Source organism: Paenibacillus sp. FSL R10-2748, assembly GCF_038005565.1.
GTDB classification, from domain to species: Bacteria; Bacillota; Bacilli; order Paenibacillales; family Paenibacillaceae; genus Paenibacillus; species Paenibacillus polymyxa_B.
The window spans coordinates 1-57,671 of the sequence record NZ_JBBOTK010000014.1 but is presented as its reverse complement, the minus strand read 5'-3'; the positions used below and the strand labels follow the sequence as shown (position 1 = coordinate 57,671).

Genomic DNA, 57,671 nt, shown 5'->3' with positions numbered 1-57,671 from the left:
GTCGGTAACCCGGTGTTCTATGTGGGCCCGCCGACAGGTCGTGATGGGATTCACGGAGCGACATTCGCATCGGTTGAGTTGACAGAAGAATCTGAGGCGAACCGGACTGCGGTTCAAGTAGGCGATCCTTTTATGGAGAAGCTGGTTATGGAATCCTGTCTGGAACTGATCGACAGCGGTATTGTGCTGGGTATTCAGGATATGGGTGCCGCAGGACTTACCTGCTCCAGCGCGGAGATGGCGAGCAAGGCTGGCAACGGCCTGGAGCTGTATCTGGATCAGGTACCGCAGCGTGAAGAGGGTATGACACCTTATGAAATGATGCTGTCCGAATCACAGGAACGGATGCTGTTCGTAGTAGAGCCTAAGGATGAAGCACAGGCACTGGAAATTTTCGAGCGTTGGGGTGTTATTTGTGCCAAGGTCGGTAAAGTGACGGATGACGGTCGTTTGCGTTTGTTCCATCACAATGAAGTGGTCGGAGATATGCCAGTGACGGCGCTGGTTGACGAGTGTCCGATTTATGACAAGCCTTCCGAAGTCCCTGCTTATTATGAGCAAAATGCTGCTATTGACACACTTCGTTACGCTGAAGTGACGGATTTGAACGGTGCGTTGAAAAAGGTGCTGTCTTCACCAAGTGTAGCCAGTAAGAAATGGGTATACGAGCAGTATGACTACATGGTTCGCACGAGTACAGCCGTTCGTCCGGGATCGGATGCAGCTGTAGTGACTGTGCGCGGAACTCGTAAGGGACTCGCCATGACGACAGATTGTAACGGACGTTATGTATACCTTGATCCAGAGGTAGGTGGACGGATTGCAGTCAGCGAAGCAGCGCGTAACATTGTATGCTCCGGCGGCGAGCCGTTGGCGATTACGGATAACCTGAACTTCGGTAACCCTGAAAAGCCGGATATTTTCTGGCAAATGGAAAAAGCCGTGGACGGTATGGCAGAGGCTTGCCGTGTACTGGATACACCTGTTATCGGGGGCAATGTCAGCTTGTACAATGAAAATGCTAAAGGCTCCATCTATCCGACGCCTGTTGTCGGTATGGTAGGTCTGGTACATGATACAGATCACATTACGACACAAGGCTTCAAAGCCGAAGGTGATGTAATTTTCCTAGTGGGGGAAACGAAGGCCGAGCTGGGAGGCAGTGAGTTCCAAGCTGTCGTACACGGTGTATCCGAGGGACGCCCACCTGAGCTGGATTTGAACGTAGAGAAAAAACTGCTGACTGCGGTACTGGGAGCGATTCAGACCGGATTGGTACAATCTGCGCATGATTTGGCAGAGGGCGGATTGGCTGTAGCGCTTGCAGAATCCGGGATTAGCGGCGGATTGGGAGCACAGGTCAACGTAGAAACGAGCTTGCGTCCTGACCATGCGTTGTTTAGCGAAACTCAATCCCGTATTTTGTTATCTGCATCGCCGGATAAAGCGTCTGCTCTGGAAGCACATCTGCGTGGTTTGGAAGTGCCAGTTACCGTATTAGGAAAAGTTGAAGGATCACAATTGACAGTTGAGGTGAACGGACAACCCGCTTTGAACGAGGCAGTCGCCAGTTTGAAGCAAATCTGGGAGGATGTCATTCCATGTCTGATGAAATAACAGCACGGACGTTGTGGACTGGAGATTATTATAATGAAGGCTCTGGTAAAGAGGGGCTGTTTGATAAATTAAAAGAGGAATGCGGCGTGTTTGGAGTATATAGACACTCCGATGCCGCTTCCCTAGCATATTACGGATTGCATGCACTCCAGCATCGCGGGGAGGAAAGTGCGGGCATCTGTGTGAGCAGTGGCGACGAGTTCCATTATCATCGTGGAATGGGGCTTGTAAAAGAAGTATTCAATAAAGATTTGATGGCTTCGCTGACAGGCGATATTGCCATAGGACATGTGCGCTACTCGACAAGTGGAGACAGTAAGCTAACGAATGCACAGCCTTTGGTGTTTAAATATCGTGACGGCGATCTAGCGGTAGCTACGAACGGGAATATCGTGAATGCTTTGCAAATCCGGCATGAGCTGGAGCAGGGCGGGTCTATTTTTCAAACGACCAGCGATACAGAAGTAGTGGCGCATTTGATCGCACGATCTTCCAAGGATTTGGTGGAGGCCGCCAAAGATGCATTGAAGCGTATCGTCGGAGGATTTGCTTTTCTCATTATGACCAATGATAAACTGCTGGTCGCTTCTGATCCCAATGGCTTGCGTCCGTTGACGATGGGCAGATTAGGTGATGCATATTTGTTTGCTTCCGAAACCTGTGCTTTGGAAACGATTGGAGCAGAGCTGTTGCGCGATATCGAGCCGGGTGAACTGTTGGTGTTGGACAAAAATGGTCTGCACGAAGACCGTTACAGTGAAGGCAAGCATCGTAAAGCACTGTGCGCGATGGAATATATTTATTTTGCCCGTCCTGACAGTGATTTGAATGGTTCCAATCTTCATGCTGCACGCAAAAGAATGGGGAGCCAGATGGCGCTGGAAGCTTTTGTCGATGCGGATCTGGTGACAGGAGTGCCGGATTCCAGTATTTCGGCTGCGATTGGTTATGCAGAGCAGACAGGTATTCCTTATGAGCTGGGCATGATTAAAAATAAATACACTGGACGTACCTTCATTCAGCCGAGTCAGGAGCTACGCGAGCAGGGTGTGAAAATGAAGCTGAGCGCTGTACGACGTGTTGTTGAAGGTAAACGAGTCATTATGATCGACGATTCTATCGTACGGGGCACTACATCCCGTCGAATCGTGAATATGCTGCGGGATGCAGGGGCACTGGAGGTACATGTACGTATTACCTCACCGCCTTTCAAAAACCCGTGCTTCTATGGCATCGACACGCCGGATCGCCGGGAACTGATCGCTTCGTCTAAAACCGTCGAGGAAATTCGTGAGGAAATTAACGCCGATTCGCTCTACTTTATGAGCGCTGAGGGTTTGATTGCCGCTGTAGGTGGATATAACGAACAGGATTACAAAGGCGGCTTGTGCCTAGCCTGTTTCGATAATGATTACCCGACTCAGGTAGATTTCAAAGGTGAAGAAAAGTTCGGATGTAGTTGCTGAGAAAAGGGGACAAAAGAAGCACAGTGGTGCATGGCAGGAATGGGGATGTCGGTTTTGAGGGGGCCACTCCGCGTGTGGAAGGTTCTTCCGATCGCTGTTGCCGCTGGATTCCTGGATTGGAATAACCCATTACAGGGTTAGAATCCAGCGGCAAAGGCGAACGCTTTCGCTTCTCCAGAATCCTTCCACCCGCTCCGTTCCTCAGGTGTGCAGCATTTTGCAGCAGTGACTGTACCTCTTCTGTTCCCACGGGGAAGAGGATAGGTAAGGCAGTTAAAAACTCATGGCATAACTATTTCATGCCATGAGTTTTTAACGGAGCGGTGACTCACAAAAAGTCACCCTGCTCTTATAAGGTTGAGCCAGCGAAGCGAAGCTCAACAGCAGGCAAGGCGAAGCTGCCTGCCTCAATGGTCAAATAAGTAAGCCGCCCGTTGGCGCTGCTCACTTATTTGACCGGCACGTCCCCGCCTTTGCGAAGCAAACAGCCCGGGACGTGCCCCGCCGCCACTGCATAGGCGGCCTCGCACTAAAGCGTGTCCTTTGTATTCGCGGGTATAGCCCACGAATACAAAGGACAACACGCGACTCACAGCACGAACCAACCACCAAGCAGCACCCAACCTTACACATCTGACCGACTCTTGAGGGGTCCAGGGGGAGCAGCCCCATGGAATCCTCCCTGCTAGGGAGGACTTAGGAGGGTCAATCATTTGAAGGAGTGTTCATGAATGTCCGAAGCATACAAAAACGCAGGGGTAGATATCGCTGCCGGTAATGAAGCAGTAGAACGGATGAAAAAGCACGTTAAACGTACCTTCCGTCCCGAAGTGCTGACGGACTTGGGCGGATTCGGTGCGTTGTTCGGCCTGAATAAGGATAAGTACGATGAGCCTGTACTCGTTTCCGGTACCGATGGTGTCGGCACGAAGCTGAAGCTTGCTTTCGCAATGGATCGTCATGACACCATTGGTATTGACGCGGTTGCGATGTGTGTAAACGACATTATCGTCGGGGGCGCGGAGCCACTCTTTTTTCTGGATTACCTCGCTTGTGACAAGGTTGTACCCGAGAAAATTGAAGCTATAGTCGCTGGAATCGCAGAGGGTTGCCATCAATCGGGCTGTGCGCTGGTCGGCGGTGAAACCGCAGAAATGCCAGGGATGTACAGCGAGGGTGAATATGATATTGCCGGATTCACGGTAGGCATTGTAGATAAAAGCAAAATCATCAACGGTAGCTCGATTGCTCCCGGAGATACCGTTATTGGACTGGCTTCAAGTGGAGTTCACAGTAACGGCTTCTCACTGGTTCGCAAGCTGTTATTAGAACAGCAGGGCTATGATTTGCATGATGAAATCGAAGGCTTGAACGGCAAACTGGGCGATGTACTGCTGGAGCCGACGAAAATTTACGTGAAATCCGTTTTGGCATTGCTGGACAAGGTAAAAGTAAAAGGCATGGCGCATATCACAGGTGGCGGTTTTATTGAAAATATCCCTAGAGTGTTACCGGATCACGTCAATGTGGATATAGAATACGGCACTTGGCCGATTTTGCCAATCTTCCAGCTCATGCAGGAAAAAGGCGCAATCTCCAACAAAGACATGTTCACAACCTTTAATATGGGAATTGGAATGGTAATCGTTGTAGGCGAAGAGCATGCACAGACTGCACTGGAAGTTCTGAAGGAACAGGGCGAAGCTGCATATGTGATCGGAAAAGTAACGGAAGGCAGTTCTATCGTGACCTTTACGGGAGCCGAGGTGTAATGAACGAGTACCGGATTGCTGTTTTTGCATCAGGCGAGGGGACGAATTTTCAGTCATTGGTGGATGCGGCTGCACGAGAAGAACTGGGCGGCGCCTCGGTAGAATTGCTCATCTGTGACAAGCCTGCGGCTCCTGCCGTAGCTAGAGCACAGAAAGCTGGAATTGCGTGCCATACTTTTCGACCCAAGGAATATCTTTCTCGAGAAGACTATGAGCGTGAACTGGTGACTTTACTGGAGCAGAAATCGATTGATCTCATCGTGTTAGCTGGCTACATGCGTTTGCTATCCAGCGTCATGGTCGATGCCTACGCAGGAAAAATCATTAATATTCATCCGTCACTACTTCCGGCATTTCCAGGGAAAGATGCTGTTGGACAGGCATTGGCCTATGGGGTCAAGGTAAGTGGCGTCACCGTTCATTTTGTGGACGGGGGCATGGATACGGGTGCCATTATTGCCCAGCGTGTCGTGGAAGTTGACGACCATGTTACAGCGGAATCCTTATCCGCAGCCATTCAATCCGTGGAACGTCAGCTATATCCAGAGGTAGTTGGCAAATTGGCCCAAGGCAAAATCCAATTAAATGGTCGCAAAGTGATTTCACTTCTCTAAGAATGATTGTAATTTGTCATATCATTGTCATATCAAGGATGCTGTACAGGCATTTTCCGATATTTCTCGGGAAATAAAATGATAAAAGAGAATTTTGCAAAATTCTGAAAGAGCTAAAGGAGGAGACAGGGTGAGTATTAAAAGAGCGCTCGTCAGCGTATCGGATAAGCGGGGGATCGTGGAATTTTGCCGCGAGTTGTCCAAATTGGGTGTGGAGATCGTTTCGACAGGGGGAACGAGCAGCTTGTTGTCGAAGGAGGGCATTCCCGTCATCGGCATTTCAGAGGTAACGGGTTTTCCTGAAATTATGGATGGACGTGTTAAAACACTCCACCCTGCGGTACACAGCGGCTTGCTGGCTGTTCGGGATAATGAAGAGCATCAGCGTCAGATGAAAGAACTTGGATTGGGTTATATAGATCTGGTCGTTGTGAATCTGTATCCTTTTGCGGAAACGATTGCCAAACCCGGTGTAACTTATGAGGACGCGATTGAAAATATCGACATCGGCGGTCCAACGATGCTGCGTTCTGCGGCAAAAAATCATGCTTTTGTCAGTGTGGTGGTCGATGCTGATGACTATAGCACAGTGCTGGAGGAAATCCGTAAGGATGGCGATACGGAACTGAATACCCGTAAGCGTCTGGCCGCAAAAGTTTTCCGTCATACGGCGTCATACGACGCTTTGATATCCGATTATTTGTCGAATGTGACAGGCGAGCCGTTGCCTGAGCGATACACCGTAACCTATGAAAAAATTCAGGATTTGCGTTATGGCGAAAATCCGCATCAGCAGGCGGCATTTTACCGTGAGCCATTGGCGGCAAAGGGTACACTGACAACAGCGAAACAACTTCACGGCAAAGAGCTGTCTTACAATAACATCAATGATGCTAATGCTGCTTTGCAAATCGTTAAAGAATTCAGCGAACCTACAGTAGTAGCAGTTAAGCATATGAATCCTTGCGGTGTGGGAATCGGCGGCAGTATTTATGAAGCGTACAGCAAGGCGTATGCAGCTGATCCAACCTCGATTTTTGGTGGCATCGTAGCGGCTAACCGGATTATTGATGGTGATACAGCGAATAAGCTGAGTGAGATCTTTTTGGAAATTGTACTGGCACCGGGATTTACGAAAGAAGCATTGGAGATTTTAACGAAAAAGAAAAATATTCGTTTGCTTGATCTGGGTGAGCTTTCCCGGTCTGAACAGGCAGAGAGCCGTTTCGTCGTGACTTCCATTGAAGGCGGCATGGTAGTTCAGCAAAATGACATTCACGCTGTAGACTCGGATGCACTTACAGTTGTAACGGAGCGGGCACCATCCGAGGAAGAACTGAAACAGCTTTTGTTTAGCTGGAAAGTGGTTAAGCATGTGAAATCCAACGCCATCGTACTGGCGGCAGATAATATGACCATTGGCGTAGGCGCAGGACAAATGAACCGTGTCGGTGCGGCCAAGATTGCTATCGAGCAGGCCGGTGACAAAGCAAAAGGTGCCGTACTGGCATCCGATGCATTTTTCCCGATGGGCGATACGTTGGAGCTGGCAGCTAAAGCAGGCATCACAGCAGTTATTCAGCCGGGCGGCTCCATCAAAGACGAAGAGTCCATCAAGGTTGCTAACGAATACGGCATTGCCATGGTCTTTACAGGCGTACGTCATTTCAAGCACTAACTTGTATGAGTTGAGGATGCAGCAGCATTTTCACCTGAACAATCTAATGGGAGCGGGAGGAAACACCTGAATGGATATTTTGGTTATCGGAGGGGGCGGCCGCGAACATGCAATTGTGTGGGCGCTGAAGAAGAGCCCCAAGGCCGGGCAAATCTATTGCGCACCAGGCAATGCTGGTATCGGACAGTTAGCGGAGTGCGTGCCGATTCCGGTGAGTGACTTTGACGCGCTGACAGAGCTGGCGGAATCCAAAAAGGTAGGACTTGTCGTGGTTGGTCCCGATGATCCGCTGGCAGATGGCATTGTGGATGCTTTTGAAGCGAAAGGCATTCCAGTATTCGGACCGCGTAAAAATGCAGCGGAAATTGAAGGCAGCAAAATCTTCATGAAGGATTTGCTCCATAAATATCATATTCCGACAGCAACCTATCGCAAGTTTTATACTTACGAGGAAGCACATGCATACTTGAAGGAGCAACCGATCCCAGTCGTCATCAAGGCAGACGGACTGGCGGCAGGCAAAGGGGTAACGGTCGCGTACTCGATGGAGGAAGCGGAAAAGGCTCTCTCTGACATTATGGTGGCCAAGGTGTTTGGTGAAGCCGGGGCACAAGTCGTGATCGAGGAGTTTCTGGCTGGTCAGGAAATGTCGATTCTCTCCTTTGTCGACGGTGAAACGGTTCGTCCGATGGCTGCGGCGCAAGACCACAAGCCAATTTTTGATGGTGACAAAGGGCCGAATACAGGTGGCATGGGTACGTATTCTCCGTTGCCTCACATAGCCAATTCCATTATTGAGGAAGCTATTGAGACGATTATTAAGCCGACGGCCAAGGCCATGGTTGCTGAAGGGCGTCCGTTCCGAGGTGTATTATTTGCTGGATTGATGATTTCGCCGGACGGCAAGCCAAAGACCATTGAGTTTAATGCACGTTTCGGTGATCCGGAAACTCAAGTGGTTCTGCCTCGTTTAAAATCCGATCTGCTCGATATATTTCTTGCTGCTGTAAATGGCACGCTGGATCAGGTGGAGATTGAGTGGAAGGATGAAGCGGCGGTGTGCGTGGTGCTGGCATCCGGAGGTTATCCTGCAGCTTACGCCAAAGGCGTACCTATCCACGGATTGGAACAGGTAGACGAAGCCATTGTGTTCCATGCTGGAACAGGCATCAACGAACAGGGTGAGTGGGTAACGAACGGCGGACGTGTATTAGGTGTGGTCGGCTTGGGACGTGATATTGCCGGGGCACGGAACAAAGCTTACGAACAGGCGGATCGTATTACCTTTGAAGGTAAACAAAACCGTACGGATATTGCGGCAAAAGCATTGCTGTAGCAGTAATATATAGGATAAAGAGGACCTCTGTGGAGGTTCTCTTTTTTCGTTTGACAAAAGTATACTTATCCTATAGGATTAAAAATACAAAACTGACTGACTGATCAATCGGGAGGAGGAAACCCATGCAGCCACGGAAGGCGAAGCAGTCCGAGACCGTCTCAAATGACCAACCTGCTGAGCACGCGGGAGAAGAAACAGACCGCAGAACACAGCTTCTTCACATTGCATTGAAGCGGTTCGCCGAGCAGGGTTACCATCAAACGAAGATTTCAGATATCGTGGTAGAGGCGGGAGTAGCCCAAGGCACGTTTTATTGGCATTTTAAAAGTAAAGAGGCACTGGCGCTGGAGATTATCGCTACTGGTCGTGAACAACTACTGTCAGCGATCGGACAGGGATATCGCCGTGACGCGGGAACGCTGGCTGATATGGTTAAGGCATCAGAGGCGCTGTTTGTTCGGTTATTTGATTTTGCATTGGAGAACCGCTATCTGATGGGTTTGCTGCTGATCGGCAGCGGTGTCGATGAACCGGTGCGCCAGAGTATCCGAGAGACAAGGGCCGCGATGGAGCTGGCATTCCGGCGCAATATGGAAAGAGCGATCGAGCTGAACATGTTGCCTGCTGAATTGGATGTCGAATTAAGGGCGGCACTACTCATGAGTATGATCGAAGGTGTCATTACACGCTGGCTATTCGGTTCAGAGGGAACACATGACCACATCACGCAGATAACTGCTAAAAGATTGGCAGCAGAGGCGGCTAATTTTGAGTTTTATGGACTATTAGGTCAAAGCTAGATGTGCAACATCGCATGAATGGGGCGTTGGCAACAAATAATATAGCCAAATCACATAGAAGAACTCAATCATTTACATCCAGACAGGAGAGAACGATACATGAAAACACGTAAAAAAGGGTTCTTGGTAACTACACTCATGGCTCTGGCATTGTTCAGCCTTGTGCTGAGCGCTTGCGGTACTAAGCCAGAAGCTTCTAATACTAGTAATGGAGCGGGTAGCAGTAATGTGGCAGCGAGTAACCAGCTCGAAGCAATCAAGAAGGCTGGTGTAATTAAGGTAGGCATGATGGGCACCTATCCGCCGTACAATTTTTTGAACGACAACAAGGAATTGGATGGATTTGATGTGGATATCGCCAAAGAATTGGCGAAGCGGATTGGAGTGAAACCGGAGTTCACGGCACAAGAATTCTCGGGACTGGTTCCAAGTTTGCAAAAGAAAAAATTCGATGCAGTGATTAGCCAGGTGACGATCACAGAGGATCGTAAGAAGGCCATTGACTTCACTGAGCCTTATATCACAAACAATGTAAACATTATCGTAAACAGCAAAACAAATGATATTACCAAGCTGGAGGACTTTAAAGGCAAAACCATTGGTGTCGGCTTGGGAACGAATGATGAATCTTATCTGCGGAATGAAGTACTACCGAAGGTAGGCGATTTTGAGATTAAAACGTATGATGATGTCATTACTTCCTTAAAGGATTTAAACTCTGGCCGTATTGACGCAACCATTAACAATCTGTATGCTCTCAAGCCCATTATTGATAAAAACGGGTTCCAAATTAAAGCCGTAGGCGAGCCGATTAAATCGGACCAAGCGGGTGTAGCTATTAACCAGAAAACTCCTGAGCTCAAAGAAGCCTTGAACAAGGCTTTGAAGGAAATGAAGGAAGACGGCACTTACAAAACAATTTTCAAAAAATGGTTTGGCGAGGAGCCAAAAGAATAACGTAAGCCTGTTAGAGGCGTCTGGCTCCAGTCTTGGCTTTTATGCTGACATGGGGCCACTCGTCTGAAAGAAGGGAATATAACCGATGCTTGAATTAATGTGGGAGAACGTCCCTTTTTTATTAAAGGGTGCTTATTATACGCTTTATATCACGATTGTCTCTATGTTTTTTGGCCTAATCATTGGTTTGGTTGTTGCTGTGGCCCGGTTGAAGGGGAATCGACCCGTTCGATGGCTGGCGCGCATGTATGTATCGATCATTCGGGGGACGCCGGTTTTGGTGCAGATTGCGGTCATTTATTATGGACTGGATGATTATGGCATATCATTCGGATCGCTGACGGCTGCTTGTCTGGCACTCAGTATTAATACAGGGGCGTACTTATCGGAGACGTTCCGTGGAGCTATTTTAGCCGTACCCCAGGGACAGACCGAGGCAGCTTATGCGACGGGAATGTCGCCCGGTCAAACGATGTGGCGCATTATTCTTCCTCAGGCGGTACGCATTGCAATTGCACCGATGGGGAATACATTTGTAGGTATGCTTAAAGAAACGTCGCTGGTGTCGGTTATCGGGGTCAGTGAATTGATGCGACAGGCACAGCTTTTACAGGCACAGTATTTGCTCTACATGCCGTTTCTGCTCGAAATTGGCCTGATGTACTGGATTATGAGCATTGGATTCTCCGCTATACTGGAGCGGGTGGAAAAGCGTCTGGCTCGAGCTTATTAAGGTGGAGATGATAGATGATGATAACAACAAACGGATTAGGTAAACGATTCGGACAGGTAGAGGTTCTGAAAAGCATTGATTTTCAGGTTGCTGCTCGTGAAATCGTCGTATTACTCGGCCCGAGCGGCTCAGGTAAAAGTACCTTGCTGCGCTGCCTGAACGGTCTGGAAGAGCTGTCTTCCGGCAAGTTTGAGGTGAATGGGATTGAGGTAGATGCTACGGCTCCCGTTCGTGTCCGCCAAGCAGCCATTCGTGATATTCGCAAACAGACGGGGATGGTGTTTCAGCAATTCAATCTGTATCCGCACAAAACCGCAATCGGCAATGTCATTGAAGGACTGCTGACAGTAAAAAAAATGCCGCGCGACAAGGCTATGTCCATCGGACAACGGTTGTTGGAGCGGGTGGGGTTATCGGATAAGCAGGATGTACATCCTTCACGTCTGTCCGGTGGACAGCAGCAGCGGGTAGCCATTGCACGTGCGCTGGCGATGGACCCGGCGATTATGCTGTTCGACGAGCCGACATCGGCGCTTGATCCCGAGCTGGTAGGGGAGGTGCTGGGTGTTATGCGAGAGTTGGCTCAAGACGGAATGACGATGGTCGTCGTTACTCATGAGATGAAATTTGCTCGCGAGGTGGCAGACAAGGTTATATTTATGGCAGATGGTATCATTTTGGAGGAGGCAGCGCCACAGGAATTTTTTGACACTCCCCAGCATGAGAGAACACAGAAATTTTTACGCCAAATCAGTGAGTTTTAAAGTAAGATCGAGGATAAATCATAGATTATTAAGATGGAAAGAAGGCCTTTGAACATGAAAGTATCTACAACTTGGCACGGCAAACGCGCGTTTACTTCGGAGGGACCATCCGGTTATTCTGTAGGGATGGATGCTACGGCGGCTTATGGCGGTGATGGTAAAGGGATGACACCCATGGAACTGCTGTTGGCAGGTCTGGCAGGATGTATGGGGATCGATATCACAATGATTTTGGATCGTTTCTTGTCGGACATTACTCGTATTGATATTGACGCAGAAGGTACGCGCAAGGAAGAAATGCCGACAGGCTTTACAGCGATTGATCTGACATTCCATGTAGATGGAGATATTCCAGATTACCGCGTATGGAAAGCGATTCAGATGGGTAAGGAAAAATATTGTGCAGTATCCGACTCCTTAAAAGCGGAAATTCGGATGCACCTCATATTGAATGGAACCGAAGTACCCTATCCAGCATAAGTGTCGAAGGGTAATGAAAGAGAGTCAGCCTGTGTTATGTACAGGAGGCTCTCTTTTTTTATGTTATTTGAAAATATGACACGTAATGAAACTTTTTGTACTGTGTTTTCGTTTAAAATAGAAATTGAAATATAAAAATGGGAAAATAAACCTGTGTATGAAGTGTATACAGGGGGAGGTTATAGTGAAACGAAAGCGCCTTATCATAGTAGCAACTATTTTGGCTACAGTGCTCATCGTTATGGGAGTGGCAACAGGATTACTATCTTTCATGCAGAATCAAGTGGCTAATCCCCCGAATACCGTCCGGCCCACAACTGCGATTGCAGCCGAGGTTGAGGGTGAAACAAAGGAACAGGATGCTGCCACGCGTTTACTTCATTTTGTGGAGGAGAATGCAGAAAAAGTTTCGATTACGATTCTGAGAGATGAAAAAAAGCTGGCAGGCCAAGAGGAAAACCGGATGATGCCTTTGGCGAGCACCGTCAAAACAATCATTGCGATCGAATATGCCAAGCAAGCGGCGGTGGATCAGATCAACCCGGATGACAGAGTGAAGCTGATTTCGCTGGAAAGGTTTTATTTGCCGGGTTTGGATGGTGGTGCTCATACGGCGTGGCTACAGAATATGGAGGCTAAAGGGCGGATACAGAATGAAACTGTATCTGTACGAGACGTCGCCAAGGGGATGATTCAATTTAGTTCCAACGCCAATGCGGAGTATTTAATGGACAAACTGGGGGTGGATGCGATCAATCGGACGAGAGCCAAAATGGGGCTGCAAAATCATGATCCCATTTATCCGTTTGTATCCTCCATTTTGATTCCCTACGAATGGATGAAGGAGAGACAAGGTGAGAATTGGAATAATACAAAGAATAATATTTCTGCCAAAGAAGCCATTCAGGCGATGTCGGACACGGAGTTTCGCCGATATGCCCGCGTGATTCATAACAAGCTGCGCCGTGATGTGAGTGGTTCTTACAAGAAAAACGCAGATATTGAGACCTGGTATGATCAGGATTATGACCGTATTAATACGGATCGTTTTATAGCTTCAACGACAGCCGATTATGCCTCTTTAATGAGTAAGCTGAACCGCCGTCAAGGGTTCACAAAAGCTGAGCAAAAGTTATTGTCCGAGGTCATGGAGGAACCATTTATGGTTCTTCCTGAAAACCAGCAATTCCTGAAACATACTGGGCAAAAAGGAGGCTCCACGGCTTACGTTTTGACACTGGCAATGTATGCGACAGATAAAGAAGGGCATTCGACAGAGCTAGCTGTCTTTTTTAACGATTTGGACCCTAGCACAAATGCCAGCTTTCCTGAAATGATAAATGTTTTTAAAAAGAGGTTACTGCATGATGAATCGTTTAGAGAAGAAGTTAATCGGCGTATCGGTGTACAGGTAGCGCTGCTAAACGCTAGAGTATAGTACTGCGTTTAGCAGCGCTGCGCAACTTCTTATCCTAATCCTATCCGCTGCCTTTTTGTTTGCGTTCCCGCAGCAATAGATACAGAAAATATGGCGCGCCAATGACGGCTGTCACGATGCCAGCGGGAATTTCGAGCGGCGGCCTCAGACCTCGTCCCAGCGCGTCAGCAAGGACGAGAATCAGGGCGCCGATCATCGCCGAGCCGGGCAATAGATAGCGGTGGCGATTGCCAAATAACCGCCGTGCCAGATGCGGTGCCAGCAGTCCGATAAAGCCGATGGAGCCGATGGCAGCAACACAGGAGGCAGCCAAGGCGACTGACACGGCTAGCAGTCCTGTACGCACGCGTTTCACGCTAAGTCCCAGCCCAGCAGAGCTTTCTTCATCTAGGCTCATAATGTCGAGCTTGCGCTGTAGGGTATAGGCGAGAGGCAGCAACACGATTAACCACGGCAGTAGCCCATACACTTCGTCCCAGCCTTTTCCCCACAGACTTCCAGCTAGCCAAGTGAGCGTGTCGCTGGCTTCGAGTGGATACTTGACCAGTATATAATCGGTCGCAGCCTGAAAAATAGCGCCCACCGCCAGTCCGGTCAAGGCTAGCATATTGGGACGCATGCCTCCCTTCATCGAAAGCTGTACGAGCAACAGTGCAGCTAGTCCGGCACCGACAAAGGCCGCTACAGGCAACAGCGCCACTGGGGATGAGGGTAGCAGTACGATGACGAGAACCGCCGCAAAGCCGGCCCCCTTGGATACACCTACCACATCTGGCGAGGCTAGCGGGTTGCGGATCATGCCTTGTAGCAGAACACCGGCTACTGCCAGCCCAGCTCCGGCCATGATGGCCAGCAGACCACGTGGCAGCCGATAGTGGTGAACGATGAACCAGGAAGAGGCATTCTGGTCAGTCAGAGCTGTGATCAGCTCAGAGGGCGTAATGTAGGTGCTGCCCACGCCTATAGCTATAAAAGCAACACCCAGCATTAGTGCGAGTAAAATCCACAGTTTTTTCATCGTGAAGTCCTCCCGTTCTTATGCGCCAGATATAAAAAGAAGGGCGCACCCACCAGCGCCGTTACAATACCAACGGGCGACTCATAAGGAAATGCAATGAATCGTCCAAGCACGTCTGCATATGTCAGCAGCAGAGCTCCGCAGATTGCAGACAGGGGAATGACCCGTTTGTAATTGTCGCCTGTAAACATCTTGATGATATTCGGCACCATCAGGCCCACAAAGCCGATGGACCCAGCTACCGCTATGGCAGAGCCTGCCAGCATAATCACTGAGGCCGAGGCCAGTAGACGGACAAGACGTACGTTTTGTCCCAATCCTTGTGCGACTTCCGTCCCGAGGCTCAGCACAGATAGCGAGGGGGCCAGCGCCAGCGCAAGGATCATACCCACGGCGAACCATGGCAGCACCAGACGCGTGTCGGCCCAAGTGGAACCATCGATGGCTCCGGCGAGCCAATACAGCACATCGGATATTTGCTCGTTGAACACGAGCAGTCCCTGGGTGATGGAGGCCAGCAACAGATGCACGGCCATCCCGGCAAGGGCCAGCTTAACCGGCGTCATGTCCGCCGTTCCGGCCAGCGCATATACGAAGGAGCCGCCTGCGATGGCCCCGGCAAAAGCAAAATAAATGCTGCCGGACGATCCGATATTCGGCAGCAGCACGACGGACAGCACGACAGCCAGCGAAGCGCCTGAGCTGACCCCGAATACCTGCGGCGAGGCCAGCGGGTTGCGTGTGATGGCCTGCATCAGGGCTCCAGCCACGGCGAGCCCCGCCCCGACGATTAGGCCAATAACGGCACGCGGTAGGCGTACCGTCAAGACAATGAGCTGATCCTTGGACGGATGCTCGGTGAACAGCGCAGTCAGCATGGTGGGGATGTCCATCCTGACTGGGCCAATCGCCACGCTGAGCAGCAATCCAGCCAGCAACGCAGCGATAAGTGCAAAGAAGACCGGCTTATTCAGCCGGTCGCGTGAGACTTGTCCGATCAACGGGAGCCGTCTCCTTTACTTTGCGCGGGATACAGAAGCGAAATGGCTTGCTCCAGTATTTTCTCGGCTGAGCCGAGTCCACGGTACCGGGTCCATAGTGCCCGGTTCACTTCGTAAACTTCCCCTTTTTTGACGGCCGTAATGTTTTGCCAAAGCGGGTTTTGCTTCCATTCCGCAATCAGCTTCTCATCGGCTTCCACCAAAAAGATCACATCAGGATCCGCTTGTGCAATCTGTTCCAGCGTCAGCTTGACGGTAGGCTCGCTTGTATTTTGAAGGGCATTGTGAATACCCGCTTGCTCCAGCAGTTGTCCATCAAAGGATGAAGCACCGTGAGCCGATAGTGAATCAGAGCGGAATACCCCTAGCAATACGCTACGTGACTCGCCAGCTTTGATGCCTTCTTTTAACTTTTCCATGGTAGCTTTATGCGCAGTGAGAATTTGCTCGCCTTTTTCCTTCTCGCCCAACGCATCGGCGATGACACCGAAGGATGCCAGGTTTTGTTCATAGGAGGAATTGCGGCTCTTTAGAACAATGGTCGGAGCAATCTCGCTTAGTTCTTTGTATATGCTTTTATGACGATTCAGATCGGCAATAATCAAATCCGGCTTCAGGGAGCTAATCGTTTCCAGGTTTGGCTGTTTGCGCGTGCCTACTGGTGTGAAGTTGATTTTCTTACCGAGCAACCCATCAATATCATCGTCATTTTCCTGAGCTATGCCGACAGGAGTAACGCCCAGTTGGGTTGTGGCATCGACAAAAGAGAATTCCAGGGTTACGATTCTTTTGGGTGTACCTGTAACCTTGGTTTCTCCCATCTCATGTTTAATCATTCGAGTGTCGCCTGTTGCTTGAGGTGCTACTGCGCTGTTATCTTGTGACTGGCGTCCACATCCCGCCATAATGACCGTCAGTAGTGCCAGGATCGCTGCAAGCAGCATGCCTGTGCGCAGTGGTTGTTTCGGTGTTGCCATACGTTATCCCCCGTTCCAGTATGATTATCAGAGAAACTGATAATCATTATCAATCAACTAACTGTTGATCATTCTAGCAATCGGGAAGGAGGACGTAAATAATGTGGTCATTTAAACCGTTTTGATCGATTAAGTGAATTAAATTCAATAAAATTATGAATAGGAAGAAGGGGAAGTAACAGGACATCAGAGTTGGGCGGTTTATGTATCCCTCCGCTGTCGCCGATAGATACGCTCCGGTCTGCCGACGGTTCCGTACACCTGATCGTGGTGCGCGTCGCCACTTTCCACTAAATACTCCAGATACCTTCTGGCTGTAGAACGGCTCATACCCAGCTCAATTCCCACTGTACCTGTAGTCACCTCACCCCGTCGATTCAGGAGATCTAGCACTTTGTCGCAAGTTACTTTATCGATGCCTTTGGCCCATAATTCTCCGACTCCGTTCCCCGCCATCCGACCGGTGCCCGCGCTTTGAAGCAAACTGTCAATTTCAGATTGTTCGACTGTGGATTGTTCCTCTTGCCATGTTGTGATTTGTCGCCGAAACCGGGCATATTCCTCCAAGGTCGCACGCAATCTCTCGAATATAAGCGGCTTTACGATAAAATCAAACACGCCTGCTCGAACGGCTTGTACCACTGTTTCAGCTTCTTTGGCGGCAGTCAGCATAATAACATCTGTACCCGGATAGTGTTGCTTGATGAACGATAGCAGGGTTAGACCATCCGTATCAGGAAAATAAACATCCAGCACGACTAGAGGAGGACGGAGCACGTCCAGTTGAAGTTTTGCCTCAAATTCGTTCGTTGCGATTGCACATACGGTGAACCCATCCACCTTTTCAATAAATCGGCGGTTAATCTCCGCAATTCGCGGATCGTCTTCAATAATAAGAACCTCAATGTCCGATAAAACCCGCTCATTCATGGGCATAACCTCCTTTTGCATCATTACTCATATCTGTCCTATGTAAAGGAATGTATACCTCAAAAATACTTCCACCACCAGGCCGTTCATGCACTTCAATAGAGCCGCCCATTCGTTCAGTGTACTCCAGCACGAGAGCAAGGCCATATCCATGTCCTGCATCTGCTTTGGTCGAAGCTCCCCTGACAAACAGCTTTTCTTGGATATCGTCCGAAATTCCCGATCCGTTATCCGCAACTTCGACGATGATGGCTTCAGTCGTTTCTTCAAGCCGGAACCAGACCTGTCCGTCAGAGATGGAGGACATCGCAACAGCTTCCATGGCATTGTCCAGCAGGTTTCCGGCTATGGAAGCGAGAAAGGACCACTCCAACGTAGGAGACTGGGTTGAGAATGCTCCTTTAATATCAAAATGGAGTAAAACCCCTTTTTCCAGCGCCTGTTTCTTCTTACCGATCAGTAGGCTGGCGATGATTGAATCGGTTAGGAGAGCTGTGCCAATCGGCCTGTGTACACGATATTCCTCTGATTCCTGGGTGATAAAGTCCACCGCTTCGTCATAACACTCCAACTGAATCAGGCCGGATATAAGATACAGCCGATTGGCGTATTCGTGTGTTTGTGATCGAAGTACTTCCGCGTAATCTTTGACCTCTGTCAACTGTTGTGTCATGTGGAGCAGTTCGGTCTTGTCACGCAGACTGGCAACCGTGCCCATGATGCGACCGGAACGATCCTGGATCGGCACACGGCTGACGACTACAATTCGCTGCTGGACCTCAATTTCCTTATTCCATATGTCCTGTCCCTGATCTGGCCCCATCGTTGAATGCTCTACTGTGTAATCGGCAACAAGCATATCAACCAGTACATCTGGAACACCTGTCAAGTGACGAAGGTCGCATCCGTAGATAGAGGTTTCCGCGGGGAGTCCGATCAAGCGAGCTGCCTGTGGATTGGCAAGTGTGATTTGTCCGTTACTATTAACCGCGATAATTCCTTCGCCGATGGACTCAATAATGGCTTGCTTTTCCTGGTACAACCGTCCGATCTCCACTGGCTCCAGTCCATGCAGTGCGCGTCGAACCCGTTGCGCTATAACCAGGCTTCCCAATATGCCGATCATCAGCGCGCCCACCATAAACCAGAGCCATGCATATGTGTATGTACGAATATTTTGCTGCACATCTGTCATTAAAAAACCTACAGAGACGAGCCCGATGGCCTTACCTTGCGTATCATAAACGGCTGTTTTGGCGCGTATTGACGGTCCGAGAGAACCCGTCGATTCAGTGATAAAGGACTGCCCTTGCAGTACCTTATCATTCATGGGGTCTATCATAGGCGTGCCGATGCGCTCCGGGTTTACATGCCACTGTCGAATGAGATGACGATCAGCAATAGTAATAAAATCAGCGCCGCTGCTGGCTTGGACAGGCTTTATGACCTCGTTGATACGCGAACGCAATTGCGTCGTCTCAGTCTGCTCCAGAGCGTCTCTGACCTGCGCATCTACGGCGAGGGTATTGGCGACGGTGAGCGCCCTTTCTCCGATTTCATCATATAGAGCGGAGGTGATCATATATCGAAAGGATAATCCCAACAGCCCGGTAACTACCAGTACTAAAAGAGATATAAATACCATTAGCTTTGTCTGAAAACGCACATGCCTTCACCGCCGTTAAACAAAATATAGGAGGAACGGATCAGCTGATCTTCTCCCCCATACGATCTATTTTACTGTATTACAGAAACGCCCGCACTTTTATTCTGTCGAAAGAATGGTCTATAATAGAAATAGTTACATAATACGAGGAGGAACATAATATGATTATTATTCATGCCGATATGAAAGTTTTACCTGAAAAAAGAGAGACTTTTCTGCAACAAACCCAAGGGCTGATCAGCGCATCCCAAGCTGAAGAAGGCAATGTACGTTACACGTTAATGCAGGATCTGAATGATCCCAACGCATTTACGATGGTTGAAGAGTGGAAAGATGCTGCTGCTGTAGATTTCCATAATAATTCTGCCCATTTCCAGGCATTTGTTGCCGCGGCTAAAGAATTGTTGGCTGCTCCGCTTCAAGTGAATGCTTTTCAGGATGCAACTAAACTGTAATCATCCCGTTGGATAATTCATAATCAGGAACAGGAGGAATAGACATGGGGAACATTGCGGATACAACTGTACTGAATAACGGAGTTCAGATGCCTTGGCTTGGTTTCGGTACTTACAAGGCGGAAGGCAATGAGGTCTACGAAGCGGTCAAAACAGCTATTGAGGTCGGTTACCGTCACATTGATACAGCGGCGATCTACGGCAACGAGGAACTGGTTGGACAAGCCATTCGTGATAGTGGAGCGGCTAGAGAAAACCTGTTTGTAACCACCAAGCTATGGAATCAGGATCAAGGCTACGATTCAACACTGCGTGCCTTTGAGGAAAGCCGTAAGCGGCTGGGTCTGGATATCATTGATCTGTATCTCATTCATTGGCCTGGCAAGGATAAGTACAAGGAAACCTGGAAGGCATTCGAACGACTGTATGAAGAAGGAAGCGTACGCGCTATCGGAGTTAGTAACTTCCAAGTTCACCATCTCGAAGACCTCCTCAAAGACAGCAATATGGTTCCTGTCATCAACCAAGTGGAGCTTCACCCTCGTCTGACTCAACAAGAGCTGCATCAATACTGCCGGGAGCACCAGATTCAGCTTGAATCGTGGAGTCCACTGATGAAGGGGAAATTAACCGAGCAAGCGGACATCGTTGAGATTGCTGCCAAATACGGTAAAACCTCTTCGCAGGTTATTTTGCGTTGGCATCTGGATCGGGGGATTGTGACGATTCCCAAATCTGTAACCGCGCATCGTATTCGCGAAAATGCTGATTTATTCGACTTTGAATTGACGGCTGAGGATATTGAACGAATCAATGGTCTTCATCTTGATGAGCGTGTAGGCACGCATCCCGATAAGCTGCTGTTCTAATATTAAGATTAAATGTACAAAGAACCTCCTAATTCTACGTTTACGTGGATTGGGAGGTTCCTTTTTTAGGTTCAGGTTTTAGAAAAAGATGTAGATCAGACTAATTAGGTTTGTAAAAGGCAGCGAAGTTGGCTATAATTAATTTATACTAAAAATAAGAATCTTAATTTAAAGAAAAAATGAGGAGGAAATATAAATGAAACACGTATTTCGTAAAGGAAATCATCCGCAAGCCCCGGTTATTTTGCTGTTGCATGGTACAGGCGGGAACGAACAAGACCTGATACCTTTGGCCGAGATGGTAGCACCGGGAGCTTCTGTGTTAGGCGTGAGAGGAAATGTGCTGGAAAATGGGATGCCACGTTTCTTTCGCCGTTTGGCAGAAGGAGTGTTCGACATTGAGGATCTCGTATTTCGCACCAAAGAACTGAGCGAATTTGTGGACACAGCAGCAGAGCAATACGATTTTGATCGTAATAACGTGGTGGCTCTTGGCTACTCCAATGGTGCAAACATAGCCGCCAGCATGCTCTTTCACGATGCAAAAGCGTTACGTGGAGCTATTTTACACCATGCAATGGTGCCGTTGCGTGGGCTGGATTTGCCCGCTTTGAATGGTATCCCTGTATTTTTGTCTTCCGGTGAGAATGACCCCATTGTTCCAATTTCGGAATCTCAGGAGCTGCAAGCATTATTGGAAGGGGCCGGAGCGCAGGTGGAAGCATATTGGGAACGAAATGGTCATCAATTGACTCGGACTGAAGCCGTAGCCGCAGGAAAGTGGTTTGGGGAGCATTTTAATGCATAAAATGCTCCGATAGCGATCAAGCTACGGATTAGCGCTCTACTGAGCGACCCCATTATTAGGAGGCGACAAACGAATGGCAAAACCAGATAATCGAGCCGATAATGTTGAACATTTGCAACAAAGTATTCAGAACACACAGCAGAACCTGCATGAAGCTGAAGGATATCTAAACGAATTTTCCTCTGAAATCAGCAACGAGGAGCGTAAGCAGATCGAAGAAAAAAATAATCGTCGTAAAGAAAGTATTAGATCATTTCGGGAAGAAGTGAAGGACGAAGCAGCCCATTCCCAAGAGTAGTTAAAAAAGCGAGGCCCAACTTCGAGTTTCAATTCGAGTGGGGCCTCTTTTTTATGCAAAAATCATCATAGCCTCATTCAATTCATTTTCCCCCTATAATGCAAAGGAGACGCTAATCTGCGTTGAAAATAAATATTTTATAAATAATGTTGTTGTAAACTAATTTGTGTTGATGTTAAATAATAAAAGAAAGCGCAATCATTTACGAATTAGGATTTCATCATGCGAAGGGGGAAGGATATGCTGCTGCGAAGAAAACGCATGGCTTTGATGCTTATGGCGGTGGTTTTGATGGCTGGACTGCTGCAAGGCTGTTCTTTCAAGACCGATGAAAAGGATGGGCCGGGAACAGAACTTGTATTATGGACGTTCAATGAACTGCATGAGAAGTTTTTTCTGCAAATGGCTGACCAATGGAACCAACAGCACCCTGATGAATTGATTAATTTGAAAGCGAATACATTTCCTTATGATAACCATCACAGTAAGCTGTCGATTGCGCTGCAATCGGGGGTGGGAGCGCCGGATATCGCGGATATCGAGGTGAACAAGATTGGTAATTTCCTCAAAGGCATACCGCAGCTGGTCCCGCTCAATCCGGTGATTGACCCCGAGATCAATAACATTGTGCCTTCCAGAGTACAGATTTACGGCAAAGACGGTAAATATTACGGCATTGACTTCCACGTTGGGGCCGAAGTGATGTATTACAATAAAGAGATTATGGATCAGGCGGGGGTAAACCCGGATTCCATCGTCACCTGGGCAGACTATGCTGCTGCAGGCAAGCAAGTACTGGCGAAAACAGGCAAGCCCATGGCGACCTTAGAAACGAATGACCTATGGAGCTATTGGCCGATGATCTCCCAGCAAAATTCAGATTTTCTGGATGACAAGGGAGAGTTGACGTTGGATAACGAAACCAATATTAAAACACTCGAGTTTCTTCAACAGATGATAAAAGACAAAATCGCTATTCCCGCACCGGGCGGCGGGCATCACATGGAGGAATACTACGGATTTATGAACAAAGGTGGGGCCGCTTCGGTATGGATGCCGATGTGGTATATGGGACGTTTTACGGATTACATGCCTGACCTAAAAGGTAAAATTATCATCAGACCCATGCCAGCGTGGGAAAAAGGTGGTTTTCGCTCAGCGGGTATGGGTGGAACCGGAACAGTAGTCACGAACCAATCAGAGCACCAGGATCTGGCGATGCGCTTTCTGGCCTTTGCCAAGCTATCCAAGCAAGGGAATGTGGAGATCTGGAAGCAGCTTGGTTTTGATCCCATCCGTAGTGAAGTGTGGACCATGCCGGAAGCCAAAGCCAAGAATAAATTTACGGAGTATTTCGGAACGAATATTTTTGACACGCTCATCGAAGTCAAAGATGAAATCAATGCGGTGCATATCGGTCCGAAAACGCCTGATATCGCCAGTGCTGTGCGCAATAAAATACTTTATCGGACACTACAGAATGGCGAAGATCCAGCCACGGTGCTACATGAGCTGGCAGATGAACTGAGATAGACCCCAACAGGAAAGGGAGTGAGATTCATGGCAACGCCCGTTCATACGAACGCTAATGTACCGACAGGTCAGCCGCCACAGCCTCAGCGTCCGACCAGAAGCCGATGGAGTCGCTTTATTCATTCCAGCCGTACGGCACCGTATGTGTTTGTCCTTCCATTTTTACTGTCCTTTGCGTTATTTTTTGCCTATCCGGTCATATCGACGGTCATTATGAGCTTTCAGGAAGTCCTGCCAGGGATAACAACTTATGTTGGACTGGAAAATTATAAGGACTTAATCAATCCTACGTTTGGAAAGGCGATATTGAATAGCGTCCTGTACACGCTCCTTACCCTGGTCGTGCTGATTCCTCTGCCGCTGGTATTGGCGGTATTGCTGAATTCGCCTAAAATGCCGGGCAGAGGGTTGTTTCGCTCCGTGATGTTTATCCCTGCACTAACCTCAGTGGTGGTAGCAGGAACGATCTTCCGCCTCATGTTCGGGGAATTGGATGGTTCGCTGATGAACTCCCTGTTGGGGGTATTCGGTCTGGAGCCTTACAAATGGCTAATGAACGCGAACACCGGCTTTTTAGCGTTGATCGTGCTGGCCTTGTGGAGATGGTTAGGCGTGAACATGCTGTATTACATGTCGGGACTCCAGAACATTCCTCCCGAGTTGTATGAGGCTGCGCAGATTGATGGAGCCAGTCGTTTCGATTCATTTTGGCGGATTACGATTCCTATGCTGAAACCAGTGACGATCTACGTATTTACGATTAGCATTTATGCGGGGTTATCCATGTTCACGGAGAGCTACATGCTGTGGAACGGAAATAACTCCCCGAACGATATTGGTTTAACGATTGTTGGCTATCTCTATCGCCAAGGTCTGGAGCAGAACAGTATGGGCTTTGGAGCTGCGGTAGGCATTGTATTGCTTGTATTTACACTCGTGCTGAACCTGATCCAGCTCAAATTTTTCGGCATGTTCCGGAAGGAGGATTAAGCGATGGCTCAGAAACAAAAAGGCTCGTTATCCGCATTGCTCGTTGTCCTGTTCATTCTGTTTGCCGGGTTTGCCCTGTTTCCGCTATTTGCCGTGACGCTTGCCTCGTTCAAGCCATCGACGGAGCTGCTGCGCTACGGCTTGAATCTTAAGCTGGAGTGGGGCATCATGTCCTTGAAAAACTATGCGTTCATCTTTCAGGGGACGACGGATTATTTTCAATGGTACTGGAACAGTATTGTTATTACCGTCTTGTTTACGGTGTTATGTCTGATATTGTCCGCGATGGTAGGCTACGGTCTGGAGATGTACCGTTTTAGATTGAAAAATGTGATTTTCACACTGGTGCTGGTCGTGATGATGATCCCGGTAGAAATTATCATGCTGCCGCTCTACAAGCTAATGATTGGCATGAAGCTGATTAATACAGTATGGGGCGTAATTCTACCCTTCGTCGTCGCGCCGATCCCGATCTTTTTCTTCCGTCAATATTTGAGTGGTGTTCCCAAGGACTTCATGGATGCTGCGCGGGTTGACGGCTGTTCAGAATATGGCATTTTCGTACGGATTATGATGCCTCTGATGGCGCCAGCATTTGCGGCAATGGCTATTTTGCAGGCGATGAACAGTTGGAATAACTTCCTGTGGCCGATGATTGTATTGCGTACCAATGACATGCTGACACTACCGATTGGTTTGTCCAGTCTGCTGACGCCGTATGGCAACAATTATGATGTGCTGATCGCGGGATCCGTTTTGGCTATTTTACCGATTCTCGTCGTGTTCCTGTTCTTCCAGCGTTATTTTATTGAAGGAATGACGGCAGGTGGAGTAAAAGGGTAATCGGAAAGGTATTAAATAGAGCAATGGAATACAAGAAATGTGCAACGTCAGAAAAGGCTGATCGGGCATTGTCCCGGTCTGCCTTTTTTTAGATTCGATTGATTTTCATTCTCATTTTCATGACTATCATCTGCACAAGCTATGGGTAAACGTGGTATGATATTTGAAAGATTTCAAATACAGTACTTTGCATAATTCGATTCCTAACGCTCAATAGTACAATATATAGACGAACTAAACCGTTTCGATCTGTATATTGCTGATTTGAAATCGCTCTTGGGATTTATGCAAAATGCTCAAATACAGAAATATTCAGGCGGAGCGTGGAGAACCTATGGAACCAACAGAAACCCAGAAAACTGACCCGACCATGGCGTCAACCGTTGGCATGGAGGATATTGTACGGGCGCATCATATGCTGCGTGAGGTGATTGTACGTACACCTTTACAGAGGGATGCCGTCCTATCGGCCAAATATAACTGTAATGTGTATCTGAAAAGAGAGGATCTCCAAGTCGTGCGGTCCTTTAAAATCCGTGGAGCTTACAACATGATCCGTAGCTTGACCCCTGAGCAAATGGAAAAAGGAATCGTGTGTGCGAGTGCGGGGAATCATGCGCAAGGTGTGGCTTTTTCATGTAATGCACTTGGTATCCGCGGTAAAATATTTATGCCGAGTACAACGCCTAATCAGAAGGTGAAGCAGGTTCGTCGCTTTGGCGGTAACAGTGTAGAGGTCATTCTGACCGGAGACACGTTTGATGATGCCTATGACGAGGCAATGAAGGTGTGCAGCGAGCAGGCAATGACCTTCATCCATCCGTTCGATCAGCCGAAAATTATTGCGGGCAATGGTACGATTGCGATGGAAGTGATGGAGAGCCTAGATACACCTATGGACTATGTGTTCGTAACGATTGGCGGCGGCGGTTTGGCGGCAGGCGTAGGTACGTATGTTAAAACCGTGAGTCCGTCCACCAAGGTAATTGGCGTGGAACCCCTCGGCGCGGCGTCGATGACGGAAGCGATGCGTGTGCACAAGGTGGTTACACTGGATCAAATAGACAAGTTTGTTGACGGAGCTGCAGTGAAGCGTGTGGGTCAGCTGACATACGATATTTGTAAGCATACCTTGGACGATATTGTGAAGGTACCGGAAGGTAAAGCATGTACCGCGATTCTGGAGCTGTATAATGAAAATGCGATTGTTGTGGAGCCTGCGGGCTCACTGCCTGTTGCAGCACTTGATCTGTATCGCGAGCAGATTCAAGGCAAAACGGTGGTCTGTATCGTCAGCGGTGGTAACAACGATATAGATCGTATGCAGGAGATTAAGGAACGGTCCCTCATTTACGAAGGACTGAAGCATTATTTTATGGTGAATTTCCCGCAAAGAGCTGGGGCACTGCGTGAGTTTCTACAGGATGTGCTTGGACCAGACGACGATATTACTAGGTTTGAATATACGAAAAAGAATGATAAGGAAAATGGACCAGCTCTGGTCGGCATTGAGCTGTTCCACAAGGATGACTATCTTCCTTTAATTGAACGAATGAACCGCAAGGGGCTTAAATATACGGAACTGAACAAAAACGAAAATCTATTTAATATGTTAATTTGAAAAGGAGCCTACGGGCTCCTTTTTTGTATCAGGATTTTGCAAAATCCTCGTATGTATAGTGTTATGCGTAGTTTATGAATTTCTTTTTATTTGAAATAAAGCGTTTACAAAACTGAAGTTGATAGGTTAATATATGGGTAACTTCATAAGTATAAACACTAATGTAATAGGTGTGTCACCTGAATTTCATTATAAGATACTCATTCGGAGGTGCGAAAGAATGTTGAAGGCATGGAAAAAATCAGTACAGAGTAAATTGACCCGAACGGCGTTTGCTGCCGTAACCTCGGCTGCTTTAATGCTGTCAGTGATGCCATCTGCATCCGCAGAGCATTGGGCGTTAACTGGCGATGTGGCAGTGCATGATCCGTCCATTACGAAGGAAGGCAACGCATGGTATATTTTCTCCACAGGGCAGGGGATACAGGTTCAAAGATCGGATGACGGACGCAATTTTTACAGATTGCCGCAAATATTCCTGTCACCGCCATCATGGTGGAAATCGTATGTACCTAAGCAAAAGACTAACGATGTATGGGCACCGGATGCTCAAAAGTATAATGGACGGGTATGGCTGTACTATTCCATTTCTACTTTTGGTGCCCGGACCTCGGCTATCGGACTAGCTTCCGCAACGAGCATTGGCGCGGGGAGCTGGAGAGATGATGGACTAGTGCTGCGTACGACGGATGCTAACGATTATAATGCTATTGACCCAAATCTCGTCATTGACGCTTCCGGTAACCCTTGGCTTTCCTTTGGTTCATGGAATTCAGGCTTGAAAGTGACTCGATTGGACAAGAATACGATGAAGCCTACGGGCCAGATCTATTCTATCGCCAAGCGTACGGCTGGTGGTTTGGAAGCGCCACATGTTACATACCGCGACGGCTATTATTATCTGTTTGCTTCCATTGATAACTGCTGCAAAGGCGTAGACAGTAATTATAAGATTATTTACGGTCGCTCTACTAGTATTACCGGACCGTATGTGGACAAGAGCGGCAAAAGCCTGATGGATGGCGGTGGAACGATACTGGATGCAGGGAATGACCGTTGGAAGGGACCGGGTGGACAATCTGTCTATAACAACAGTGTGATTGCACGTCATGCCTATGATGCCACTGATGGTGGAAATCCAAAGCTTCTGATTAGTGATTTGAAATGGGATTCGGCAGGCTGGCCTACGTACTAAAGAGAGGACCGTTTGGAGTCATTTGTGCAGTAAAATCATATAGATATATTCAAAAACTGTTCCTCCTAAGGGGGAACAGTTTTTGGCTTGCAATGTCATAGAAACATGCTATTATGTATCAAGTTGATAATAATTATCATTATCGTTATAAGAGACGTGATGATTTTCAGGTATGGAGGGAGTGACCTCACCAAATGCAGTCCAAAGACAGCATGGACAAACATACAGATCTGACAGAGAGGGAAGTTCCTAAAGTAGTCATAACAGCACCTCCAGTGCTTCGAGCGGGTAGGATTCGGCAGGCGTTGTTGTTCACAGCTTCGGCTGTATTGTTGGCTTTGGCCATATTCGCCGCCATTTCTTTTGGAGCCAAGCACTTGACCGTAAGCACCGTGTGGTCGGCAGTATTTCACTATGATCGTTCGCTAATGACACATCAGATCATTCACGAGCTGAGATTACCGCGTGTACTCGGTGCAGCTGTTATTGGAGCTGCGCTGGCGGTGGCAGGCTCTCTGATTCAGGGTATTACACGCAACCCGCTGGGAGATACAGGTGTGCTGGGCATTAACGCAGGAGCGATGTTTGTGGTTGCAGTGAGTTTTGCCTTTTTCCCCAATCTACCTTATGGGGCGTTAATAGTATTGTCGTTCCTAGGGGCGCTGATGAGTACCTTACTAGTATTTGGTCTGGGAGCATCTGCACCGGGAGGATTGACACCTATGAGATTGACGGTGTCTGGAGCTGTCACGGCTGCCTTGTTAGGTTCCATGACTTCGGGGATTGCGATTTATTTTGATCTAAGTCAGGATTTAGCCTTCTGGTATGCGGGTGGTGTAGCCGGGATTAAATGGTCGCAGCTTGAGATTCTTGCACCGATTTTGCTTATTGTGATCGTCTGGTCTATGGGGCTGGCACGTTCCATTTCGCTGATTTCGATGGGCGATGAGGTGGCGTTAAACCTTGGGTTGAATCTCAGGCGTATCCGGCTTTTGGGTCTGCTGACTGTAGTGGTACTGGCCGGCCTATCTGTATCGGCTGCCGGAGCCATCGGCTTTGTAGGTTTGGTTATCCCACATATTGCTCGCAAGCTAATCGGTGTGGATTATCGCCAGATCGTGCCGCTGTCTGCGTTATTGGGAGCCGTATTACTGGTGCTGGCAGATTTGGGAGCGAGAATGGCAAATCCGCCAGAGGAGCTAGCTATTGGGATTATGGTGTCTTTTATCGGAGTACCCTTTTTCCTCTTTCTCGCCCGTAAGGAAAGGAGGGATTTATAGTGAGTCGCTCTTTAGGGATTGGGGACACAAGAACGAAAAAGGCTTGGCTCGTTTGTTTGGTATTGGCGGGGATCAGCTTTGCTGTCCTTGTTTTGGGTTTGAATACCGGAACGATTCGTATTCCACCGCTACGCGTGCTGGATACGTTGTTTGGCGGTGCCAACGGACGTGATCATATCGTTCTGTTCGAGTATCGTCTGCCTCGTATTGTTGTAACGGTGCTAGCTGGAGCGGGACTAGGCGCAGCCGGGGCGGTCATGCAAGGCTTGTCACGGAACGCACTTGCTGATCCGGGAGTGCTCGGTCTTCATGCGGGGGCTGCGTTGGGACTGGTGATGTTCGTTAGCTTTTTTCGCGACCTGGACGGATCGGCCGCCGTTCTGATCCCCTTGTTTACCTTTGCAGGAGGTGTCATTGCGGCGGTGCTAATTGTTTTGTTGTCCTATAACCGCAGCAGAGGAATCGTGCCGGTGCGTCTGATTTTGTCCGGCATCGGTGTAGCCTCGGGTCTTAGCGCCATAACGCTGTATTGGTCGTTGCGGCTGGATGAGGATACGTACGCATTTACTGCACGTTGGTTGGCTGGCAGCGTTTGGGGCCGGGATTGGATACACGCAGCGGCTTTGTTGCCTTGGATAGTCATTGTATTACCCTACGTTCTGTCGCAGACGCGCAGTCTGAACAATCTGTCGTTGGGCGACGAGACCGCAGCTGGAATCGGCACAAATGTGAAGCGCCAGCGTCTATTACTGCTGGGCGCAGCCGTGGCTCTATCCAGTGCCAGCGTATCCATGGCTGGAGGCATCGGTTTTATTGGGCTGATTGCGCCTCATCTGGCTCGCCGTCTGGTTGGGCCGATGTACCAGCATTTGCTGCCAGTAGCCTGTTTGGTCGGGGTCGTTATTCTGGTCACCGCAGACACGATTGGGCGTTCGGTGTTTCAGCCGAATGCGATTCCCGCAGGTGTGGTGGTTGCTGTGGTAGGAGCTCCGTACTTTTTATTCCTGTTGTCCCGAACAAAATGACAGAAGGAATAGGTACATGTGAAATCATATGATGCAAATGATGCAACCCGCTGAAATTAATAACTAAGCAGAAGCCTTCTATATTGATCATTATAATGTAGAGTTTCTGTAGCATAGGAGAGAGTAATCATGAGAAAGCACAAATTTGAGGGTTCAGATTTTAAACGTTCATGGGTAGTCACAACTCTTGTTGTATGCATGATCATGCTGTCCGCTTGCGGACAAGCAGCCGACAAACAGGCTACAGATACGAAAGCGGCTGGCAGTGCGCAGACAACCATTAGTGCGGATTCACGTATTGCTTCGATGTCTATTCATTTGACGAACAACCTGCTGGCATTGGGCATTACTCCGGCTGGTTCGGTCATTGGTGGAGATGTGAAGGATTTTCTGCCCCATGTAAAAGATCGTCTTCAAAGTACCCGTAAGCTAGGTGTTGTCACAGACCCGGATATGGAAGCGGTATTGGAACTTCAACCTGATCATATTTTTTTGGACAAAAAATATTCGGGAACCGATGTGGCCAAGTTTGAAAAAATTGCGCCGACCGAAGTTTTTGATCTGGATGAAGGCACATGGAAGGATCAATTGAAAAAAATAGCCGTTATGGTCAAACATGAAGCACAGGCAGACGCATTTCTAAAAGATTATGATACACAGAAGGAACGAGTCAAAAAGCTGATTCATTCAAAAATTGGGGACGGAACGGTTATGGCTGTACGTGTGACTGCGAAAGAGGTTCGTGTTATGGGGATGAAGCGTCCCGTAGGACCGCTGTTGTATCAGGACTTGGGCTTGAAGCCAGCCAAGGGTGTAGAAAAGATCAACAAGGCTTATCAAGTTGTTTCCCAAGAGGTTTTACCGGATTATGATGCCGATGCGATCCTTGTTATCATCAGTAAAGGCGCGGATGCCCAAAAGGTATACAAACAGCTGGAAGGAAATACAGTATGGCAAGGTCTCAAAGCGGTGAAGCAAGGGCATGTCTACATGTTGGACGGACAGCCTTGGCTGGACTATTCCGCGATGGGACATAAAATTGCTCTGGATAATGCAGAACAACTATTTTCCAAATAAGTTTTAAAGTATATCAAGCCGTATTCCCCCATGCAGCTTCTTGCAGGCCAGGAATACGGCTTTTTGGCGCACGCTCAAGCTGTAAGTCGGTTGCCTGATCGAAATGAAAAGGAGCTGCTATGATCCAAAATGAGGCAGCTCCATATAATGAGAATTGCGGGCTATGAACGCTTTTTACGCAGAAAAATCGGTTTGAGTCCAATAAAGCCGATGGCGGCGAGAATTAAATTTACCCAAGGTGAGATCCTGAATACCGGCAGTACACTGCGCAGCGCCAGTCCGGCGACAAGAATCACGACAACTAACACAACATACATCAAGATGGATTTGAGATTCATCTGGGGCTTTACAGGGGCATGGTCTGGCTGTTGTGTCTCCTCGCCTTCTTCGGGACGGTCCATAAAATTCATCAGGGCTTCAACGAGTAGAATGGCTCCTGCGGCGATGATGATAAGGGTGGATAGGCTGATTTTTTCAAAGGGTTTGATATCCCCACCTGTAAAGGTGACAAACCATCCGATAATTGCCTGTGTCAAAAAAAACATAGACAAGGCAATCCATGCAATAAGCGTATAATTTTTTGCTTTATTCATTTCTTCCTCCTGCTTTATGAGCGTATCCCGAGCTGATGGAACCGCCATTTCGTAACAAAGACAGTATACGTGAGGAAGCGTCGGATGGCAAAAGACTTTATCTATAAAATGTATATTACCGCTGCATTCTCCTCAAACTGGATACAGGGTGAGCACATAGAGCAACCTGAATATAAACGTTAAGAGGGTGTGGCATCATGAAACTGGAGAACCAGGCAGATTATTCAGTCCAAAAACGATTAGCAAACGCTTCGAACAGGAATAGCGGGGTGGCCTCGTCTACAAATGTGAGTCACCGGAGTGTTCAAGGAACTTCTCCAACCTACCGTATACTGGACGATATTGAAGTGGCTGAGGATACAGAATTTGCAGGTGAACTAGGTGCACAGAACTACCGCAGCCTGTGGCATGAGGATGAACATAACGGCGCCTCTTGTAAGCTGGAGTGGGAGGGACGAACGGAGACCCACCAAATGTTTAGGAACAGCTACGAATAACGAATGTCTACTTTAATGTAGTGGATTCACTCTAATAAGTGTAGTATAGCGTTCTCCGGAATCGCACCGGGGAGCGCTATTTGTTTACTTTTTTAACGATGTGAACTGACAGGTTGACAAGGAAGCAGGGCGATGATAGACTGACTTTACTATAAAACTTATTAAACTTATCGGAATTAAAGTGAATGAATATCCTGGATGGATATTCCACGTTACTATATGAGCTTGAATTCATAAATGTGTAGTGAAGCTTGAAACAGGGGGAATCAGGATGGAACGGCAAATTGGAATTCGCTTTGAACATGAAGAGCTGGCCGCAACAATTCATTATCCAAACCGTACAAATGAGGGAGAGCGTCAGAGACGAGTTCCCCTCGTTGTTATATGTCACGGTTTTGTGGGCAATCGTATCGGAGTAGATCGATTATTCGTCAAGACTGCGCGTGAACTGGCCGAAGGGGGATACTTTGTCCTGCGCTTTGATTTTGCCGGTTGTGGGGAAAGCACAGGTGAATACGGCAAGCAGGGGCTCGAATCCATGATTAATCAGACACGTACCGTGTTGGATTACGCCGTCAATTGCGCGGACATTGACCCGACCAAGGTGACGCTGATCGGTCACAGTCTGGGGGGCGCAGTTGCCCTTCTCACAGCCGTACGGGATAAGAGAGTACAAAATCTGGTTCTTTGGTCAGCAGTGGGCTATCCATTCAACGACATCGTCAAAATTACGGAGCGAAGCGTGTACGATGAGTCTGTTAAATCCGGTCATGCCGACTATTTGGGCTATAAATTTACGCCTGCTTATTTTGAGTCGTTAGCTCAATTTCAGCCGTTCCAGGAGGCCGTTAAATTTAACGGAGATGTGCTCGTTGTTCATGGCACCTCGGATGATATTATTCCTGTGGATTATGCATTTCTGTTTCAAAAGATATTCTGGATGCGTCCAGAGGGACGCTGTGATAAAGAGATTATTTTCCAGGGGGATCACACTTTCTCGTCAGGTAAAGAGCGGCAACGGCTCATTGATCGGACACTTGAATGGCTGGATGAACAGGAAAATATTCAACGGGATTGGCAGCACTGGATGATCTGATTTCAGTGTGTAACGGATTGTATTGGAAATTGCGCCTCCGCCGGAGTAAAATGGAAGAGTAACACTATACTGGCGTGTGGAGGTTGGCAGCGATGACATTACCCTCAATTTTTGTTGCGCATGGTTCACCGACACTGGCTGTAGAAAATAACGCATATACCAGCTTTCTTGCAAAGCTGGGCGCGAGCCTGCCCCGACCCAAAGGAATTGTCATTTTTTCAGCGCATTGGGATAGCCCCGATCAATGTATTGGCGCGGATGATCAGCATGCAGCGTTGCACGATTTCTATGGCTTTCCCGAAGAAATGTACTCAATCGATTACCCTGCACCAGGCGATCCGAAGCTGTATGAGGAGATAGAGCATCTGTTCAGTCAGCATAACCTGTTCCACCAGCCGGTTCGGAACCGAGGACTGGATCATGGAGCATGGGTGGTTTTGCGGCATATATATCCTGATGCGGACATACCGGTCGTACCCTTATCCATTGATTCTCGGCGCGCTCCCCAGGAGCAATACGAGATTGGACGGATGCTGGCGCCTTTGCGAGAACAAGGGATTTTGATTATCGGTAGCGGCGGATTGGTCCACAACTTGCGGACACTCAAGCAGACGAGTGAGCCAGCCGATTGGGCCGTTCAATATGATGACTGGATTGCACAGCAGCTTCAAGACTGGAATTTGCGCCACCTATTCCAATATGACAAAAAGGCTCCATATGCCAAACAGGCGGTACCTTCTTATGGAATAGAGCATTTTTCACCTTTGTTTTATGCGATGGGGGCTGCGGATCATGAGCGCTCTGCGCATAAGCTTTTTCAATCGTATGTCCTTGGCTCGTTGAGTCTCAATTGTTGGGCTTTTGGTCAAGAAAGTGATACGTAAATGTAAAAAAAGAACTTCCGAATCCACATGGTGTGTGGGAATGGAAGTTCTTTTGTGTATTTTGCGTCTTTGATTAATTAGAAGGCACGTTCTTTTTTAGCCAAGTGGATACCTGCGTAGTACGCTGATCTCCATTTTGATCCAATAGTGTCATAAATGCTTTCAGCTTTTGAATGTAGGTACTCTTCGAATCCATATTACGTTGAACGACGAATTGATACCCTTTTTTGGCATTCGGATGAATCTTTCCGGTATCATAATCGAATAATGGCGTATTGTTCGTGCCATAGAAAGTATAGAAGAAGTACAGATCGTGCAATTTTTTTATAGCTTGTGTACGGTTGGAATGAGGATATTGGTTTAAAAATGCCTCCTGTGCCAGCACTCGTCCGGCTAACTGTTGATAGCCGATACGGAGCGCGGCATCCTTGGTAGCCGCCTGTCCGGATTCCATCGCCATGATGTCAATATAGCTGCGGATATCTGTCGTGGTGTGCTTCCCGAAGACTTTATATTTTTCATAGTTGATGACTGGGTAGTACATGCCTTCTGCAGTTTCAAGTTTGTAGCCGGCATCTCTTGTTTGAGTTAGCAACTTTTTCAGGTTCACATCGCTTGAACGGATGATTACATTTGTGAACGAATCACCGGGTTTATAGATTTGATTTATTTTGGTTTGAACAGAGGCCGGGTATAAGGTCTTTGCATAGGAATCCAATTGCTGGTTCTGTGCATTTTCCAGATGAAGCACCATGATGGTAGCTTGAGAGGCTGGAATGGATTGAATATGCTTTTGCAAATAAGTGAATGCCTGAGGTAGCTTGCCGGGTTGGCGTAGTAGCTGCTCGAAGGTCTTGGAGATATGTTGTACACTTTCTGCCTGAGATGTCATAGTAGACGTCGCCGCTTTGGCTGATGTCGTATATCCCAATCCCATAGTTTGCACTGTGAAAGTTACGGCTGCGAGCATGAGATAGGCTTTGGTAATTTTTTTCATGATATAACCCTCCATTACGTTCTTTGATGTAACTGTAGTGTATAGGGTAAATGTATCGTGAGCATTCCATGTTGTATCCAACTTGTAAACGTTTGGAGGGGATGATGAATCCGATAAAAGAGTCCGAGTTAGAAGGAGCTGAAAGACCTCTTGTGAGCATAACAGCACAAAAAAAATAACCATTACCCCGGAGGATAACGGTTATTTTGGGATGTTTAAGCTATTTTTCGGCTAGGGTCCGCTGGAAAGGTATCTTTATTTTTACGAAACAGTCCACGCAGGAAGGGCAGTACCCAACGGTCAAAGCCAATTCTTCCGGCATTTGCACCAGCAACTACAAGGAAGATTTCAAACAGCAGGTAAATTGCATTGGTGCTTACTGTACCCGAGAACAGGAACGAGAAGTTCATAACCATAGCCATCAAAGCAGCCAGTGTAGTCAATGTACCGAGAAGCAGGCCAACCCCTACCAAGAACTCACCCAATGGGATCAGGACGTTGAACAAACCTACATTCGGCAGGGCAAAGGCTTCCAGGAACGATCCCCACCAGCCTTGTACAGCGGGATGGTCTCCACCTGTTTTAGCAATGGCCCCCGAGATAAATCCGCCTGCATCGAATCCACCTGTCAGCTTTTCAAGTCCGTGGGTCATCCATTCATACCCTAGATAAACCCGTACTACAGTCAGCAACCACATTGCGACTTTGTTCTCACGTAACCAGCTGTTAAACATTCAAACCACTCCTCTTTCTTAATCTATAATGTTGGTTGTATTTCATTTTGTTGGGGATGATCATCTTTGCTACACCTTTATTGTAGTAGGTTCAGTTACAGTTATTTGTGATAAAAATCACAAAGTCTAAATATTTTTTAAATTTTAATGTCTTCAGATAAGTATTCTATAGATTGGTCATGCTTCAATCAAGACAAAAACAGGAAATAAAGCTTATAATGAGAAAAATAACTAAGTGGAGGGATGAACTTGTCCGGGCCCATTTCCCAACGAAATCATTGGTTGCGTGTGATGGCCTCAGCTCTGTTATGCATGACGCTGATGTCTTGTTCTGCTATGTCCAATACGGGTGAATCTGAATCCGTTCCCCAACTGACCAAGCAAGAAACAGAGAAGGAGGCACTTGAACCGCGGAAGGAGCAGTCTATTCCGGCATTTACAGCTCCGCTCACCGGTCTTCCGGTGGAGCAGCCAGTTTTGGAGCGACCGCTCGCTGTCATGATCAACAATGCTCCGGCTGCACGTCCACAGGCAGGACTTAGCCAGGCAGACATGGTATATGAAGTTCTTGCAGAAGGTGGGATTACCCGTCTGGTCGCTTTTTTCCAAAGTCATGGCGGAGATGTAAAGATCGGACCGGTCCGTAGCATTCGACCATATTTGATTGAGCTGGGCGAAACCTATGGTGCGTTGCCGATACACGCAGGGGGAAGCACAGATGCCTATGCGATTTTACAGCAGCAGCGGAAGGAACATCTGGATGAGATTTCAAATGGAGGGGCTTACTTCTGGCGAAGCAAAGATCGTCGTCCTCCACATAATTTATACACAGACGTGAACAGACTGCGCAAAGGAAGCGATAGTAAAGGGTATGCCAAGCAGACGGACGTTCCAGTATATTCTTACCTCAAATCCGGTGAAACCCCAGTTATGGTGGACGAGACTGCAGCATCTTTACAAATCCGGTTTTTGCTTAAAAGCTATCGGGTATCTTATACCTATGATCCAGCGGATCAACAATATAAGCGTTTTGTGAACGAAAAGTCACATGTGGATCAAAATAATAACCAACAGCTCTCAGCAGCCAATGTCATTGTGATGAGCGCTAGACATCGAACGTTGGATGATGTAGGCAGATTAAGTGTTGAGTTGGACGGTAGCGGAGAGGCCATGGTGTTTCAACAAGGACGGTTAATACAGGCTGAGTGGCAACATACACCAGGTGATGCGATTCGTTTTATGAAAAATGGGGTTGAAATCCCGTTAACACCAGGTACATCCTATATACATGTGGTACCTGCAGATACTTCACTAAAGGAACATGTAACCATAGAAGCAAATTAGAAAACGAAATACACCTTTTTAGGGAAAAAATGTCGGATAATGACCTTCCATGTCGGGCAATGTATACGTATATCATTAAATTTGCTTTTACAAACATTACAAAAACATTGATGAGTGTGATAAGATAGCAAAGGTTGTCTATTGCAGTCGAAACAGGTTGCGGATATTTTCGTAAAGGGGTAATCGTTATGAGATTGAAGAAAAAGGATATATTCTTCGAGACGTTGGAAAATATGGCAGATACGATCGTGCAAGCAGCCGATTATTTTGCCCAACATACTTCAAATCTTCAGGATGTAACTTTGTTTACAAATGAAATGAAGAAGTATGAAAATAAGTGTGATGATTACACACACACGATTATTACTGAGCTGAACAAGACCTTCATTACGCCGTTGGAACGCGACGACATCATGGAACTGACAACAACCATGGATGATGTGTTGGACGGTCTTGAAGCGACGGCTTCTCGTTTTTATATGTACAATATTACGGAGCCGGACGAGTATATTGTGCAGTTCGCTGATATTTTGCGTCAATCAGCTTACGAAATTCAGAAAGCTGTGCATTTGCTTTCACAGAAAAAATTGCTGGCCATTCGTGAATACACTATTCGCCTGAATGATTTGGAAAATCAGGGGGATGAATTGTTGCGTATTTGCATTAAAAACCTGTTTGCAACTGTAACTGACCCTATTGAACTGATTAAACGCAAAGAATTGTACGAACGCCTTGAAACGACAACGGATTCATGCGAGGATGTTGCAAATATGCTGGAATCCATCATTATGCGTAACTCGTAAGGGAGTCCTTTTACATGGATACAAGTTTATTGGTATTGGGTATTGTTATTTTTCTTGCTCTGGCATTTGATTTTATTAATGGTTTTCATGATACGGCGAACGCGATTGCAACTTCGGTATCGACCCGTGCATTGACCCCGCGACGTGCGATTATTATGGCTGCGGTCATGAACTTTCTCGGGGCAATATTGTTTACAGGGGTTGCGAAGACCATTGGTGGAAGTGTCGCTGATCCAACCAAGCTTACGAATGGAATTGATATCGTCATTGCGACGCTGATCGCTGCGATTATCTGGAACCTCTTAACCTGGTGGTTCGGTATTCCTTCATCCTCTTCTCATGCATTGATTGGTGCATTGGCTGGAGCGGTGTATGTAGGTGCGGGATCGGATAAATTAAACTGGAGCGGCTTCATCGGGATTGTCGAAGGACTTATTTTCTCCCCGTTGATTGCTTTTGTCGTCGGTTACATCGTGATGATGATTTTAAAATATATCTTCGCTCATCGTAGTCCGCATACGGTGAACAAAGGGTTTCGTACAATGCAGGTCATTACAGCAGCGCTTCAGTCGTTCACGCATGGTACGAATGATGCTCAAAAGGCGATGGGGATTATTACATTCGCACTCGTTTCGGCGGGGTATCAGGACCATTTGGAAGTACCCATGTGGGTAAAAATTTCAGCCGCAACAGCCATGGCGCTGGGTACATCTATCGGGGGCTGGAAAATCATCAAGACGATGGGAACCAAGATTTTTAAAATCGAGCCAATTAACGGATTCGCAGCTGACATTTCGGGAGCCTCTGTTATTTTCACAGCTACATTGCTTCATTTGCCCGTAAGTACTACTCATGCCATTACTTCGGCTATTTTGGGTGTGGGTTCTGCGAAGCGCTTTTCCGCTGTGCGCTGGTCGTTGGCCGGTCGAATTATTATTACTTGGGTGATAACCATACCGATTGCTGCACTGTTATCTGGATTGATTTTCAAAATTCTTTTTTAGTTCATTATTATTTCTTGAAAAAAAGGTACACACTATAGAATACACAATAAGCTTCCGTCCGCTTTTTGCGGCAGGGGCTTATTGGCATTCTGGGATAAAACTGCTTCTTCAAAGTTCACACATCCAGATAGTTCCATGAAACGTTTTTCAAAAAATACCTGACATCAAAGTAGTCAATTTTTAATAACTCCTGTAGAATAAACAGAAAACTTTGAACCGTTCAACTGACTGGAGGAAATTATGCAAAAATCTAGAAAACTAATAGCACTCATGATTTGTTTGTTTTTTGTGGTTGCCCTGGCCGGTAATTTCGGTGTAGTGGCACATGCAGAAAATAAAACAAAGTATGATATCGGCACGGATACAACGTTCGCGCCTTTTGAGTTTGAAGATGTAGATGGTAAATTTGTCGGTATCGACATGGATTTGCTGGCAGCTATTGCCAAGGATCAGAATTTTGAATATACCATTAAGCCCCTTGGCTTTAACGCGGCAGTGCAGGCCCTTGAAACGAATCAAGTGGATGGTGTCATTGCCGGGATGAGTATTACCGATGAACGCAAGCGGAAATTTGATTTTTCCGAGCCTTATTTTGATTCAGGCGTCGTCATGGCGGTCCGCAAGGATAATGATACGGTTAAACGCTATGAGGACTTGAAAGGACAGCGTGTCGCTGTCAAAACAGGAACGGAAGGTTACACATTCGCAGAATCCATTAAGGCCAAATACGGCTTTACTACAGTACCGTTCGACGATTCTTCTCAAATGTATGATGAAGTTAAAACAGGTAATTCGGTTGCCTGCTTTGATGACTATCCGGTACTGGCATACGGTGTAAACCAGAATAACGGCCTTAAGCTGGTAACAGATAAGGAAAAAGGTGCTTCTTACGGGTTTGCTGTTAACCAAGGCAAGAACCAAGAGTTGCTGGAGAAATTTAATGCAGGGCTTGTTAATCTGCGCAATAGCGGGGAATACGATAAAATTTTGGCTAAATACCTTGGCGAATCGGGCAAAGGTGTGGCGCCTGTAGAAACCAGCCGCTGGGGCCTGATTTCCGCTTCGCTGCCTTCGCTGATTAAGGGCATGGGAAATACGTTGCTGTACACACTTGTATCTTTACTCGTAGCCTTTATCCTAGGGTTGGTGTTTGGCTTTATGAAAGTAAGCCATAACAAGGTGTTCCGTGGTATTGCAACTGTATTCGTCGATATATTCCGCGGTATTCCGCTGATCGTGCTTGCTTTCTTTATTTACTTTGGTATTCCACAGGCACTGGATTTCAAAATGCCGCTTTTTGTTGCGGCTGTATTGACGTTATCCCTGAATGCGGGTGCGTATGTAACTGAGATTATCCGTGGTGGTATTCAGTCCATTGATCCGGGACAAATGGAAGCAGCTCGTTCGCTTGGTCTACCCTATCGGACGGCTATGCTTAAAATCATTTTGCCACAAGCTGTGAAAATCATGATCCCGTCGTTTATCAATCAGTTGGTTATTACGTTGAAGGATACGTCCATTTTGTCTGTTATCGGTTTGGTCGAATTGACCCAATCGGGTAAGATCATTATTGCGCGGACATTCCAATCCTTTGATATTTGGCTGGTAGTAGCGGTGATGTATCTTATCGTCATTACAGTCCTGACCAAAATTTCCAACCGTCTTGAAGGGAGAGTTCGCCGTGGGTAAAATTATCGTTAAAAACCTGAAAAAAAGCTATGGTAGTAATCAAGTGCTAAAGGGCATCGACATGCAAGTACGTGAAGGCGAAGTTGTGTGTGTCATTGGCCCGTCTGGTTCGGGGAAAAGTACGTTTTTGCGTTGTATGAACATGCTTGAAGAAATTACCGCAGGTGAGGTCATTGTCGATGACTACAACTTGAGTGACAAAAACGTGGACATTAACAAAGTCCGTGAAAATATAGGTATGGTATTTCAACATTTCAATCTGTTTCCGCATATGACCGTGCTCAAGAACATTATGTTCGCGCCGACTGAACTGGGCAAACAGTCCAAGGCAGAGGCCCGGGAAACGGCTATGAAGCTGCTGGATCGTGTAGGTTTGGTCGATAAGGCAGATGCATTGCCAGGACAGCTTTCCGGCGGTCAGAAGCAGCGTGTGGCGATTGCACGTGCGCTAGCAATGAATCCAGACATTATGCTGTTCGACGAGCCTACCTCGGCGCTCGATCCTGAAATGGTGGGCGAAGTGCTCGGCGTAATGAAAGATCTGGCGCGTGAAGGCATGACGATGATGATCGTAACGCATGAGATGGGTTTTGCACGCGAAGTAAGCGACCGTGTCGTGTTTATGGACGGTGGTTACATCGTAGAAGAAGGAACGCCACAAGAGGTATTTGGTAATCCGAAAAATGAGCGGACCATTAGTTTCTTGGAGAAGGTATTGTAAGTGGGCAAGGTTTGCCGTGAGTGCAGGTAAGGACGTAGTGTGCGATCGCTCCGCAGTCCATTTGATCTTTCGATCGCTGTTGCTTCTACAAATTCAAATGGACCACTGCGCTACGACTCGCTGATTGCTCCTTTTCGTGCAAAGAGCCTGCCTCACTCTTGAATGAGTGGGTATAGGGGAAGAGAGCGAGATGAAGATTACGCGCGTATCGTCGTTTTTGTGATGGATTCAAAACATCGTAATAAAGGCATCGGAAAGGCGTTAAATCAGGAAGCGGAAGCTTGGGCTAAAGGAACGGTTTGGATATGAAGCGACAAGCACGGGGTTTGTGAAAAAGATTTGATTTATAATGAATTGATTATTTTATAAGGATATCTTGGGAGGCATGTTGGCCCGGAGATATCCTTTTCTTTATTAAAAGGAATTTAGAACTTGAGATTTGTATAATGTTAATTGGCTTATATAAAATATAAATAACATATCAGACGGAAGTGTAAGCGAGGGGGACGTACGGTGATACGTACATTGGCTATAGGTCATGATCATCAGGTAACAGTGGGAAAACCATTGGATCAGATCGTCATGGAGGATTATATATGGATGTGGGTAGATTTTAGCGAGCCTACAGATCGCGAGACGGAGCTGCTGACGAGTTATTTTCATTTTCACCCACTGGCTGTGGAGGATTGTATGCATGTTCTGCAACGTCCCAAATTGGATTATTACGAGGATGTGCAGTTTCTGGTCGTGCATGCGCTTGATGTAGATACGTTAGCTGCGGAAGAAGTGGATATGTTTATTAGCAGTCGTTTTTTGGTTACATATCACCATCATGAGTTAGAGGAGCTGGATCAAGCCTGGGAGCGGATTGTTCAGCATGCGAATGAACGCAAAATATGGTCGCGAGGACCGCTGGCTGCAGCCTACACGGTGATGGACAAGTTGGTAGATAACTATTTTCCGAGCCTTTTTATGATTGAGGATGAATTGGCCGAGCTGGAGGGCTTGGGCGGTCGCGAATCCGTAGAGGAATTAATGAAGCAGGTGTTTGACCTGCGTGGCAGGCTGCTCAAGCTGCGCCGTACCATCGTACCCATGCGTGATCTAATGTACCGAGTTTTGAATTCGCAGCATGTGCAGGGCCAAGGAGATCATATGGCTTATTTTACCGATATATATGATCATTTATTGAAGCTGACAGACATGCTGGAGGCCGACCGCGAGATGACAGCCGACCTGAGGGACAGTTATATATCGCTCAATTCCAATCGCATGAATTCAATTATGAAGACGCTGACCGTAATTACGACCGTTTTTATGCCCTTGACGCTGATTGCAGGAATCTATGGTATGAATTTTTCGAATATGCCCGAGTTGGGCTGGAAATATGGATATTTTGGCGTACTGTTCTTCATGTTTTTGTTGAGTGTTGCAATGGTGGTCTGGTTTATGCGCCGAGGCTGGTTCAAATAGTATAGTCTACTTTCTTTTGCGCTTGCGCGGACGTCTGCGTGGGGTAGTGGTGCTTTTGCGCTGTGTCTTTTTCCGACGTGGGCGTGGTGGTGTGTATTCATCCAATTCCTCGGCGATATCTGTTGCAGAATTTTTGCTCGCGGATTTGCCGAATGCTGGGAGAGAGCCCATAATCAGCTTCGCCATTGGAGCAAATTGCTGCACACTGGACATGACCTTTTGCACCTTGCCGACCGTAGCAACAATTCCATCAATACCACCCATACGGTCAATGAAGCCTTTGATTTCGTTGAGATTACTGAGGTTGCCAAGACCTCCAAGCAGTCCTCCTTTGGCTGGAACCGGGTCTGGTGTGACCACGGCAGAATCCGTAATACTCGCTGGCGCCTCGTAAGGAACCAGCCCGGAAGAACCGGCTTGCGGAACCTCGTTGTATGGATCGAGTCCGGGATAAGGAGATGAACTATACGGATCGGAAAGGGAGCGCTGTAGCGGCCTCCGATGATAGTAGTGTCCAGGCATGAGATCACATTCCTTTGCAGGTTGATACTCTACTGTATGTTACAAACGCACAGTGGGTTTAGGCGCGTGTCCCGAAATCAGGTATAAAAGCGGATTTGGGCATTCGTACGGTACGTTTCTATGGTCATAATGTTGTTCTGTAATGCGTGAAACCGTTAATGCTTGAAAAACCGACTATTCCTCGGGTACAATGAGGAGAGATCGTAACCTTGGGAGATGATAATCCATGCAGCTTAAGAAGCTTAATGATAAAAGTATTGATCAATTGTTCGAAGCTATTTTAACTCTTAAAAATTTGGAAGAGTGCTATGTATTTTTTGATGATCTGTGCACGATTAATGAAATTCAATCCCTCTCCCAACGTCTGGAGGTTGCCCGTATGCTAGGCAAAGGCAGCACATATAATCAGATTGAAGCAGAGACAGGGGCCAGTACAGCCACCATTTCACGTGTTAAACGTTGCCTGAACTATGGTAATGATGGGTATAAAATGACTTTGGAACGTCTGGGACGCTAATGCGGAGCCCTGGGATACTGGTAATCAGCCACGGCTCTAGGGAGCCTTATTGGGTGGAACAGGTGGATCAGGCAGTTGCAAAGCTCCATTTGCCGGAAGAAATACCGGTAGAGGTTTCATTTTTGGAAACGGTTAAAGAAAGATTGATTCAAAATGGTATTGACCATCTGGAAGCCTTGGGTGTAACAGATATATTGGTTATACCTTTGTTTGTGTCATCAGGCAGTACGCATGTAGATGAGATTAGCTATGCGCTGGGTGTCAAAGATGCGCCGGACAAAGAAACAGATTTGAAGCCGTTTCGAATGAAGGCGCGAGTACATTTTGGCAGTCCGCTGGATGATGGAGAAGATGTTGCCCGCATGGTGTGGGACAAGGTTCGCCCGCTGTCGGCCGACCCTGCGAGAGAGGTTATTTTACTCGTAGGTCACGGCAGTGTGCACAACGGCTTTTTTCAGCGCTGGGAGCAGGGGATTTCTTCCCTGGCCCGTACGGTGCAAAGCGTGAGCGGTATCATCACGGACCACGCTTTGCTAAATCCCGAGAGTGTGTACGACAAGGCAGCGTATTGGAATCAGGAGCGGGGTCATGATGTTATTGTGGCACCGCTATTTTTGAGTTCTGGATATTTTACAAGTCACATAATTCCTAAACGCTTGCAGGGGCTCGAATACCGTTATTCAGGAGATCCTTTATTGCCGCATCCTTTGCTCACAAGCTGGATGGATAGACAAGTTCGTGAATTATTGCAAAGTGTGCAGAAGCAAGCAAGGTCAAGTCATAGGTAGTCTAGTTCGGCTATAGCGTCATCTTAGCCTTAAATTTCCTTATTTGGGCAAAGTCTGGCTTCTTTTATTGTAAAAGAGGTCTTTTTCCAGTATGATGATATTTTGTACAGACTGAATGTGATGAACTGCTATGTGAATATAAATATCATTAAATATACGGGTGGCGTAACGGAATGAAAAGAGCTAGATTAATCTATAATCCGACCTCTGGGCGTGAGGAAATGAAGCGTCGTCTTGCGGATGTTTTGCAGCGCCTGGATGAAGGTGGTATTGAAGCCTCTTGCCATGCAACTACGGGTGAAGGGGACGCAACGCGTGCCGCAATAGAGGCCATTGAGCGTGGGTATGACATGATTATCGCCGCTGGTGGCGACGGTACATTGTATGAGGTCATTAACGGGATGGCTGAAAGAGAAAACCGCCCGCCCCTGGGTGTGTTTCCTTTGGGGACGACGAATGATTTCGCCAGGGCACTGGGCATCCCCAAGCACTGGGAGGATTATTGCGACCTAGTTATTCGTCAAAATCCGAAGCCACTGGATATCGGAAAAGCGAACGACCGCTACTTTATCAACATTGCAGGCGGGGGAACTTTAACCGAGCTTACGTATGAAGTTCCGAGCAAGCTAAAAACGATGATTGGCCAGTTGGCGTATTATTTTAAAGGTATGGAGAAGATGGTCAGCCTTGCCCCACAGGAGCTGATCATCAAGGCATCGGGTCAGGAAGTGATTCACGACGAGTTTATGCTCTTCCTGATTGCGAATACGAATTCGGTGGGCGGGTTTGAAAAGCTTGCTCCCGGGGCGACAATAGATGATGGGCTCCTCGATGTCATCGCTGTGCGGAAATGCAATCTGGCGGAAATGATCCGATTGGTAACACTTGCTCTGCGTGGTGAGCATTTGCAGGATAAGAAGATTGTTTATTTTAAAACAGATTACATGGAAGTGACCTCACCCGGCTATGTCCAGCTTAATCTGGATGGCGAACTGGGGGGCACCTTACCAGCGACTTTCCAGAATTTACCTCATCATTTGAATGTTTTCCGGTGAGGAATGATGAGGAAATACTTCTGCTTCCGGGCGGCAACGCAATATAGTATATGGAATGCAGAGTAGGTAGTTGTTTTTGTGAACATATTGGTTCTTGCCGTTCTCCGTGGGGAGTAACGGCATTTTCGAGTTGATGTTTGTATGCTTAGATGACCATTCTAGTTAGACGTTCGAAGGAAAATACCGCATAAAAAGAAGATCAGAAAGAAGTGACAATCATGACGAATAACCGTAGCGGACGTGGAAAAAGCCGCCGGAATGCAGCAACAGCAACTCCTGTTCAAGGAAATCAGGACAAAAAGACTATGAAGGCGACAAGAGAGAGCGAACCGGAACAGTCTCGGGTTAGAGCTGGAAATGGGCTACTTCAAGCCGAAATCAAACATAAAAATGGAAATGTGAATGAAAATATGAATGATTCGAATCGGAAGAAGAGAAAGAACGGACAAGATTCTCGTCGCTCTTCCAGAGGTGGGCGCAGTCAGGAAGCTTCCAATCATATCCGATCCAGTGCAGAGCGTACCGATCTGCCTGTGCAAAAGAACGATGAGGCCGTGATAGACATCATCGGCATGAACCATGACGGCGAGGGTGTAGGACGTGTTGAGGGTTTTACGCTGTTCGTTCCAGGTGCGTTACCGGGGGAAAAGGTACGGGTCAAGGTGCTGAAAACAAAAAAACAATATGGCTATGCCAAGCTGCTGGATATCGCGCAGGCTAGCCCAGACCGAATTGCAGCTCCGTGCGCCATCTACGATCAATGCGGTGGCTGTCAGCTCCAGCATATGAGCTACGAAGCGCAGCTGGGTTGGAAGCGGCAGCATGTGGTGGATGTGCTGGAGCGTATCGGGAAGCTCAGTGTGGCTACGGAGTCCAGTGAGCATACTGCAGAGGTTTTGGCTGACTCTGCGGATGGAAATGCAGACCACATGTCGCGTGTACAAGGCGTAGTCGTGCATCCTACACTCGGTATGAGTGAGCCTTGGCGGTACCGAAACAAAGCCCAAGTGCCGATTGGTGTCACCGAGGGCGGGCTTGTCGGCGGCTTCTACGCACGTGGCAGCCATCGCATCGTGGATATGAACACATGTCTCATTCAGGACGAGCGCAACGACGAAGTTGTCGCACGTGTCAAAGAGATTGGCCGAATGCTGGGCATCAGTGCATATAATGAAGAAACTGGACGCGGGCTGTTGCGCCATGTCGTGGTGAAGACCGCTTTTCGCACAGGTGAAATGATGCTAGTGCTCGTCACGAATGGGCGAGATATTCCGCACGCAGACGCGTGGATCGGCAGTATTCGTGAGCACATCCCACACGTGGCAAGCATATGCCAGAACGTGAACACGAAGCGAACGAACGTTATTTTTGGCGACGAGACTCGTGTACTGTGGGGACGTGACGTGATCTACGACTATATTGGAAACGTTCAGTTTGCGATTTCCGCACGATCCTTTTATCAGGTGAATCCTGTGCAAACGGAAGTGCTGTATAGTAAAACGGTCGAATATGCTGGACTCACAGGCAAAGAAACGGTAATTGATGCGTATTGTGGCATCGGCACGATCTCCTTGTTCCTCGCTCAGCATGCGGACCAGGTGTACGGGGTGGAGATCGTCAAAGAAGCCATCGACGATGCACGAAGTAATGCGCTGTTGAACGAAATGCGTAATGTGAAGTTTGAGGTAGGAGCATCCGAAGATGTCATTCCTGCATGGAAAGAGCAAGGCATCACCGCCGACGTTATCGTTGTCGATCCACCCCGCAAGGGCTGTGATCCACGCCTGCTCGACACCATTCTGGAGATGAAGCCAGAACGCGTGGTGTATGTATCCTGTAACCCAAGCACACTGGCGCGGGATTTAAGGATACTGGAGGATGGCGGGTATAGTACAGTGGAAGTACAGCCTGTAGATATGTTCCCACATACGGTGCATGTGGAGAGCGTGGTTTTGTTGGTACAGCGGGGTTTAGAGCAAGCGAGTATTTGAATTGGGGACGCGAGCTTGCTCGCGTCTTTCGAATTTTAAAACGAAAAGAAATATAAAAGCTTGACTTTCGCGATGGTTGAGTAGAGGCAACATACGTCTAGAAGAACGCGCTTCAGACAACAATTGAAACACAAACTGCGGATGACACATGTGAAGGATGTTAAAGTTGACTATGATTATCTTACTGAACTCGTGGAGCAATTATTAAACCAAGTTCACGAAGACAAAGATGAAGAAGCCAAGGAACGCAAGAAAAATTTAATCAATTCGCCAATGGGTTGGATGATTGTAATTATGCGACTAAGATTATGAATGCGGCTGTTGCAATTATTAAAGGTCACTTCCCACCTGCAGGCTTTGACTTTAAGTATCTTGTGAAGCTGAGTGACAGTGAACATATCATGCAGCAAGCGAACAATGTTAGCTTCGATAGAATGTTTCTTGACCTCCGAGTGAAGTGGGGAATTATGGATATTATCACAATGCTCATGCGGGAGTTGTTTAGTCGCCATCGCTACGGCTTGCAAGATTCGGATGATACGGGTCAAATCCGTGACTTATCTCTCAAGTAAGTTCTGACTATACGACACTGGCTCATGATGAAAAAATAATACACTCCTTACCTAAAATGAAATATCGAAACGGGTTGCGCGACACGATTCACGAACCAGCGGATGAAATTGTGAAAAGTTAATAGGGTCGAAACCGTTCAACAAGGTGTGTAGATGGGAGAGCATTATGAAAGAAATACAATTTTTAATGTATGATGCCGATGAAAATTGGAGGTTCTTTTTCCAGATGAAACGATCTGGGCAACCAAAAAAAACAATCGAAGAATTGTTCGATGTCGATAGAACATCAATTTCTCGTCATTTAAAAAATATTTTTGAGACTGGTGAGCTCGATGAAAAAGTGGTTAGTGCAGAAATTGCGCATACCACTCAACACGGAGCAATGGAAGGAAAGCACAAACAAAACAAACCTACTAATGAAAACATTAATAAGATTATCGAAACTCACCGAAATCGTGTACCCGTTGATAAATATGCTCATGTGGCATCACTTGAAGAAATCAAAGCAAATGAGTTTAACTTAAATATTCCTCGCTACGTGGATACGTTAGAAGAAGAGCAAGTCATTGACCTTGCCGAAGTGAGTAAGCTGGGGGAAGTTATGCCGTGCAGTATTTCTATGAACTGCGGCGCAGTACGTTATAGAAGATGGCAAGGAGGGGCGGCGCTCTTCCTTTTTTGCGAGTCTTTTGGGGAGTATGCTCCTCTATTGGGTATGATATACTCATTTAGATGTCTATGCTTAACATATACTGCCGTTTGAACTACGTTGCTTAAACATGTTATATGTGAAGAAGAAGCAAGGACATGAACAGGATAGCTTTACCATTTTGGGACCAAAGATTTGTCCTGGTATTTATAGAGGAGTTTTTGATATGACGAATAATTTTTGGCGTGAGTTGCCACGACCTTTTTTTATACTGGCACCGATGGAAGATGTGACGGATGTTGTGTTTCGCCATGTCGTAAGTGAAGCAGCCAGACCGGATGTGTTTTTTACGGAGTTTGCGAATACAGAGAGTTATTGTCACCCGGAGGGGAACAAAAGTGTACGCGGGCGTTTGACTTTTACAGCGGATGAACAGCCCATGGTGGCCCATATCTGGGGAGATAAGCCGGAATATTTTCGTGAAATGAGCATCGGTATGGCGAAAGAAGGCTTCAAAGGCATCGATATTAATATGGGATGTCCTGTAGCGAATGTAGCCGAGAATGGGAAGGGAAGCGGCCTGATCTGCCGTCCCGAAATCGCAGCGGATATCATTCAGGCCGCCAAAGCCGGGGGACTGCCCGTCAGTGTAAAAACAAGGCTCGGTTTCACTACCGTAGACGAATGGCGCGACTGGTTGACCCATATTTTGAAACAAGACATTGTGAATTTGTCCATTCATCTGCGGACAAGAGAGGAAATGAGCAAAGTAGACGCTCACTGGGAACTGATTCCGGAGATTAAGAAACTTCGTGATGAGGTGGCACCAGATACACTGCTGACCATCAACGGAGATATTCCGGACCGTCAGACCGGCTTGAAGCTCGCTGAGCAATATGGAGTGGATGGCATTATGATTGGGCGTGGTATTTTCCAGAATCCATTTGCGTTTGAGAAGGAGCCGAAGGAACACAGCAGTGAGGAATTGCTTGAACTGCTGCGGCTTCATCTAGATCTCCATGATCATTATTCAGCGCAGGAGCCACGTTCGTTCAGCCCTCTCGCCCGCTTCTTCAAAATATATGTCCGTGGATTCCGAGGGGCAAGTGAACTCAGAAACAGCTTAATGAACGCCAAATCAACAAGTGAAGTGCGTACATTGCTTGATGAGTTTGGAAGCAAGGAACATGATGAGGTAGAGTAACGTGGAAATTAAATTGCCAAGTTGGGGAACGGGCTGTTAGTAGGCATTGAAAACATAGGAGGGTATATGTCCTGGAGTAAATTGAAGCAACAACTGGAGAGCTTCCGCTGTCCTGCGTTAGACGGAAGGGTCGAATACCGAGCGACCAGTTACCGTTATTTGCCTGATAAGTCTGGAATTTGTTATATAACTGTAGATAAGAAGAACATACTCAATATGAATGATATCACTAGTCCAATCAAATGGTATCAGACGGAGTTGGAAATCAAGAATGATCCAGATATCCAAGTTCCTATCAGCAATGAAGAAATTGAAGCGATCAGAAAAGATACTAATGGGAATGTTCCGGAGGATCGTCTACAAGTAATTGCAAGAGGTAGAAAAATATCAGAGCATGCAAAGGAGCTTTTGTCAGCACAGGCCTCGTTAAGCAAGTCTAATTTTAATGTTGTAGCTAATAAGTTTTTAACTACTTCTATAGAGGAAAGCTTAGAGAGTCATGATATCTTATTGAATATTCTAGCTTTAGTGGACAGACGAGTAGGAAAAAAGCGAATATTAAACATGACCGAGAAGATGAAGTTAGAGCATCCCAGTGTGCAGTATTTTTATGAACTACGGCGTAGTACATTATGAAAATAAATAACTTTCATTGATTTTGGCACGTCGTGTCAGGGTTTGTGACAAACTTGTGCTGAAAACATGAATGAAGATTTAAAAGAAATCGGGGAACAGGTTGAATGGAGAACGGGACAAACCGGCTTCCATCATGTCTTTTCCCTGTTTTTTTATATCCGAATATATTCTGAACATAATAATGTCGTTGTTTTGCTCCGGTTTGACAAATCAAAACCACCGAACTACACTAAAAATGAATGGTTTATTCATTATTGATCGAGGGTGTTTATTATACAGGCGAAAAAAGATGAAGTGAAAAAAGAAATTGAATCAGCCGCTTTAAAGGTGTTTTTTCGAAAAGGCTTTGTAGATGCCAAAATGAGCGATATTGCGGATGAAATCCAAATTTCAGTCGGAAATATTTATACTTATTTTAAAAATAAAAAGGAGTTATTTTATTCGGTTGTTCCGCCGTCTTTAGTGGAATATTTGAAGAATGTGTTAGTGGAAAGCATTCATATCGATAACCAAACTTTTTTTGAAGAAACCAATAACGAAAAAAAATCTGCCATTGTTCAGGAACAAATCAACCTATTAACTCAATATAGCATGCAGATCGTCATTATTTTCGAAAAAAATAAAGGGACGATTTACAGCGATGCAAAAAAAGAACTGATCGATCTGATGATCGAAACCAAGAAGCCTTATTTGAAAAAAAATTATAAAAGATATGAAATCGGAACTGATGAAAATATGATTTTGCTGAACATCATTGCCAATAATGTCATCCATATGACTTTGGATTTATTGAAGAGGGATATGAGCGCCGATAGCCGGAAACGGGTTTTTGAGGCACTTAGCCTATACAGGCTGCATGGACTAAAAAGCTTGAATGAATAATGTCGACAAGTAGGCGGATATTTGCGGGACGGTCCATCATTTTTCTGGCATCAAGACAGTCCCTATATTTTTTTATCCCAAAAATGAATAGATAATTCATTATTAAACACCATGAGCGCAGCAGGAGGGAGAAACGATGGGAACAGGTTATACATTTAAGAACTGCAATGTGATTTATGGAGACGCAAAAAAAGACGTTGAAAAAATGATGACGATTTTAATTCACGAAGACGGGCTGATTCAGGAGATCGGGAAGACAAGCGATTTGGTTATTCCCAGCCATTATCAAACGATCGATGTAGCGGGGAAATATGTGATGCCTGGCCTCATTAATGCGCACGTCCATCTTTTTGCAGATGGAAAGCCATTTACGCTGTCTGCAAGCGAAGGGCTGCTGAATTTTACATTCCGTCATATTTTGGATACGAGGCTGGGCCGAAGCGTGTTAAAAAAACGGGTCAAGAAAAATGCTCTAACGGCACTGCATTCCGGTGTAACCACGATGCGCAGCGTCGGTGAATTTTTTTATACTGATGTACAGCTTCGAGATGAAATTAATGCAAACCGGTTTGTTGGCCCCAATCTTTTGGTGTCCGGGTATTTCCTGAGCGTAACGGGTGGTCATGGGGCACCCTATTTGGCTTTGATCGGCGATTCGCCATGGGAAGCGAGAAAAAATGTAAGACTCAATGTGAAAAACGGAGTAGATCTAATCAAAATATGCGTGACTGGCGGGGTACCGATGCCAACATGGTCGGCGAAGCAGGCCGCTTGCAAATGACGGAGGAAGAGGTAGCCGCCATCTGCGAGGAAGCCCATAAAATCGGTATGCGTGTAGCGGCCCATGTGGAAAGTACCGAAGGCGTAAGAATCGCGCTAAAGGGTGGGGTGGATACCATTGAACACGGTGCGGAGATGGATGAGGAGATCATAAGTCTTTACAAAAACAATCCTAGGGCATTAAAGGGCTATACCGCCTTGATTCCTACGATGCAGGCTGCGTATCCCACTGCAAAATTGGACACGGGCCTAACGAAGGTGAATGAGACTGTTAAGGAAAATTCCCAGCTTGTGTACGACTCGATGTTGAAGGGACTGCGACAGGCAATGGAACATCATATCAAAATTGGGGTTGGAACGGATGCCGCAATGTCCTACGTCACCCACTATGATATTTGGCGGGAAGTGGACGAGCTGCTTGATTCCGTTTGGTAAAATCAAATCCACCCCGTAAACTCCAGTATAGACGCTTTCGCGGATTGCGCTTCGGATTGCGCCCCTTTACGCCATTCTTTGGGCGGCTTTCCCATAAGCCTGGAGAAGCAACGGTTGAAGCTGGAAATGGAGTGAAAACCGACTTGTTCAGAGATCGAAAGAATAGAATCCTCCGTGCTTTTTAACTGCTTGCAGGCCTCTTCGATTCGAGTGCTGTTTAGGAAATCGAGAGGCGACGTCCCCATAATTTCATGGAATTTTCTTCGAAAATGAGTTGTACTTAAATGGCACAGGTCGGCCAAAAAATCCATAGTAATGGGGTTCATATAGTTTTTCGTGATGTACTCCAGAACCGGAGAAATGACAAAATCGCTTTTCAGACTATGCTCTGTTTCTTGATCTGCCAACAGTTCATTCCTGGAATGAATTCTAAGGAGTTCTATATAAAGGGATAGCAATAAGCCGTAGGCACTTTCCTGATAGTAAGGATTCTGCTGTTTTAATTCCTCTACGATTGAAGTCGCAAGTGTATAAACCTTGGGATGTTGCTCCTTATTCAATATACAGTTCATACCCTTCACTACCCACAAATTCGGCTCGAAGTTGCTATAAGCACTTTTAAATGAATGTTGAAAGAGGTCCTCTGGCGAAAAAAAGATATAAGACCAAAGACTGGCTGTATTTGGCGAACTGTACGTGGTATGAGGAAGATACCTGGGGATGAAGGTCACATCACCGGCTTTGAAGGGGACAGATTCTCCTTTGATCTCCATGAAGCCGCCATCCGAATAGCAAATACCAATCTCCAAATGGTTATGGAAATGGAGATGCTCACTTTTAATATCGGAAATCTTCCAACGCTCACCGCTTAATAGCAAGACAGGGAAATTTATGGGCAAGCTGTAGTGTCGGTATTCTATAACGGGCTTTTTTTTTCTGGGCATATTCCATACCCCCATGACTTTGATTTTAACCAGCCTATATACATCAGGATTTTGCAAAATTCGATTCCAATCGCTCCAAGGTGCAATATATAGACGAACTAGACCATTTCGATCTATATACTGTTTATTGGAAGTCGCTTATTGGATTTTTGCAAAATCATCACATAAATGATTGGAATTGCACAGTTTTGTTGCGAATATGCTTAGATGGAGACTATTTTACTGCGTACAATGGAATAAGTAAAGCGTTTTCAAAACAGTGACGAACAGCTCTCAAGCGCCTTTGGGGGCGTGTGCGAAAGAGAGGAGAACATAGATGCTTCAATTAACTTATGACAAGGAAGAGATGTTAATAGTTATCGACAAAGTCGTCAGAAAAACAATGGCGATGGATTTGACGTGGGACTGGCCTTGCGGTGTGGCTTATTATGGGGTATCCAGAGCCTATACCAAAACTGGAAATAAAGAGTATTTGAATATGCTTGTGCAATGGGCAGATGAATATATCGAGCTGGGGCTGCCGCATTGGACGGTAAACACATGTGCCATGGGTCATATGCTGATCACATTGTATGAAGAAACAGGGGACCAGAAATATTGGGATATTGTGATGAGCAAGGTGGATTATATTCGGAACCATGCTCTCAGGTTCGGAGACAATGTTCTGCAGCATACGGTATCCGTTGCTAATGATTTTCCAGAACAGGCATGGGCGGACACATTGTTTATGGCGGCATTTTTTCTGCTCCGTGTAGGAACCAAATTAAAGGATGAGGAAATGATCCAGGACGCCTTAAACCAATATTACTGGCATATCAAATACCTGCAAGACCCTAGTAGCGGTTTCTGGTACCATGGCTACAATAATGTCAAGCAGGATCACATGTCCGGATTTTTCTGGGGGAGAGCGAATGCTTGGGGAGCCTATACCATGTCGCAAGTTAAAATTCATTTGAAGGACTGGTATTTATATCCGCAGTGCATGGACGTGGAGTGTTCGCTTCGGGATCAACTGGCGGCACTAAAGGGTGTTCAAACGGAGAACGGCCTATGGCGGACGGTACTGGATGACGAGGAGTCCTACGAGGAGGTGTCTGCATCTTGCGGTATCGCGGCGGCCATGATCAATAACGGCAATCCGCTGCATACCAAATACGTGCAAAAGGCATTGGACGGCATCTTGAACCATATTAGCGAGGACGGACGGGTACTAGGTGTGTCGGGCGGCACAGCGGTTATGAAAGATCGGGATGGGTATCGCAATATTCCAAAAGACTGGATTCAGGGCTGGGGACAAGGCTTGGCGTTGGCTTTTCTATCCGATATGTTGAATTAGGAGGGATCGAAGTTGTCTAAACAAACAACGGGGGCCTTTACACTACCGGGAGAATCTGGTTATGAGGCGCTGACCCTAAAATTAGCTGAACGGTGGGGTGCCGATGTCATTCGTGATAGTGACGGCACGCAATTGTCCGACGAGATTATTAACGCTGGGTACGGCATATATTCGACAATCTGTATCATCAGAGATCATAACGAGTGGGCGTCCCACAATCTTGACAAGCTGCAGCAGTGTTTTTTAATTACAAATCCGAAGGTAGCTGTACAAGATTATATATCCATCTATCTGATGGAGGATTTTTTTGCTGAACAATTCAGAGTTAATGATTCCAAAGAGGCGTTTAACTATTGGCAGGTTTTTGACAGAACGACTGGGGAGGAAGTTCCAAGAGAACAGTGGAATTATGAAAGGGAATCTGGAAATGTGGTGATTACCGGAATTGTTCCTTGGCATAAATACACCGTAAGCTTCATGGCCTACCGGATCTGGGAAGAGATTTCCATGTACAATCACACAACGAATCATTGGGACAAAGAGCATTTGATGCAGATAGATCCTATCTATGTAGAAACGCAAAAGTATCTGCTGGATTGGATGGAGGATTGGTGTCTCCAGCATAAGGAAACCACGGTTGTTCGGTTTACCTCCTTATTTTATAATTTCGCCTGGATTTGGGGCAGCAATGAGCGCAATCGCCATCTGTTCTCTGACTGGGGATCATACGATTTTACGGTAAGCTCAAGAGCGCTTGATCTGTTTGCCAAGACATACGGGTATTCGATGACTGCCGAGGATTTTGTGAATGGCGGAAAATACCGCGTCAGTCATATCCCGGCTGAGAAGCGCAAGCTGGATTGGATGGCATTTATCAATGATTTTGTGATTGAATTTGGCAAGAAATTAATTGACATTGTGCATAGGCACGACAAGCTGGCCTATGTTTTCTATGATGACAGTTGGGTTGGCATGGAGCCTTACAATGACCGTTTTCAAGAGTTTGGATTTGACGGGTTGATTAAATGTGTGTTCTCAGGTTACGAGGCGAGACTTTGCTCAGGTGTAAAAGTGAATACACATGAGATTCGGCTGCATCCATACTTATTTCCGGTTGGTTTAGGCGGGCTTCCTACCTTTATGGAAGGGGGGAACCCCACGCTGGATGCCAAAAAGTATTGGATTAATATTCGGCGCGCCTTGCTGCGGGAGCCTATTGACCGAATTGGACTGGGCGGATATTTGCACCTTGTAGAGCCTTACCCGGATTTTTGCGATTACATCGAAAAGATCGCCAATGAATTCAGAGAAATTAAGGAACTGCACCATGAAGGCAAGCCCTATCATATTAAGACGAAGGTAGCTATTCTGCATAGCTGGGGAAAATTGAGATCGTGGACATTGTCCGGACATTTCCATGAAACGTATATGCATGATTTGATTCATGTCAATGAGGCTTTATCCGGATTGCCGATTGAAGTGCAATTCATTGATTTTGAAGATATCCGTCAGGGAATTCTACAGGATTGTGATGTAGTGATCAATGCTGGCTCTGCCGGTTCAGCATGGAGTGGTGGGGAGTACTGGAATGACAACAAGTGTGTGGACTTACTGACGAAATGGGTCTATGAGGGTGGTACCTTTATTGGCATCAACCAGCCTTCTGCGGTTGAAGGTCACGACAGCTTTTTCAGAATGGCACATGTTCTTGGACTGGATGAGGATACAGGCTCCAGAGTAGGTCATGGAAGATGGACTTATGAGGTTAGGGATGAGCATGGATTGGTGCCTGAAGGAGCCAGTATAACGCCAAAGAATAGCATTTATCTTACTGATGGGTCAGCTGCGGTAGTGGAAGAAACGAGTGGTATGATAACACTGTCTACACATGCCTTCGGTAAAGGAAAGGGGATCTACCTTCCTTCTTTCGAATTCAGCTGGGAAAATACAAGGTTGCTGCTGAATTTGATTCGCTTTGCAGGCAATGAGTTACATGAAACGAAGTACATTACGGATAACCTATATACAGAGTGTGCTTATTATCCAGAAAGTAAAATGTTGGTTGTTATTAACAATAGCGATCAACTTCAAAGAACGACGATTGAAACGGAATATGGCAAACAAACCATGGAATTAGAACCGTATGACACCATGATCACCCATATCGGCTTAACAAAATCGGTATAGGAACGGAAAATATGAGAAGTAGCGGTATCAAGCCCTCCTTTATTTTAAGGAAGGGCTTTTTGTTTCCGCACCTCCAGAAAATCAAGCCAATTTA

Annotated in this window: 57 protein-coding genes and 1 pseudogene (1 of these 58 running past the window's edge); 47 read left to right on the top strand and 11 right to left on the bottom strand. The window is 46.8% G+C overall.

Translation table 11 applies throughout. The features are described from left to right. Both purL and purF read left to right on the top strand, forming a co-directional pair. Positions 1 to 1,617, top strand: partial view of a phosphoribosylformylglycinamidine synthase subunit PurL gene (gene purL, locus NSS66_RS25760; protein ID WP_023987051.1) — the 3' portion only. Its footprint begins 627 nt before the window's first position; the window shows 1,617 of its 2,244 coding nt (coding positions 628-2,244); its start codon lies beyond the left edge, outside the window; the stop codon is at positions 1,615 to 1,617. After that, the gene (gene purF, locus NSS66_RS25755; RefSeq protein WP_023987052.1) at positions 1,602 to 3,083 is read left to right on the top strand and encodes an amidophosphoribosyltransferase; all 1,482 of its coding nucleotides are present in this window, start codon (positions 1,602 to 1,604) and stop codon (positions 3,081 to 3,083) included. Before purL ends, purF begins: the two co-directional genes overlap by 16 nt. A 407-nt stretch (positions 3,084 to 3,490) precedes the next feature. Here purF and NSS66_RS25750 read toward each other — a convergent pair whose 3' ends face one another. Next, complete coding sequence (locus NSS66_RS25750) at positions 3,491 to 3,676, bottom strand: hypothetical protein (protein ID WP_139116758.1); 186 nt, start codon at positions 3,674 to 3,676, stop codon at positions 3,491 to 3,493. A gap of 138 nt (positions 3,677 to 3,814) precedes the next feature. Between NSS66_RS25750 and purM the strand changes: the two genes are divergently transcribed. The 10 genes from purM to NSS66_RS25700 all read left to right on the top strand — a co-directional run bounded on the left by purM (position 3,815) and on the right by NSS66_RS25700 (position 13,658). Then, positions 3,815 to 4,855 carry a phosphoribosylformylglycinamidine cyclo-ligase gene (purM, locus tag NSS66_RS25745; RefSeq protein WP_023987053.1) on the top strand — a complete coding sequence of 347 codons (1,041 nt, stop codon included), beginning with the start codon at positions 3,815 to 3,817 and terminating at the stop codon, positions 4,853 to 4,855. Beyond that, entirely contained in the window at positions 4,855 to 5,469 is a 615-nt protein-coding gene (gene purN, locus NSS66_RS25740; protein ID WP_340960067.1) for a phosphoribosylglycinamide formyltransferase, read from the top strand. The genes purM and purN overlap by 1 nt, the downstream gene beginning before the upstream one ends. A gap of 130 nt (positions 5,470 to 5,599) precedes the next feature. Then, positions 5,600 to 7,147 carry a bifunctional phosphoribosylaminoimidazolecarboxamide formyltransferase/IMP cyclohydrolase gene (purH, locus tag NSS66_RS25735; protein ID WP_013308804.1) on the top strand — a complete coding sequence of 516 codons (1,548 nt, stop codon included), beginning with the start codon at positions 5,600 to 5,602 and terminating at the stop codon, positions 7,145 to 7,147. A 70-nt stretch (positions 7,148 to 7,217) separates the two neighbouring features. Next, positions 7,218 to 8,483 (top strand): phosphoribosylamine--glycine ligase, encoded by a 1,266-nt coding sequence (gene purD, locus NSS66_RS25730; RefSeq protein WP_023987055.1) that lies wholly within the window; start codon positions 7,218 to 7,220, stop codon positions 8,481 to 8,483. Positions 8,484 to 8,608: 125 nt separating this feature from the next. Continuing rightward, the gene (locus NSS66_RS25725) at positions 8,609 to 9,286 is read left to right on the top strand and encodes a TetR/AcrR family transcriptional regulator (protein WP_075153736.1); all 678 of its coding nucleotides are present in this window, start codon (positions 8,609 to 8,611) and stop codon (positions 9,284 to 9,286) included. Positions 9,287 to 9,385: 99 nt separating this feature from the next. After that, entirely contained in the window at positions 9,386 to 10,243 is an 858-nt protein-coding gene (locus NSS66_RS25720; RefSeq protein WP_025723274.1) for a substrate-binding periplasmic protein, read from the top strand. A gap of 85 nt (positions 10,244 to 10,328) precedes the next feature. Further along, positions 10,329 to 10,976 (top strand): amino acid ABC transporter permease, encoded by a 648-nt coding sequence (locus NSS66_RS25715; protein WP_013308808.1) that lies wholly within the window; start codon positions 10,329 to 10,331, stop codon positions 10,974 to 10,976. Positions 10,977 to 10,990: 14 nt separating this feature from the next. Next, the gene (locus tag NSS66_RS25710; RefSeq protein ID WP_080751596.1) at positions 10,991 to 11,740 is read left to right on the top strand and encodes an amino acid ABC transporter ATP-binding protein; all 750 of its coding nucleotides are present in this window, start codon (positions 10,991 to 10,993) and stop codon (positions 11,738 to 11,740) included. Positions 11,741 to 11,794: 54 nt separating this feature from the next. Next, entirely contained in the window at positions 11,795 to 12,220 is a 426-nt protein-coding gene (locus tag NSS66_RS25705) for an OsmC family protein (protein WP_023987060.1), read from the top strand. Positions 12,221 to 12,404: 184 nt separating this feature from the next. Then, complete coding sequence (locus NSS66_RS25700) at positions 12,405 to 13,658, top strand: serine hydrolase (RefSeq protein ID WP_053324654.1); 1,254 nt, start codon at positions 12,405 to 12,407, stop codon at positions 13,656 to 13,658. A 40-nt stretch (positions 13,659 to 13,698) separates the two neighbouring features. On the opposite strand, the gene NSS66_RS25695 is transcribed toward NSS66_RS25700, so the two are convergent. The 5 genes from NSS66_RS25695 to NSS66_RS25675 form a co-directional block, all read right to left on the bottom strand. After that, a complete protein-coding gene (locus tag NSS66_RS25695; protein WP_053324655.1) occupies positions 13,699 to 14,676 on the bottom strand; it encodes a FecCD family ABC transporter permease in 978 nt (325 codons plus the stop codon). After that, a complete protein-coding gene (locus tag NSS66_RS25690; RefSeq protein WP_053324656.1) occupies positions 14,673 to 15,677 on the bottom strand; it encodes a FecCD family ABC transporter permease in 1,005 nt (334 codons plus the stop codon). The genes NSS66_RS25695 and NSS66_RS25690 overlap by 4 nt, the downstream gene beginning before the upstream one ends. Further along, entirely contained in the window at positions 15,674 to 16,654 is a 981-nt protein-coding gene (locus NSS66_RS25685; RefSeq protein WP_160789297.1) for an ABC transporter substrate-binding protein, read from the bottom strand. The genes NSS66_RS25690 and NSS66_RS25685 overlap by 4 nt, the downstream gene beginning before the upstream one ends. A 201-nt stretch (positions 16,655 to 16,855) precedes the next feature. Continuing rightward, positions 16,856 to 17,584, bottom strand: a complete 729-nt coding sequence (locus NSS66_RS25680; RefSeq protein WP_076265191.1) for a response regulator — start codon at positions 17,582 to 17,584, stop codon at positions 16,856 to 16,858. Next, positions 17,577 to 19,250, bottom strand: a complete 1,674-nt coding sequence (locus NSS66_RS25675) for an ATP-binding protein (protein ID WP_023987066.1) — start codon at positions 19,248 to 19,250, stop codon at positions 17,577 to 17,579. The genes NSS66_RS25680 and NSS66_RS25675 overlap by 8 nt, the downstream gene beginning before the upstream one ends. A gap of 161 nt (positions 19,251 to 19,411) precedes the next feature. Between NSS66_RS25675 and NSS66_RS25670 the strand changes: the two genes are divergently transcribed. The 12 genes from NSS66_RS25670 to NSS66_RS25615 all read left to right on the top strand — a co-directional run bounded on the left by NSS66_RS25670 (position 19,412) and on the right by NSS66_RS25615 (position 31,244). Further along, the gene (locus tag NSS66_RS25670) at positions 19,412 to 19,705 is read left to right on the top strand and encodes a putative quinol monooxygenase (RefSeq protein WP_013308817.1); all 294 of its coding nucleotides are present in this window, start codon (positions 19,412 to 19,414) and stop codon (positions 19,703 to 19,705) included. 44 nt (positions 19,706 to 19,749) lie between these two features. Then, positions 19,750 to 20,574, top strand: coding sequence for an aldo/keto reductase (locus tag NSS66_RS25665; RefSeq protein WP_023987067.1), 825 nt, complete (start codon positions 19,750 to 19,752; stop codon positions 20,572 to 20,574). 196 nt (positions 20,575 to 20,770) lie between these two features. Next, positions 20,771 to 21,382 carry an alpha/beta hydrolase gene (locus NSS66_RS25660; RefSeq protein ID WP_028541995.1) on the top strand — a complete coding sequence of 204 codons (612 nt, stop codon included), beginning with the start codon at positions 20,771 to 20,773 and terminating at the stop codon, positions 21,380 to 21,382. A gap of 73 nt (positions 21,383 to 21,455) precedes the next feature. Further along, the gene (gene tlp / locus NSS66_RS25655) at positions 21,456 to 21,680 is read left to right on the top strand and encodes a small acid-soluble spore protein Tlp (protein ID WP_013308822.1); all 225 of its coding nucleotides are present in this window, start codon (positions 21,456 to 21,458) and stop codon (positions 21,678 to 21,680) included. Positions 21,681 to 21,920: 240 nt separating this feature from the next. Continuing rightward, a complete protein-coding gene (locus NSS66_RS25650; protein WP_023987070.1) occupies positions 21,921 to 23,213 on the top strand; it encodes an ABC transporter substrate-binding protein in 1,293 nt (430 codons plus the stop codon). A gap of 27 nt (positions 23,214 to 23,240) precedes the next feature. Continuing rightward, complete coding sequence (locus tag NSS66_RS25645) at positions 23,241 to 24,203, top strand: carbohydrate ABC transporter permease (RefSeq protein WP_023987071.1); 963 nt, start codon at positions 23,241 to 23,243, stop codon at positions 24,201 to 24,203. A gap of 3 nt (positions 24,204 to 24,206) precedes the next feature. After that, positions 24,207 to 25,046, top strand: a complete 840-nt coding sequence (locus NSS66_RS25640; RefSeq protein WP_023987072.1) for a carbohydrate ABC transporter permease — start codon at positions 24,207 to 24,209, stop codon at positions 25,044 to 25,046. A gap of 334 nt (positions 25,047 to 25,380) precedes the next feature. Then, positions 25,381 to 26,667, top strand: coding sequence for a threonine ammonia-lyase IlvA (ilvA, locus tag NSS66_RS25635; RefSeq protein WP_340960065.1), 1,287 nt, complete (start codon positions 25,381 to 25,383; stop codon positions 26,665 to 26,667). Positions 26,668 to 26,887: 220 nt separating this feature from the next. Further along, the gene (locus tag NSS66_RS25630) at positions 26,888 to 27,862 is read left to right on the top strand and encodes a glycoside hydrolase family 43 protein (RefSeq protein WP_023987074.1); all 975 of its coding nucleotides are present in this window, start codon (positions 26,888 to 26,890) and stop codon (positions 27,860 to 27,862) included. Positions 27,863 to 28,056: 194 nt separating this feature from the next. Continuing rightward, the gene (locus tag NSS66_RS25625; protein WP_340960062.1) at positions 28,057 to 29,142 is read left to right on the top strand and encodes a FecCD family ABC transporter permease; all 1,086 of its coding nucleotides are present in this window, start codon (positions 28,057 to 28,059) and stop codon (positions 29,140 to 29,142) included. Beyond that, entirely contained in the window at positions 29,142 to 30,167 is a 1,026-nt protein-coding gene (locus tag NSS66_RS25620) for a FecCD family ABC transporter permease (RefSeq protein ID WP_340960060.1), read from the top strand. Before NSS66_RS25625 ends, NSS66_RS25620 begins: the two co-directional genes overlap by 1 nt. Positions 30,168 to 30,296: 129 nt before the next feature. Further along, positions 30,297 to 31,244 (top strand): ABC transporter substrate-binding protein, encoded by a 948-nt coding sequence (locus NSS66_RS25615; protein ID WP_069080218.1) that lies wholly within the window; start codon positions 30,297 to 30,299, stop codon positions 31,242 to 31,244. A 161-nt stretch (positions 31,245 to 31,405) separates the two neighbouring features. Here the strand turns inward: NSS66_RS25615 and NSS66_RS25610 are convergent, their stop codons facing one another. Beyond that, positions 31,406 to 31,837, bottom strand: a complete 432-nt coding sequence (locus tag NSS66_RS25610; protein WP_013308831.1) for a hypothetical protein — start codon at positions 31,835 to 31,837, stop codon at positions 31,406 to 31,408. 197 nt (positions 31,838 to 32,034) lie between these two features. Between NSS66_RS25610 and NSS66_RS25605 the strand changes: the two genes are divergently transcribed. From NSS66_RS25605 to NSS66_RS25595, 3 genes are all read left to right on the top strand, one after another. Beyond that, positions 32,035 to 32,334, top strand: a complete 300-nt coding sequence (locus tag NSS66_RS25605) for a hypothetical protein (RefSeq protein WP_023987079.1) — start codon at positions 32,035 to 32,037, stop codon at positions 32,332 to 32,334. A 271-nt stretch (positions 32,335 to 32,605) separates the two neighbouring features. Next, positions 32,606 to 33,430, top strand: coding sequence for an alpha/beta hydrolase family protein (locus tag NSS66_RS25600; protein WP_279835267.1), 825 nt, complete (start codon positions 32,606 to 32,608; stop codon positions 33,428 to 33,430). Between the two features lie 92 nt (positions 33,431 to 33,522). Next, the gene (locus NSS66_RS25595; protein WP_023987081.1) at positions 33,523 to 34,314 is read left to right on the top strand and encodes a dioxygenase family protein; all 792 of its coding nucleotides are present in this window, start codon (positions 33,523 to 33,525) and stop codon (positions 34,312 to 34,314) included. Between the two features lie 73 nt (positions 34,315 to 34,387). Here the strand turns inward: NSS66_RS25595 and NSS66_RS25590 are convergent, their stop codons facing one another. Beyond that, complete coding sequence (locus tag NSS66_RS25590) at positions 34,388 to 35,311, bottom strand: hypothetical protein (RefSeq protein WP_279835266.1); 924 nt, start codon at positions 35,309 to 35,311, stop codon at positions 34,388 to 34,390. 215 nt (positions 35,312 to 35,526) lie between these two features. Further along, positions 35,527 to 36,045 carry a DoxX family membrane protein gene (locus NSS66_RS25585; RefSeq protein WP_023987083.1) on the bottom strand — a complete coding sequence of 173 codons (519 nt, stop codon included), beginning with the start codon at positions 36,043 to 36,045 and terminating at the stop codon, positions 35,527 to 35,529. A gap of 249 nt (positions 36,046 to 36,294) precedes the next feature. Here NSS66_RS25585 and NSS66_RS25580 point away from each other — a divergent pair, with 249 nt between their 5' ends. From NSS66_RS25580 to corA, 7 genes are all read left to right on the top strand, one after another. Further along, positions 36,295 to 37,389 (top strand): DUF3048 domain-containing protein, encoded by a 1,095-nt coding sequence (locus NSS66_RS25580; RefSeq protein ID WP_340960056.1) that lies wholly within the window; start codon positions 36,295 to 36,297, stop codon positions 37,387 to 37,389. Between the two features lie 188 nt (positions 37,390 to 37,577). Beyond that, positions 37,578 to 38,192 carry a DUF47 domain-containing protein gene (locus NSS66_RS25575; RefSeq protein WP_007428879.1) on the top strand — a complete coding sequence of 205 codons (615 nt, stop codon included), beginning with the start codon at positions 37,578 to 37,580 and terminating at the stop codon, positions 38,190 to 38,192. Positions 38,193 to 38,206: 14 nt separating this feature from the next. Continuing rightward, positions 38,207 to 39,196, top strand: coding sequence for an inorganic phosphate transporter (locus NSS66_RS25570; RefSeq protein ID WP_023987085.1), 990 nt, complete (start codon positions 38,207 to 38,209; stop codon positions 39,194 to 39,196). 240 nt (positions 39,197 to 39,436) lie between these two features. Further along, entirely contained in the window at positions 39,437 to 40,885 is a 1,449-nt protein-coding gene (locus NSS66_RS25565; RefSeq protein ID WP_023987086.1) for an amino acid ABC transporter substrate-binding protein/permease, read from the top strand. Then, on the top strand, positions 40,878 to 41,606 hold the full coding sequence (locus NSS66_RS25560) for an amino acid ABC transporter ATP-binding protein (protein ID WP_023987087.1): 729 nt from the start codon (positions 40,878 to 40,880) through the stop codon (positions 41,604 to 41,606). The genes NSS66_RS25565 and NSS66_RS25560 overlap by 8 nt, the downstream gene beginning before the upstream one ends. Before the next feature lie 162 nt (positions 41,607 to 41,768). After that, complete coding sequence (locus NSS66_RS26900) at positions 41,769 to 41,915, top strand: GNAT family N-acetyltransferase (protein WP_081047445.1); 147 nt, start codon at positions 41,769 to 41,771, stop codon at positions 41,913 to 41,915. Between the two features lie 204 nt (positions 41,916 to 42,119). After that, positions 42,120 to 43,079 carry a magnesium/cobalt transporter CorA gene (gene corA / locus NSS66_RS25555; protein WP_025721203.1) on the top strand — a complete coding sequence of 320 codons (960 nt, stop codon included), beginning with the start codon at positions 42,120 to 42,122 and terminating at the stop codon, positions 43,077 to 43,079. Between the two features lie 6 nt (positions 43,080 to 43,085). Here the strand turns inward: corA and NSS66_RS25550 are convergent, their stop codons facing one another. Then, entirely contained in the window at positions 43,086 to 43,601 is a 516-nt protein-coding gene (locus NSS66_RS25550; protein WP_025721205.1) for a hypothetical protein, read from the bottom strand. A 226-nt stretch (positions 43,602 to 43,827) separates the two neighbouring features. Here NSS66_RS25550 and NSS66_RS25545 point away from each other — a divergent pair, with 226 nt between their 5' ends. The 11 genes and pseudogenes from NSS66_RS25545 (at position 43,828) to NSS66_RS25495 (ending at position 53,110) form a co-directional block, all read left to right on the top strand. Then, positions 43,828 to 44,118, top strand: a complete 291-nt coding sequence (locus tag NSS66_RS25545) for a YerC/YecD family TrpR-related protein (RefSeq protein WP_007428885.1) — start codon at positions 43,828 to 43,830, stop codon at positions 44,116 to 44,118. After that, positions 44,118 to 44,906, top strand: a complete 789-nt coding sequence (locus NSS66_RS25540; protein ID WP_076317402.1) for a sirohydrochlorin chelatase — start codon at positions 44,118 to 44,120, stop codon at positions 44,904 to 44,906. The genes NSS66_RS25545 and NSS66_RS25540 overlap by 1 nt, the downstream gene beginning before the upstream one ends. A 173-nt stretch (positions 44,907 to 45,079) precedes the next feature. Further along, on the top strand, positions 45,080 to 45,961 hold the full coding sequence (locus NSS66_RS25535; RefSeq protein WP_068938553.1) for a diacylglycerol kinase: 882 nt from the start codon (positions 45,080 to 45,082) through the stop codon (positions 45,959 to 45,961). Between the two features lie 218 nt (positions 45,962 to 46,179). Next, the gene (gene rlmD / locus NSS66_RS25530) at positions 46,180 to 47,952 is read left to right on the top strand and encodes a 23S rRNA (uracil(1939)-C(5))-methyltransferase RlmD (RefSeq protein ID WP_068938554.1); all 1,773 of its coding nucleotides are present in this window, start codon (positions 46,180 to 46,182) and stop codon (positions 47,950 to 47,952) included. A gap of 150 nt (positions 47,953 to 48,102) precedes the next feature. Then, positions 48,103 to 48,264: a hypothetical protein gene (locus tag NSS66_RS25525; protein ID WP_023987093.1), complete on the top strand. Its 162-nt coding sequence runs from the start codon at positions 48,103 to 48,105 to the stop codon at positions 48,262 to 48,264. A gap of 645 nt (positions 48,265 to 48,909) precedes the next feature. Then, positions 48,910 to 49,107, top strand: a pseudogene (locus NSS66_RS26895) (N-6 DNA methylase); the annotation flags it as partial. A gap of 292 nt (positions 49,108 to 49,399) precedes the next feature. Further along, positions 49,400 to 50,377, top strand: a complete 978-nt coding sequence (locus NSS66_RS25515) for a tRNA dihydrouridine synthase (RefSeq protein WP_068938555.1) — start codon at positions 49,400 to 49,402, stop codon at positions 50,375 to 50,377. A gap of 66 nt (positions 50,378 to 50,443) precedes the next feature. Further along, positions 50,444 to 51,013 carry an SF0329 family protein gene (locus NSS66_RS25510; protein WP_068938556.1) on the top strand — a complete coding sequence of 190 codons (570 nt, stop codon included), beginning with the start codon at positions 50,444 to 50,446 and terminating at the stop codon, positions 51,011 to 51,013. 294 nt (positions 51,014 to 51,307) lie between these two features. Beyond that, a complete protein-coding gene (locus NSS66_RS25505; protein ID WP_235322368.1) occupies positions 51,308 to 51,895 on the top strand; it encodes a TetR/AcrR family transcriptional regulator in 588 nt (195 codons plus the stop codon). A 136-nt stretch (positions 51,896 to 52,031) separates the two neighbouring features. Beyond that, positions 52,032 to 52,676, top strand: a complete 645-nt coding sequence (locus NSS66_RS25500) for an amidohydrolase family protein (protein WP_254664395.1) — start codon at positions 52,032 to 52,034, stop codon at positions 52,674 to 52,676. Next, a complete protein-coding gene (locus NSS66_RS25495) occupies positions 52,673 to 53,110 on the top strand; it encodes an amidohydrolase family protein (protein WP_445671366.1) in 438 nt (145 codons plus the stop codon). Before NSS66_RS25500 ends, NSS66_RS25495 begins: the two co-directional genes overlap by 4 nt. Positions 53,111 to 53,112: 2 nt before the next feature. On the opposite strand, the gene NSS66_RS25490 is transcribed toward NSS66_RS25495, so the two are convergent. Further along, the gene (locus NSS66_RS25490) at positions 53,113 to 54,054 is read right to left on the bottom strand and encodes a helix-turn-helix domain-containing protein (protein ID WP_068938557.1); all 942 of its coding nucleotides are present in this window, start codon (positions 54,052 to 54,054) and stop codon (positions 53,113 to 53,115) included. A gap of 316 nt (positions 54,055 to 54,370) precedes the next feature. Between NSS66_RS25490 and NSS66_RS25485 the strand changes: the two genes are divergently transcribed. Together NSS66_RS25485 and gnpA are read left to right on the top strand one after the other, a co-directional pair. Then, on the top strand, positions 54,371 to 55,390 hold the full coding sequence (locus tag NSS66_RS25485) for a glycoside hydrolase family 88/105 protein (protein ID WP_076160019.1): 1,020 nt from the start codon (positions 54,371 to 54,373) through the stop codon (positions 55,388 to 55,390). Between the two features lie 12 nt (positions 55,391 to 55,402). Continuing rightward, positions 55,403 to 57,577 (top strand): 1,3-beta-galactosyl-N-acetylhexosamine phosphorylase, encoded by a 2,175-nt coding sequence (gene gnpA, locus NSS66_RS25480; protein ID WP_340960053.1) that lies wholly within the window; start codon positions 55,403 to 55,405, stop codon positions 57,575 to 57,577. Positions 57,578 to 57,671: the final 94 nt, after the last annotated feature.

Excerpts from the sequence above, each read along its gene's own strand:
- purF (WP_023987052.1), top strand. The coding sequence starts at position 1,602 with ATGTCTGATGAAATAACAGCACGGACGTTGTGGACTGGAGATTATTAT.
- purM (WP_023987053.1), top strand. The coding sequence starts at position 3,815 with ATGTCCGAAGCATACAAAAACGCAGGGGTAGATATCGCTGCCGGTAAT.
- purN (WP_340960067.1), top strand. The coding sequence starts at position 4,855 with ATGAACGAGTACCGGATTGCTGTTTTTGCATCAGGCGAGGGGACGAAT.
- purD (WP_023987055.1), top strand. The coding sequence starts at position 7,218 with ATGGATATTTTGGTTATCGGAGGGGGCGGCCGCGAACATGCAATTGTG.
- NSS66_RS25725 (WP_075153736.1), top strand. The coding sequence starts at position 8,609 with ATGCAGCCACGGAAGGCGAAGCAGTCCGAGACCGTCTCAAATGACCAA.
- NSS66_RS25720 (WP_025723274.1), top strand. The coding sequence starts at position 9,386 with ATGAAAACACGTAAAAAAGGGTTCTTGGTAACTACACTCATGGCTCTG.
- NSS66_RS25715 (WP_013308808.1), top strand. The coding sequence starts at position 10,329 with ATGCTTGAATTAATGTGGGAGAACGTCCCTTTTTTATTAAAGGGTGCT.
- NSS66_RS25710 (WP_080751596.1), top strand. The coding sequence starts at position 10,991 with ATGATGATAACAACAAACGGATTAGGTAAACGATTCGGACAGGTAGAG.
- NSS66_RS25705 (WP_023987060.1), top strand. The coding sequence starts at position 11,795 with ATGAAAGTATCTACAACTTGGCACGGCAAACGCGCGTTTACTTCGGAG.
- NSS66_RS25695 (WP_053324655.1), bottom strand. The coding sequence starts at position 14,676 with ATGAAAAAACTGTGGATTTTACTCGCACTAATGCTGGGTGTTGCTTTT.
- NSS66_RS25685 (WP_160789297.1), bottom strand. The coding sequence starts at position 16,654 with ATGGCAACACCGAAACAACCACTGCGCACAGGCATGCTGCTTGCAGCG.
- NSS66_RS25680 (WP_076265191.1), bottom strand. The coding sequence starts at position 17,584 with ATGAATGAGCGGGTTTTATCGGACATTGAGGTTCTTATTATTGAAGAC.
- NSS66_RS25670 (WP_013308817.1), top strand. The coding sequence starts at position 19,412 with ATGATTATTATTCATGCCGATATGAAAGTTTTACCTGAAAAAAGAGAG.
- NSS66_RS25665 (WP_023987067.1), top strand. The coding sequence starts at position 19,750 with ATGGGGAACATTGCGGATACAACTGTACTGAATAACGGAGTTCAGATG.
- NSS66_RS25660 (WP_028541995.1), top strand. The coding sequence starts at position 20,771 with ATGAAACACGTATTTCGTAAAGGAAATCATCCGCAAGCCCCGGTTATT.
- tlp (WP_013308822.1), top strand. The coding sequence starts at position 21,456 with ATGGCAAAACCAGATAATCGAGCCGATAATGTTGAACATTTGCAACAA.
- NSS66_RS25650 (WP_023987070.1), top strand. The coding sequence starts at position 21,921 with ATGCTGCTGCGAAGAAAACGCATGGCTTTGATGCTTATGGCGGTGGTT.
- NSS66_RS25645 (WP_023987071.1), top strand. The coding sequence starts at position 23,241 with ATGGCAACGCCCGTTCATACGAACGCTAATGTACCGACAGGTCAGCCG.
- NSS66_RS25640 (WP_023987072.1), top strand. The coding sequence starts at position 24,207 with ATGGCTCAGAAACAAAAAGGCTCGTTATCCGCATTGCTCGTTGTCCTG.
- ilvA (WP_340960065.1), top strand. The coding sequence starts at position 25,381 with ATGGAACCAACAGAAACCCAGAAAACTGACCCGACCATGGCGTCAACC.
- NSS66_RS25630 (WP_023987074.1), top strand. The coding sequence starts at position 26,888 with ATGTTGAAGGCATGGAAAAAATCAGTACAGAGTAAATTGACCCGAACG.
- NSS66_RS25625 (WP_340960062.1), top strand. The coding sequence starts at position 28,057 with ATGCAGTCCAAAGACAGCATGGACAAACATACAGATCTGACAGAGAGG.
- NSS66_RS25615 (WP_069080218.1), top strand. The coding sequence starts at position 30,297 with ATGAGAAAGCACAAATTTGAGGGTTCAGATTTTAAACGTTCATGGGTA.
- NSS66_RS25610 (WP_013308831.1), bottom strand. The coding sequence starts at position 31,837 with ATGAATAAAGCAAAAAATTATACGCTTATTGCATGGATTGCCTTGTCT.
- NSS66_RS25605 (WP_023987079.1), top strand. The coding sequence starts at position 32,035 with ATGAAACTGGAGAACCAGGCAGATTATTCAGTCCAAAAACGATTAGCA.
- NSS66_RS25600 (WP_279835267.1), top strand. The coding sequence starts at position 32,606 with ATGGAACGGCAAATTGGAATTCGCTTTGAACATGAAGAGCTGGCCGCA.
- NSS66_RS25595 (WP_023987081.1), top strand. The coding sequence starts at position 33,523 with ATGACATTACCCTCAATTTTTGTTGCGCATGGTTCACCGACACTGGCT.
- NSS66_RS25590 (WP_279835266.1), bottom strand. The coding sequence starts at position 35,311 with ATGAAAAAAATTACCAAAGCCTATCTCATGCTCGCAGCCGTAACTTTC.
- NSS66_RS25585 (WP_023987083.1), bottom strand. The coding sequence starts at position 36,045 with ATGTTTAACAGCTGGTTACGTGAGAACAAAGTCGCAATGTGGTTGCTG.
- NSS66_RS25575 (WP_007428879.1), top strand. The coding sequence starts at position 37,578 with ATGAGATTGAAGAAAAAGGATATATTCTTCGAGACGTTGGAAAATATG.
- NSS66_RS25570 (WP_023987085.1), top strand. The coding sequence starts at position 38,207 with ATGGATACAAGTTTATTGGTATTGGGTATTGTTATTTTTCTTGCTCTG.
- NSS66_RS25565 (WP_023987086.1), top strand. The coding sequence starts at position 39,437 with ATGCAAAAATCTAGAAAACTAATAGCACTCATGATTTGTTTGTTTTTT.
- NSS66_RS26900 (WP_081047445.1), top strand. The coding sequence starts at position 41,769 with ATGAGTGGGTATAGGGGAAGAGAGCGAGATGAAGATTACGCGCGTATC.
- NSS66_RS25550 (WP_025721205.1), bottom strand. The coding sequence starts at position 43,601 with ATGCCTGGACACTACTATCATCGGAGGCCGCTACAGCGCTCCCTTTCC.
- NSS66_RS25545 (WP_007428885.1), top strand. The coding sequence starts at position 43,828 with ATGCAGCTTAAGAAGCTTAATGATAAAAGTATTGATCAATTGTTCGAA.
- NSS66_RS25540 (WP_076317402.1), top strand. The coding sequence starts at position 44,118 with ATGCGGAGCCCTGGGATACTGGTAATCAGCCACGGCTCTAGGGAGCCT.
- NSS66_RS25535 (WP_068938553.1), top strand. The coding sequence starts at position 45,080 with ATGAAAAGAGCTAGATTAATCTATAATCCGACCTCTGGGCGTGAGGAA.
- rlmD (WP_068938554.1), top strand. The coding sequence starts at position 46,180 with ATGACGAATAACCGTAGCGGACGTGGAAAAAGCCGCCGGAATGCAGCA.
- NSS66_RS25515 (WP_068938555.1), top strand. The coding sequence starts at position 49,400 with ATGACGAATAATTTTTGGCGTGAGTTGCCACGACCTTTTTTTATACTG.
- NSS66_RS25510 (WP_068938556.1), top strand. The coding sequence starts at position 50,444 with ATGTCCTGGAGTAAATTGAAGCAACAACTGGAGAGCTTCCGCTGTCCT.
- NSS66_RS25500 (WP_254664395.1), top strand. The coding sequence starts at position 52,032 with ATGGGAACAGGTTATACATTTAAGAACTGCAATGTGATTTATGGAGAC.
- NSS66_RS25495 (WP_445671366.1), top strand. The coding sequence starts at position 52,673 with ATGACGGAGGAAGAGGTAGCCGCCATCTGCGAGGAAGCCCATAAAATC.
- NSS66_RS25490 (WP_068938557.1), bottom strand. The coding sequence starts at position 54,054 with ATGCCCAGAAAAAAAAAGCCCGTTATAGAATACCGACACTACAGCTTG.
- NSS66_RS25485 (WP_076160019.1), top strand. The coding sequence starts at position 54,371 with ATGCTTCAATTAACTTATGACAAGGAAGAGATGTTAATAGTTATCGAC.